33 protein-coding genes (2 of these 33 running past the window's edge) are annotated in these 57671 nt (G+C 62.5%); 21 read left to right on the forward strand and 12 right to left on the reverse strand.

The genetic code is table 11. From position 1 onward, the window contains the following. The 3 genes from ACSPX5_RS24445 to ACSPX5_RS24455 form a co-directional block, all read right to left on the reverse strand. Positions 1–381 carry the start of a TonB-dependent siderophore receptor gene (locus ACSPX5_RS24445; RefSeq protein ID WP_439820405.1) on the reverse strand. 2121 nt of this gene lie to the left of the window's left edge, so the window shows 381 of its 2502 coding nt (coding positions 1–381); the start codon lies at positions 379–381; the stop codon falls past the left edge of the window. Between the two features lie 87 nt (positions 382–468). After that, positions 469–1470 (reverse strand): FecR domain-containing protein, encoded by a 1002-nt coding sequence (locus ACSPX5_RS24450; protein WP_439820406.1) that lies wholly within the window; start codon positions 1468–1470, stop codon positions 469–471. Next, positions 1470–1970: a sigma-70 family RNA polymerase sigma factor gene (locus tag ACSPX5_RS24455; RefSeq protein WP_439820407.1), complete on the reverse strand. Its 501-nt coding sequence runs from the start codon at positions 1968–1970 to the stop codon at positions 1470–1472. The genes ACSPX5_RS24450 and ACSPX5_RS24455 overlap by 1 nt, the downstream gene beginning before the upstream one ends. 311 nt (positions 1971–2281) lie before the next feature. Between ACSPX5_RS24455 and ACSPX5_RS24460 the strand changes: the two genes are divergently transcribed. Beyond that, the gene (locus tag ACSPX5_RS24460) at positions 2282–4162 is read left to right on the forward strand and encodes a methyl-accepting chemotaxis protein (RefSeq protein ID WP_169428300.1); all 1881 of its coding nucleotides are present in this window, start codon (positions 2282–2284) and stop codon (positions 4160–4162) included. Between the two features lie 59 nt (positions 4163–4221). Here ACSPX5_RS24460 and ACSPX5_RS24465 read toward each other — a convergent pair whose 3' ends face one another. The 5 genes from ACSPX5_RS24465 to ACSPX5_RS24485 form a co-directional block, all read right to left on the reverse strand. Then, complete coding sequence (locus ACSPX5_RS24465) at positions 4222–4689, reverse strand: SRPBCC family protein (protein WP_169428301.1); 468 nt, start codon at positions 4687–4689, stop codon at positions 4222–4224. 23 nt (positions 4690–4712) lie between these two features. Further along, complete coding sequence (locus ACSPX5_RS24470) at positions 4713–8102, reverse strand: amino acid adenylation domain-containing protein (RefSeq protein ID WP_439820408.1); 3390 nt, start codon at positions 8100–8102, stop codon at positions 4713–4715. A 13-nt stretch (positions 8103–8115) separates the two neighbouring features. Further along, complete coding sequence (locus ACSPX5_RS24475) at positions 8116–9045, reverse strand: diiron oxygenase (RefSeq protein ID WP_439820409.1); 930 nt, start codon at positions 9043–9045, stop codon at positions 8116–8118. After that, positions 9042–9815, reverse strand: coding sequence for a DUF3050 domain-containing protein (locus ACSPX5_RS24480; protein WP_169428304.1), 774 nt, complete (start codon positions 9813–9815; stop codon positions 9042–9044). The genes ACSPX5_RS24475 and ACSPX5_RS24480 overlap by 4 nt, the downstream gene beginning before the upstream one ends. A 754-nt stretch (positions 9816–10569) precedes the next feature. Then, entirely contained in the window at positions 10570–11280 is a 711-nt protein-coding gene (locus tag ACSPX5_RS24485; RefSeq protein WP_169428305.1) for a GntR family transcriptional regulator, read from the reverse strand. A gap of 194 nt (positions 11281–11474) precedes the next feature. Between ACSPX5_RS24485 and lapG the strand changes: the two genes are divergently transcribed. After that, positions 11475–12167 (forward strand): cysteine protease LapG, encoded by a 693-nt coding sequence (gene lapG / locus ACSPX5_RS24490; protein ID WP_439820410.1) that lies wholly within the window; start codon positions 11475–11477, stop codon positions 12165–12167. Between the two features lie 14 nt (positions 12168–12181). Next, a complete protein-coding gene (gene lapD, locus ACSPX5_RS24495; RefSeq protein ID WP_439820411.1) occupies positions 12182–14128 on the forward strand; it encodes a cyclic di-GMP receptor LapD in 1947 nt (648 codons plus the stop codon). A 59-nt stretch (positions 14129–14187) separates the two neighbouring features. Here lapD and ACSPX5_RS24500 read toward each other — a convergent pair whose 3' ends face one another. Then, the gene (locus ACSPX5_RS24500) at positions 14188–14526 is read right to left on the reverse strand and encodes a tryptophan synthase subunit beta (RefSeq protein ID WP_169428307.1); all 339 of its coding nucleotides are present in this window, start codon (positions 14524–14526) and stop codon (positions 14188–14190) included. A 148-nt stretch (positions 14527–14674) separates the two neighbouring features. Further along, the gene (locus ACSPX5_RS24505) at positions 14675–30307 is read right to left on the reverse strand and encodes a LapA family giant adhesin (RefSeq protein ID WP_439820412.1); all 15633 of its coding nucleotides are present in this window, start codon (positions 30305–30307) and stop codon (positions 14675–14677) included. A 360-nt stretch (positions 30308–30667) separates the two neighbouring features. On the opposite strand from ACSPX5_RS24505, the gene ACSPX5_RS24510 reads away from it, so the two are divergent. The 15 genes from ACSPX5_RS24510 (at position 30668) to ACSPX5_RS24580 (ending at position 49683) form a co-directional block, all read left to right on the forward strand. Beyond that, on the forward strand, positions 30668–32020 hold the full coding sequence (locus ACSPX5_RS24510; protein ID WP_323162163.1) for a TolC family outer membrane protein: 1353 nt from the start codon (positions 30668–30670) through the stop codon (positions 32018–32020). 34 nt (positions 32021–32054) lie between these two features. After that, positions 32055–34211, forward strand: coding sequence for a type I secretion system permease/ATPase (locus ACSPX5_RS24515; RefSeq protein WP_169428310.1), 2157 nt, complete (start codon positions 32055–32057; stop codon positions 34209–34211). Beyond that, the gene (locus ACSPX5_RS24520) at positions 34201–35568 is read left to right on the forward strand and encodes an HlyD family type I secretion periplasmic adaptor subunit (RefSeq protein ID WP_108558974.1); all 1368 of its coding nucleotides are present in this window, start codon (positions 34201–34203) and stop codon (positions 35566–35568) included. The genes ACSPX5_RS24515 and ACSPX5_RS24520 overlap by 11 nt, the downstream gene beginning before the upstream one ends. Before the next feature lie 371 nt (positions 35569–35939). Then, a complete protein-coding gene (locus ACSPX5_RS24525) occupies positions 35940–36836 on the forward strand; it encodes a TauD/TfdA dioxygenase family protein (RefSeq protein WP_439820413.1) in 897 nt (298 codons plus the stop codon). A gap of 18 nt (positions 36837–36854) precedes the next feature. Next, positions 36855–37880, forward strand: coding sequence for an ABC transporter substrate-binding protein (locus ACSPX5_RS24530; protein ID WP_439820414.1), 1026 nt, complete (start codon positions 36855–36857; stop codon positions 37878–37880). A 5-nt stretch (positions 37881–37885) separates the two neighbouring features. Then, on the forward strand, positions 37886–38746 hold the full coding sequence (locus tag ACSPX5_RS24535; RefSeq protein WP_439820415.1) for an ABC transporter ATP-binding protein: 861 nt from the start codon (positions 37886–37888) through the stop codon (positions 38744–38746). Between the two features lie 20 nt (positions 38747–38766). After that, complete coding sequence (locus ACSPX5_RS24540; protein WP_439820416.1) at positions 38767–39633, forward strand: ABC transporter permease; 867 nt, start codon at positions 38767–38769, stop codon at positions 39631–39633. A 175-nt stretch (positions 39634–39808) separates the two neighbouring features. Beyond that, entirely contained in the window at positions 39809–40726 is a 918-nt protein-coding gene (locus ACSPX5_RS24545) for a LysR family transcriptional regulator (RefSeq protein ID WP_127796543.1), read from the forward strand. 102 nt (positions 40727–40828) lie between these two features. After that, positions 40829–42364: an MFS transporter gene (locus ACSPX5_RS24550; RefSeq protein ID WP_439820417.1), complete on the forward strand. Its 1536-nt coding sequence runs from the start codon at positions 40829–40831 to the stop codon at positions 42362–42364. An 18-nt stretch (positions 42365–42382) separates the two neighbouring features. Further along, entirely contained in the window at positions 42383–43453 is a 1071-nt protein-coding gene (locus tag ACSPX5_RS24555) for an HlyD family secretion protein (RefSeq protein ID WP_169428314.1), read from the forward strand. Continuing rightward, the gene (locus tag ACSPX5_RS24560) at positions 43450–44901 is read left to right on the forward strand and encodes an efflux transporter outer membrane subunit (protein WP_439820418.1); all 1452 of its coding nucleotides are present in this window, start codon (positions 43450–43452) and stop codon (positions 44899–44901) included. The genes ACSPX5_RS24555 and ACSPX5_RS24560 overlap by 4 nt, the downstream gene beginning before the upstream one ends. A gap of 83 nt (positions 44902–44984) precedes the next feature. Further along, the gene (locus ACSPX5_RS24565; RefSeq protein WP_207867053.1) at positions 44985–45764 is read left to right on the forward strand and encodes an efflux RND transporter periplasmic adaptor subunit; all 780 of its coding nucleotides are present in this window, start codon (positions 44985–44987) and stop codon (positions 45762–45764) included. Continuing rightward, positions 45761–47080 (forward strand): efflux RND transporter periplasmic adaptor subunit, encoded by a 1320-nt coding sequence (locus ACSPX5_RS24570; protein WP_439820419.1) that lies wholly within the window; start codon positions 45761–45763, stop codon positions 47078–47080. Before ACSPX5_RS24565 ends, ACSPX5_RS24570 begins: the two co-directional genes overlap by 4 nt. After that, the gene (locus tag ACSPX5_RS24575) at positions 47081–49177 is read left to right on the forward strand and encodes an HlyD family efflux transporter periplasmic adaptor subunit (protein WP_439820420.1); all 2097 of its coding nucleotides are present in this window, start codon (positions 47081–47083) and stop codon (positions 49175–49177) included. Between the two features lie 11 nt (positions 49178–49188). Then, positions 49189–49683: a GNAT family N-acetyltransferase gene (locus tag ACSPX5_RS24580; RefSeq protein ID WP_439820421.1), complete on the forward strand. Its 495-nt coding sequence runs from the start codon at positions 49189–49191 to the stop codon at positions 49681–49683. Between the two features lie 10 nt (positions 49684–49693). Here ACSPX5_RS24580 and ACSPX5_RS24585 read toward each other — a convergent pair whose 3' ends face one another. Together ACSPX5_RS24585 and ACSPX5_RS24590 are read right to left on the reverse strand one after the other, a co-directional pair. Further along, positions 49694–50005, reverse strand: a complete 312-nt coding sequence (locus ACSPX5_RS24585) for a DUF6916 family protein (protein WP_323162211.1) — start codon at positions 50003–50005, stop codon at positions 49694–49696. Positions 50006–50063: 58 nt separating this feature from the next. Next, positions 50064–50651, reverse strand: coding sequence for a phage tail protein (locus tag ACSPX5_RS24590; RefSeq protein ID WP_439820422.1), 588 nt, complete (start codon positions 50649–50651; stop codon positions 50064–50066). A 240-nt stretch (positions 50652–50891) separates the two neighbouring features. Between ACSPX5_RS24590 and ACSPX5_RS24595 the strand changes: the two genes are divergently transcribed. The 3 genes from ACSPX5_RS24595 to ACSPX5_RS24605 all read left to right on the forward strand — a co-directional run. Beyond that, on the forward strand, positions 50892–52487 hold the full coding sequence (locus ACSPX5_RS24595) for a glycosyltransferase family 39 protein (RefSeq protein WP_439820423.1): 1596 nt from the start codon (positions 50892–50894) through the stop codon (positions 52485–52487). Between the two features lie 139 nt (positions 52488–52626). Beyond that, complete coding sequence (locus tag ACSPX5_RS24600) at positions 52627–53472, forward strand: sulfotransferase family protein (RefSeq protein WP_085712623.1); 846 nt, start codon at positions 52627–52629, stop codon at positions 53470–53472. Between the two features lie 53 nt (positions 53473–53525). Then, positions 53526–57671, forward strand: partial view of an Ig-like domain-containing protein gene (locus ACSPX5_RS24605; protein WP_439820424.1) — the 5' portion only. Its footprint extends 3150 nt past the window's final position; the window shows 4146 of its 7296 coding nt (coding positions 1–4146); its start codon is at positions 53526–53528; the stop codon falls past the right edge of the window.

A 57671-nucleotide genomic window follows, 5' to 3' on the forward strand; every position in this document is an offset into this window, starting at 1 on the left:
TGCAACGGAGCGCAACACATAGCTACTGCCGTCCTGGCTGACCGCCTCCAGGCCCGAGCCGCCGAGCAAGTGGCTCAGGGCCTGATCGGTCGAATACTCGCCCTGCACACCCGGTGACTGCCGGCCCTGGGTCTGCTGTGGCGTCATCGACAACGTGATGCCCGCCTGACGCGCGAACTGGTTGAGCGCATCGCCCAGTGGTCCGGCGGCGATGTTGTAGCGGTGGCTGCCGACCTCACTGGCGCTCGCCGCGACGCTCAGGTTCGGCAGCAGTCCAACGCCCAGTGCCGTGGATAACAACGCGGCCCGAACAGCGTGGCGCAGCAGGCCCGATTCGACAGTGAAATTCAGAGAGTTCTTACAGGTAACGCGCGCAGTCATTGTAGGTTTCCGTAGGCAGTCGCGAAGGCTGAGTTGAAGTGCTTACTGACTAAGCCGGACTTGCCACGAAAACCCGCCAAAATAATTTCAGGCCACAGACTCCAGCGTCACCCACCAACGGGTGCGATAGCGCAATTGCACCGGCAGGGTCTGCGGCAGGATCGCCAGCAGCTTGTCGGTGTCCTCAAGACGGAACACGCCGGACAGGCGCAAATCCGCAATGTCCGACGCACAGCTCAGAAAACCCTGACGATACCGGCCGACTTCGCCGATGAAGTCGCCCAGCCGCATGTTGCGCGTCACGATCATTCCGTCGACCCAGGCGCCAGCGTCCATGTCCAACGGTGGCGCCGGTCGAACTCGATGGTGATCGATCAGATAGCTCTGACCGGCGATTGCCTCGGTCGAGTTGCCTGCGGATTGAATCGCGACCCGGCCACTGGTGACGCTCAGGCGCGTGCATCCATCTTCCTGGCGCAGAATGAATCGTGCCTTGAACGGCTCGTAGCTGCCATGACGGCTCTGCACCTGCAGCGGTCGGTCAAACGTTGCACCTTCATCGGCGCCGCCGCAGGTGACGATGATTTCGCCACGGGTCAATCTGATCAGCCGTTGCTGCGCGGTGTAATCGAGATCCACGCTGCTGGCGGTGTTGAGTTCGATCCGCGTGCCGTCCGGCAACTGGAAGCCACGGCGTTCGCCGGTGGCGGTGGCGTAGTCGGCGCTCCACTGTTGCCAGACCGAAGTGTCGCTGGCCAGCCATCCCGCCGAACCCATCAGCAGCGCGCCGGACAACAGCTTCAATGCCTGACGTCGGCCCAGACCCTGTGCACTGTTTTCCAGCGTATTGAACGCCACCTGCGCACCGGGCACGGCGCTCAGATTGTGGGTCAGTTCGGCTTGCAGAGACTGCACCCGTTGCCAGGCCAGTTCGTGATCATGGTGTTCGGCGCGCCATTGTTCGCACTGGCGATTCAGGCGCGGATTGCCATGGTTGTTGCGCAGACGCAGGAGCCAGTGAATGGCCTGTCGTACGACCTGCTGCGGCGGCTCGGCGCGTCGGCCAAGCGAGAGGTTATCCACCGGCATCAGTTTTCGTACCGCAACACGTAGCAGTGAAACAGGGCGTCGGCGACGTAGCGTTCTACCGAGCGCAGGGACAGCCCCATCTGCTCGGCGATCTGCTTGTGGGTCAAACCTTCGCACTGCGCCAGCAGAAACGCCTGACGCACTTTCGGTTTAAGTCCTTCAAGCATGCGGGCAATGCTTTCCAGCAGTTCGATCACCAGTGCGCGGGCTTCGGCACTGGGTGTCTCGGCTTCGGGCAAGTGGGCGATGGTTTCCAGGTAGGCGCGTTCGATTTCTTCGCGTCGCCAATGGTCGATGACCAAACCGCGAGCGATGGTGCGCAAAAACGCACGGGGCGCCTTGAGTTCGAGACGTTCGGTGCGCTGCAGCAGGCGCACGAAGGTGTCCTGGGCCAGATCCGCCGCATCGGCGGCATTGCCCAGCCTCGCACGCAACCAGCCGTTGAGCCAGCCGTGATGACGACTGTAAAGCGCCTGTACTGCAAACTCAGGTGATGACATGAACGCGACAGCCTGAACGTCACAAATGATAATTAGTCGCATTGTCATCAAGGGGTGGAGAATTTGCAACCGGCGCTGCAAAACAGCCATTAAAAAATGACAGGCGAACGCACTGGCACACCGCCCGGCGGGAATCTGGCAGAAATGCCGTCCATTTCCTACAAAGCGTTAAGTTTTCTCCGAATCGTGCCGACAGACTGGGGAGACATGCGTGCACCAAAGTAGAGCAGCCGTCAGAACGCTGCCTGCGCTGTACATGGAATGTTGCATCCGGAACGCATCCCCACTTTTGGCATAAGAAGTCCCATGAAATGAATCTCAAGTTCAGCCATAAAATCCTGTTGGCCGCCTCGGGCGTCGTGGTCCTGGCGTTCGCGCTGTTCACTTTGTACAACGACTATCTGCAGCGAAACACCATTCGTCAGAACCTGCAGTCCTCCGTCCAGCAGGCCGGCGATCTGACCGCCAGCAGTGTGCAGAACTGGATGAGCGGGCGGATTCTGGTCCTGGAAAACCTCGCGCAGAACGTTGCTCACCAGGGCAAGAACGCCGATTTCCCGGGGCTGGTCGATCAACCGGCCTTCACCTCGAATTTCCAGTTCACCTACGTCGGCCAGGCCAACGGTGTATTCACCCAGCGCCCTGACGCGAAGATGCCGGATGGCTACGACCCGCGTCAGCGTCCCTGGTACAAACAGGCCGTGGCTGCTGACCAGACCATGCTGACCCCGCCGTACATGGCCGCCGTTGGCGGTCTGGTGGTGACCATCGCCATGCCGGTGAAAAAGAACGGCGAGCTGCTCGGTGTGGTGGGCGGTGACCTGAGTCTGGAAACCCTGGTGAAGATCATCAACTCGGTGGACTTCGGTGGCCTGGGCCACGCGTTCCTGGTCAGCGGTGACGGTCAGGTGATCGTCAGCCCGGACAAAGACCAGGTGATGAAGAACCTCAAGGACATCTACCCGAACGCCGGTGTGCGCATCGAGAAGGGCAACCAGAACGTGGTGCTCAACGGCCAGGAACGCATCCTGTCGTTCACCCCGGTCGCCGGTCTGCCGAATGCCCAGTGGTACATCGGTCTGTCGATCGATCGCGACAAGGCCTACGCCGCACTCAGCCAGTTCCGTACTTCGGCTCTGATCGCGATGTTCGTCGCAGTGGGCGCGATTGCGGTGTTCCTGAGCCTGTTGATCACCGTGCTGATGCGTCCGCTGATCACCATGGGCCGTGCGATGCAGGACATCGCTCAGGGTGAAGGCGACCTGACTCGCCGTCTGGTAGTGGAAAGCAAAGACGAGTTCGGCGAGCTGGGCAGTTCGTTCAACCAGTTCGTGGAGCGGATTCACGCGTCGATTTCCGAAGTGTCTTCTGCGACTCGCCACGTACACGACCTGTCGCAACGGGTGATGGCATCGTCCAACGCCTCGATCATCGGTTCCGACGAGCAAAGCGCACGCACAAACAGCGTGGCCGCCGCGATCAATCAGTTGGGTGCCGCCACCCAGGAAATCGCCCGCAACGCTGCCGATGCTTCGCAACACGCCAGCGGCGCCAGCGAGCAGGCCGATGACGGTCGTCAGGTGGTCGAGCAGACGATTCAGGCCATGACCGAGCTGTCGCAGAAGATCAGCCTGTCGTGCACCCAGATCGAAACCCTGAATGCGAGCACCGACAACATCGGCCACATTCTCGACGTGATCAAAGGCATCTCTCAGCAGACCAACCTGCTGGCGCTCAACGCGGCCATCGAAGCGGCTCGTGCCGGTGAGGCCGGACGCGGTTTCGCGGTGGTGGCGGACGAGGTGCGCAACCTCGCTCACCGCACCCAGGAATCGGCGGAAGAAATCCACAAGATGATCACCTCGCTGCAGGTCGGCTCCCGCGAAGCGGTGGCCACCATGAACGCCAGTCAGGCGTCCAGCGAAGAGAGCGTTGAAGTGGCGAACCAGGCCGGTCTGCGCCTGGTCAGCGTGACCCAGCGCATCGGCGAAATCGACGGCATGAATCAGTCGGTGGCCGCCGCTACCGAGGAGCAGACTGCGGTGGTGGAAACCCTCAATGTCGACGTCAACCAGATCAACCTGCTGAACCAGCAGAGCGTGGCCAACCTCAATGAAACGTTGAAGGATTGCGATGCGTTGTCGCAACAGGCCAACCGTTTGAAACAGCTGGTCGACAGCTTCAAGATCTGATCGGTTGCGGTCAAAAAAACGCCCGCTGCGGAGCGATCCACAGCGGGCTTTTTCATGCTTTACACAAACAGCTTCAGCACATTGCCCATCGCATCATCGGCAAACCCCTGCACGAAATCCTTGAACCCCGGCAGCGCCTCGGGGCCGCCGGAGGCGGGTTCGGCAATGATCGTCCAGGTCGCCCGCGACTTGCCCGCGCCCAGCGATTCCACATTCATCGCCGCCCACAGGTTGGCCACGCCCAGCGTGTTGTAGATCGTGGTCCAGGTCATGCTCAGCGCCTGGTCGTCCCGGGAGTTGAGTTGCTCGACCACCACGTTGCCATCCTTGAAGAACTTCTTGCGCAGCGAAGACACGCCTTCGCCGGTCATTTCGATGTGCGACAGGGCCGGGATGAAACGGTCGAAACCGTCGAATTGGCCGACCACCGCCCACACTTGTCTGGCGTCCACCGGCACTTCCACCGAAGACACGACGTGGCAGCCGTGAGGGTTTTTGATCAGGGTGTCGGGTTGAAGATTGCTCATGGTGTTGCTCCTTGGTTGATGAGTCAGATGAAGTTGATTTCTTTCAGGTAGTCGCAGCCGCGACGCAGCAGCGCCGGGGATTTTTCCGGGTAGTGCGCGCCCATCTGCTGCACGCCGGCCTGGGCGTTGGCGTGGCCGATCAGGGAGATGTCGCCGATGTCTTCCTCGAAGCCGTTGAGGTAGAAACCGAGCACGCCGAACAGCGCGTTGTCGGCGTCGACCCGGCCCAGTTGCTGTTGCCAGTCGGCGACGCTGACCAGTGAAAACTCGCTGCCGGTTTCGCGGAATGACGCGACGTAGGCATCCCAGCTCAGAGGCTCCGGGTTGTGCAGGTTGAACACCGCCCGTTCGGGCGAATAACGGCTGGCGTGGAAGGCGATGAAACGGGCGAGAAAGTCCACCGGCATCAGGTCGAAGTTCAGCGCGAAGGCCGGGACCTGGCCGAGTTGGATCGAGCCCTTGAGCATCAGCATCAAACGGTTCTTGTGCGGCTGGCAGACGCCGCTGAGGCTGTTGAAACTGATGTTGCCGGGCCGGTACAGATTGACCCGCACCCCGCGCTCCCGGGCCCGTTCGAGGAGGCGTTCGCCGACCCATTTCGACAGGTTGTAGCCGTTGCGGATGTAGATCGGCGGCGTCGGTGCGGCGGGCAGCTCCAGCACCCGGCCCGCGTCGTCGACGGTGCTGGAGGCCGACAGCGTCGAGACGAAGTTGAACACCTTCTTGCTGCGCCCTTCGCACAGGCGCAGGAGTTCGAAAATCGGCTCGACGTTGTCCGCCGCCAACGACTCGTAATCGAGGACGTGATTGACGTTGGCGGCGTTGTGCACCAACGCGCCGAACTCGCGATCCAGTCGCACGAAGTCGTCATTGGCCAGACCCAGTTGCGGCTGGGTGATGTCCGCCGAATAGACCCGCACCCGACTCAGGTCCAGATGCTCCAGCCGGTTCTCTCGCAACGAATGGGCAAAGCGCTGCGCCGCGGTTTGTCCGCCGCCATCGCGCACCAGGCACGCCACCTCGCTGGCGCCCCAACCCAGCAACGCCTCGACGATGTGCACGCCGACAAAACTGTTGGCGCCGGTGACGATCACCTTGTGCACATCGCCCATGCGGCTGATCGGCAACGGCTCGATGTCCAGCGCTCGCTCGGCGTCGGCCATTGCCTGTGCGCTGAGTACCGCGCTGTCATCGGTGCCGCGCACCAGCGTGGCGAGCTTGGCGATGGTTGGCAGTTCGATGAAGCGGTTGATCGAAATGCTGCGACCGAATTCCTCCCGCAGACGCAGGAGCATGCGCGACAGCAGAATCGAGTGACCGCCGAGATTGAAGAAGCTTTCGTCAGTGGAAATGTCGCTGGTCGGCAACTCCAGCAACTCGCCCCAGATCTCCAGCAGCAGCGCTTCGTCGGCGTTGGCCGGCAGGCATTTCGGGCCGCTGTCCTGCACGCTCACCGGCAGTTCCAGCAAGGCTTTTCGGTCGACTTTGCCGTTGGCGGCGAACGGCATGTTCGGCAGCTCCGTCCACGCCACCGGTTGCATGTAGTCGGGCAAAAACTGCTGGGCATGTGCCTTCAGCGCATCGCGGGCGGCATCCGATTGCGGCTGCGCGAAGAACGCCAGAATCCGCCTTTGACTGTCGATCACCACGGCGATCTGCCGATACAACTGGCTCTCGCGCAGGCAACGCTCGATCTCTTCCGGCTCGACCCGGAAGCCGCGGATCTTCACCTGATTGTCGCGGCGTCCGCACAGCTCGATGCCGTCCTCGCCCCACTTGGCCATGTCGCCGCTGCGGTAGGCGCGCAGACGCTGACCGCCCGGCAGCTCCAGGTGCAGATAGCGCTCCGCCGTCTGCTGGGGATTGTTCAGGTAACCCAGGCACACGCCCGGGCCGACGATGAACAATTCGCCCACCGTTTGCTCCGGCACCGGTTGCAGATCGTCATCGAGGATCAGCACCTGACTGTTGGCAATCGGCCCGCCGAGGGTGCGATTGCTGTCGCCCGGTTGCAGCTGTCGTGCGGTGATCAACACCGTGGCTTCGGTGGGACCGTACAGGTTGTGCAACTTGCCCTGGCGCGTCAGTTGCTCGATCACGAACGGCTCGCAGACATCACCGCCGGTCATGATCTGCCCGACGCTTTGCAGTTGCTCCAGCGGCAGGATGCTCAGCAGCGCCGGCGGCAGGAACGCGTGGGTCAGTTGCCGACGGCGGATCAGCGCCACCAGTTGCAGCGGATCACGGCGCTGGTTGTCGTCGGGCACCACCAGTTCCGCGCCTTCGAGCAGGGTCGGGAAGATGTCGATCAGCGACGAATCAAAGCTCAGCGATGAGAACTGCAGTACCCGACTCTCGGCCCGCAACTGCACATAGTCGGCGTACCACGCGGTGAAATGCGCGAGGTTCGCCTGAGTCAGCAGTACACCCTTCGGATGCCCGGTGGTGCCAGAGGTGTAGAGCGCCATGCACGGTGCATCGAGCTCGGGCCGACGACGCATCAACGGTTGCGACAGATCGACATCAGTGCGGTCGATGCGACAGACATCCAGCCCTGGCATCGAACCGCTCAGCGGGTGTTCGCCATCGTGCAGCAACAGCACCGCCCCGGCGTTTTCCAGGATGTACTGCTGGCGTTGAAGCGGATGGCTGGGTTCCAGTGGCAGATACACCGCGCCGCTGCCAAGAATCGCCAGAATCGAAGCAAACAGCGCATCGCATTTCGGCAGGCAAATCCCTACCACCCACGGTTGCGGCTGTGTCTCCAGCATGGCCAGCAAACATTGCTGGATCGCCCGGCTGTGATCATGCAACTGGCGGTAGCTGATCGACTGCTCGGCGAGGTGCAGCGCCGGGCGCTTCGCATGCTCGATCAGGCTCTGTTGCAACCGCTCGATCACCGGGATCTGCGCCTGTTGCAACAAGGCCGGGTTGGCCGTGGCATTGAAGCGATGCACATACGCCAGGCTGTCGAGAAACAGCAGGTTTTCCACCTGCTCGAAGTCCGGCGCACGGGCCGTCGTCGCCTGCTGGAAATACTCGGCATCGCGGGAGAAGCGACTGACCAGCAGCGCCACTTCGTCCACCACCTGCGCCAGTGTTCGCTGGCGCAGGGCCTGACCGTTACCGGACGGTTCGTCGGCAATGGGCACGCGGCTCAGCAGTGTCGTGTTGCAGAGGCATAGCAGATCGAGAACCGGCAGTCCGCCGATGCCCGTTGCACCGATGCCCAAGCGCAAGTTCAGGTGCGGTGTCGTGCCGTAATCCTGCGGCGCAAGACTGCCGTCGTCGATCACCAGATCCACCGACGGAGCAAACGCCGTCAGCAATGAATGACCGTGTTGTTCGAGCTCCTGCGCCAGGTCGGTCAAGGCCTGGCTGCGGCCCTTCAGCAAAATGTCGAGACGTCTCATGTCAGCCTCCTTGTCAAACCAGGTAGTCGCGCAGGGCGTGCTGTACGCACGGTGTGTCGAGCAGTGAGCTGTTGTGGAAAAAACGCACGATGTTGCCCACCAGCGGGTGGTGGCGATTGATCGGGAAGGCCAGCCCGGCCATCTCGTCCTTCAGGGCGCGGCGGGTGGCATCGTTGACCGGCAAGGCATCGATCAGGCGCAGGTCGAAAGATTTCTGGATGTCATTGGTCAGGTAGTGGCCGATGAACACCGGCAGGATCTGCGCAATACATTCGCGATCCGTATCGCTCGCGGTGTGCCAGTAGATGCGCACCATCCGCGCCCAGAAACTCGAGTGCCGACCCTCGTCCAGCAGATGGTCAGCCATCAGGCCCTTGATCGACGGCTTGACCGTGTCGTCCCGGGCGAACGCCGCGACATCGCCAGTCACAGTGTTCTCGGCGATGGCCACGCAGATCAGCTCCACGGCGCTGCGCAGGTGTTCCGGGGCCAGTTCGACGGCGGCCGGAATAGCCCGGCTCAGTTCGATTTCATCCGGCAACTCGATGGGCTCGATACCGGTCAGGGCCACGGTCTGCTGCATGAAATCCATCGCCACCAGCGCGTGGTAATCCTCATCCACGACGACGGTCATGGCGTCGTAACGACAGGCGAACGGGAACGCCAAGGCGAAGCGGTTCTTGGCGATGCTGCGGGCGGTCTTGTCGACGATCTCGGTTTCGAAAATCACCACGTCGTTGATGAATTTGTACAGCGTCTGCACCAGGGCGAAATCACGCTGTTCCGGGCATTCGCGCAGGAAGGTTTCGCTGAGCACCAACGGCTGGCGGCTGAGCGGATAGATCAGCCGCGCGTCGTCCTCCAGCACACGACGCGGCCGGGTGCGAATGGTCGCGCGGCTTTCCCAGGCATCGGCGAAAGACTGGTAGTCGGCGGCGTTCATTGGGCCACCTCCGCCAGCGGTTCACGCATGCTCAGGCGCAGGCCGTCCCACAGGGCGATGCGGCTTTCCACGGCGGCGATGGCGCTGGCGTAAACCTCGGCTTCGCGCTGTGGATCGCCATCGACCAGACGGTCCAGCAGTTGCTCGGCGGCCGGGCCGTGGTCTTCGGAGTCGACCTCGATGTGTCGCGCCAGGTAGTAACGGAAGGTCGGCGCCTGTTCGACGCCAATGCCCCAGGCATCGAGCATGCGCTGGAACATGGTCGGGATCACGCTCTCGCGACCGTGCAGGAAGGCGGCGGCCACGCTGTGCCCCGGCGCATGCAGTGCGGTTTGCAGCGTGTCACGCACGAACTGCGCCGCCGCCGGATCGACCTCGACGCTTTGCAGGGCGACGTCGTAACTCACGCCTTCCTGCTGCAGCATCACGAAGCGCTCCACCGCTGTCGTGTCCGCGCCGACTTCGCGCATCGCATCGAGGTACAGTTCGAAGTGACTGTAATGCCCGTGTGACAGCCGATCGTCCGATTCTTCCCCGAGCACGATTTCGTTGATCAGTCTGGCTGCATGCGGATCGCGCGGCGGCAACCACGGCAGACGAGTGCAAGTCAGTTCCTGCTGCAGGCGTTTGGTCAGTGACATGAAGTCCCAGACAGCAAATACATGGGACTCCATGAACCGGCGCAATGTCGCCAAAGAATCGATTTCGGAGAAGATCGGATGAACGCTGAGTTCGGCTTTCTTTAGTGTAAGTTGCTCTTTGGTTGGCATGGTTGCGAGACTCTGGCTAATAGGGAATAGGGACTGCTCAATCAATCGCTAATAACGTTGAACAAGTTTCTCCAGGCGAACGACAGCCTCATTCGGTTTCGATGAAAACAGGCAATGTCTGAAGGGCCCGAGACAGCAGCGGACGGTGAAACCGTCGCAATCGAGGCCGTACTGCAGGGTTGGGCCGGGTTTGTCATTTCGGATCCAAACTCGGCGAAGAAAAACTAATACATCGCAAAACAACTTAACAAGTTTATTTTTAATTATTTTTAGTTGGCTGTTTTTCAAGTATGAGTGGGTCTGATAAAACTTATGAGTTAAGTTTTATTTGGGCGTAGTTGCTCCTTTCGGCGTTTAGCGGCCAAAATTGAACGACAAGAGTGAATGCCTCACTCGAAGCAACTTTCCAATTGAGTAGTTGAATGAATATGAGGGGATGAAGTCGGGCTGTAACGGCGCCGTTTCTTCCTGTTCCCGTGACAAGGCTCCTTCCGTAGGTTCCTGGTGCGGGGACTGCTGCCGGGGCGGCGCGTCCCCGTTCTATATTGGGTTGGCGATCCAAGGGTGCGCGTAAATCGGCGCCGCGGCTATCGTCGAAAATGACTTCCTTGCGGTGCAATTTCCGGGCTGTCCAAAGCAGGGGGGAGGTTAGAGCGAAGGCGCCGAAGTGCCACGGCAATTGAGCGTGAGCGGCGTGGGGATTTGTAAGCGGGTTATTCGCCGGGTGAGCAGGCGCTCACCCGGAAGGGGGCATTCAGCGGGCGGTCTTGCGATTTTGAGCGGCGGGGCTGGCAAGGTAACGGGTGATGACCTCGACACCACGGTTGAGGTGCTGCTCCAGCAATGCCACCGCGAGCGGGGTGTCCCGTTGCTTCACGGCTTGCAGCAGAGCACGGTGATCGTCCTGGGAGATCTTGCCCAGGCCCATGGCCTCAAGGTTGAAACGCAGGAAGCGTTCTTCTTCATTCAGGCCGTCTTCCACCAGCCGCAACAGTCGGCCATTGGGCGCCTTGCTGTAGAGCGCCATGTGAAACAGACGGTTGAGCCGGCCGATTTCGGTGTAGTCGTGTTCGATTTCCAGCTCTTCGATGTAGCCGGCCGCGCGCTCGTGATCGGCCGGGGTCAGCAGCGGGATCGACTGGCGCAGTGCTTCGGACTCCAGCAGGATGCGCAGCTCATAGGTTTCGGTCGCGTCGCCCTGGATCAGCGGCGCTACCACGGCGCCTTTGTGTGCAACCACGTTCAACAGGCCCTGGGCTTCGAGCTGACGCAACGCTTCGCGTACTGGCATGCGGCTGACGCCGAACAGGTCCGCCAGATCCTGCTGGCGCACGGCGGTGCCGCACGGCAGGCGCCCGTCGAGAATCGCGGCGCGCAGTGTTTCCTCGATGACCGAGCGCGCCATATGCGCGGGAATCGGCCCGTCGACTTTGATGCTGTGGAGTGGCTTGGGCTTCTGGGTCACAACTGCACACCCTTTGACTGCGGAATTTGGATCCAAAGGACACTAGTGATTGCTCTACAGGTTGTCAAACCGTGTAGAAGAACCCTGTCACATCTGAAGTTTAGCGCGCCAGCGATGATCTCAGGGTGCCATTGTTTTTTGCTCGGCTAACCTTCACCATCAAACGCCTTTCCTCCTGCTCTGGATGCCTTGCATTGGCGGTACGTTTCGCGATCCCACGGATTGCGCGCTGGCTTGCCTGCGCGCTGCTGCTGGCCGGCGTCATGCTGGGCGGTCTGCATGCCGATTGGGATTTTTCCGCGATCAGCCGCAAGGCCACGGCATTGTACGGACCGCTGGGCGCCGGGCAACAACGGATCGACGCCTGGCAGAATCTGCTGGCCACCCAGAAGCAGGTCAGCGAGATGGAAAAGCTCAAAGTGGTGAACCTGTTTTTCAACAAACAGATGCGCTATGTCGAGGACATCGACCTGTGGGGTCAGGTCGATTATTGGGAGACGCCCATCGAAGCCTTGTGGAAAGGCGCCGGTGACTGCGAAGACTACGCGATCGCCAAGTATTTCAGCCTGCGCCACCTCGGCGTGGCCAGTGACAAGTTGCGCATCACCTACGTCAAGGCCCTGCGCCAGAACCGCGCGCATATGGTGTTGACCTACTATTCCAGTCCCGACGCCATGCCACTGGTGCTCGACAGTCTGATCGACCCGATCAAATCGGCTTCCGAGCGAACCGATTTGCTGCCGGTCTACTCTTTCAATGCCGAAGGTCTGTACCTGCCGGGGGCCAAGGGCAACAAAAAGGTCGGCGACACCAAACGCCTGTCACGCTGGCAGGATGTGTTGAAAAAAATGCAGGCCGAAGGATTCCCGGTCGAGACGACTAACTAGGAGCACGCGCTCAGATGTCCTTGTTCAAACAGCTGTTGATCGCTATCTGTCTGTTCCTCGTGGTTGCCTTCACCGGCAGCTTCATGGTCAGCCTGGAGAGCTCGCGCACCCAGTACGTCAACCAGTTGCGCTCCCACGCCCAGGACGCCGCCACAGCGCTGGCGCTGTCGCTGACACCGAATATCGACGACCCGGCGATGGTCGAGCTGCTGGTCAGTTCGATCTTTGACAGCGGTTATTATTCGAGCATCCGTGTGGTCGACCTGAAGACCGATCAGACCATTGTCGAGCGCAGCGGCATTCCTGCCGTCACCAACGTGCCGGACTGGTTCGTCAGACTGATCGGCCTGGAGCCGGCCGGTGGCGATGCGCTGGTCAGCCGTGGCTGGGAGCAGGCGGCGCGGGTCGAGGTGGTCAGCCATCCGATGTTCGCCCTGGCCAAACTCTGGCAGAGCGCACTCGGCAGCCTGGGCTGGTTGCTGGTCTGCGGCGCGGTGAGTGCGGTGCTGGGCGCGTTGTTGCTGCGTCGGCAATTGAAGCCGCTGGATTACATGGTCAAGCAATCCCACGCCATCGCCCGCCGCGAATTTCTCAGCCTGCCGGACCTGCCGCGCACGCCGGAATTGCGCCGTGTGGTGCTGGCGATGAACCAGATGGTCGAGAAGCTCAAGGCGCTGTTTCAGGAGCAGGCCGAGCGCAGTGAAAAACTGCGCACCGAGTCCTATCAGGACAACCTCACGGGGCTGGCCAACCGGCGTTATTTCGAGATGCAGCTGAATGCGCGGGTGAGCAACCCGGAGCAGGCCAGTTCCGGTTATCTGCTGCTGTTGCGGGTCAAGGATCTGGCCGGGCTCAACCAGCGCCTCGGCGGTCAGCGCACCGATGAGTTGTTGAAAGCGGTTGGCGAGAAACTGTCCCGCGAGTGCGCCAGATACCCGGAAACCCAGAACCTCGTTACCCGGATTCGCGGCGGTGAATTCGCCGTGCTGGCGCCGGGGCTGACCCGCGAAGAAGCGCTGCAACTGGCGCAGAGCCTCGACAGTGCGTTGAGCAGCCTGCATGCGACAGGCGCCACCGACGTGGCCGCCGTGGCTTCTATCGGTCTGGCGCCGTTCGCTCACGGCGATTCGCCGCAAGCGGTGCTCAGCCTCGGCGATCAGGCACTGGCCCAGGCCGAAGGTCAGGGCGAGCAGAACTGGGCGTGCCTCGACCAGAGCCTGGTGGCGGAGGTCGGTGACGATCACCACGCCTGGCATCGCTTGCTCGATCAGGCGCTGAATCAGCGGCGTTTCGAGCTGTTCTTCCAACCGGTGGTGGCGGCGCAGGACACACAGCTGGTGCTGCATTACAAAGTGCTGTCGCGGCTGCTCGACGAACAGGGCCAGACCATTCCCGCCGGGCGTTTCCTGCCGTGGCTGGAGCGCTTTGGCTGGACCGCGCGACTGGACCGGTTGATGCTCGAGCGAGTGCTGGAGCAAATGGCCGACCATGAAGAATCCCTGGCGCTGAATCTGTCCTCGGCGACCCTGGCCGATCCACAGGCGCTGAACAAAGTCTTCGAGATTCTGCGCTCGCACTCCAATCTGGGGCCGCGCCTGACCCTGGAAATCGGCGAGGAGCAACTGCCGGAGCAGGCGGTGCTGGAGCAGTTGACCCGGCGCCTGCGCGAACTCGGTTTCTCCCTGAGCCTGCAACGGTTCGGCGGCCGTTTCAGCATGATCGGCAACCTGGCGCGGCTGGGGCTGGCGTACCTGAAGATCGATGGCAGCTACATCCGCGCGATCGATCAGGAGAGCGACAAGCGCCTGTTCATCGAGGCTATCCAGCGTGCGGCGCACAGTATCGATCTGCCGCTGATTGCCGAGCGGGTCGAAACGGAAGGGGAGTTGTCGGTGATTCGCGAGATGGGGTTGTATGGGGTTCAGGGGCAGCTCTTCGGTGAGCCCAAGCCCTGGAAATAATGCAGCGCCAGATGATCGTTCCCACGCGGAGCGTGGGAACGATCAACAGTACAAACGGATCAGATCAACCCGCCCTCATCCTCATCGATCAACTGACTCAACCCGCCCAGTGCTTCCCGGGCCTGGGTACGGTCCATCAATTTGGCCTGGGCCGCCGCTGGCAGGTCGGTGACGCGAATCACGCCTTTCTGGGTCAGGACCTGAATCAGGTCGTCGAGTACCCGAATCATCTCCAGGTCGCTCTGTTTGAGCTGTTTGAGGCTGTTTTCCACCGCCGCATTGGCGAACCAGGCCTGGATTTCATGGTGGTCGGCGGGCAGCGTTTCCGTGGCCTCGGCCCAGGCCGCAGCTTCCACGCGAACCAACTGACCCTGTGCATCGCGTTGCACGTAAAACATTGAGCATCCCTCGGAAATGGACCAGCGTCATGCTGTCAGCAGCATAGCCAACTGCAGGGGAGTATGCGGTGCGGGGACGAAATCGTCACCGGAAAGAAAGACGCGAACGTGACGGCCGCCCCATTGGGGCGGCCGTTTTGTTCACGCGTCAGCTGTTGTTGTGGTCGACCTTGATGGTCGGATCGCTGCCGGCAATCAGGTTGTGAATGTTGGCAGTGGACCAGTTGTTGCCTTCCAGCTTGATCGTCACGTCCGGTGTCGCGGCAGCCGCGTCGGCGGAGTTGAACTTGCCCGCCGAACTGACTTGCAGCGACGACACGCCGTCGACCGTGGTGATCTTCAGGAAGTTGTCGATGGTGCTGCCGGACTCGCCCTGCAGCAGGTCGCGCAGGTCGATGCGGTCACCTTCGCTGGCGTTGAAGTCCTTGATCACATCGTTGCCGGTATCGCCTGCTTTCCAGACGAAGGTGTCGGCACCGGAACCGCCGATCAGGATGTCGTTGCCCGGGCCGCCGATCAGCGTGTCGTTGCCGGTGCCGCCGAGCAGGATGTCATTGCCCTTGCCACCATCGAGCACGTCATTGCCGCCACCGCCGAACAGGATGTCATTGCCTGCGCCGCCCAGCAGCGTGTCGTTGCCGTCGTGGGTACCGGACACATCGAACGCTTGATAGTGCTCGGTGATGTACTGGTGCACGTTGCTGGTGGTGACTTTGCTGACATCGACGCCGGTCTGCTGCGCGACGAACGCCTGCATCGCCTGGTAACCCTCGCCGGCAATGCCGTTGAAGCTCACCAGATCGCCGAACAGGATGTCATTGCCGTCGCCGCCGTTGACCGTGTCGTTGCCCGGCATCGTCGCTTCGGTGTGGCCGATGATCGAGTTGGCCAGGTCCTTCGGATCAATGTTGGTCTGCGGGTTGTGATCGGTGTCGTACGGTTTCAGGTCGTTGAGGCTGACACCGCTGTTGATCCCGATGGCTTCCACATTGGACAGGTTGCCCAGCAGCGCAAAGGCGCTGTTGGCATTGTCGGTAGTGGCCGAGCTGGTGCTGCTGCCGGAACCCGCCAGGTTCGACAGCTCGTAGGTGCCGTCGCCTTGGGCGTGGATGGTGCCGACGTTGTTCCAGTTCCAGTTGCCGTTCTTGTAAGTCTGCAGGACCACGGCCCCCGCCGTGCTGATAGTCAGGTAGTGCGTGCTGTCGATGTAGGTGCTGAAGCTGTCGCCCAGTTTGTAGTTGCTGGTCTTCACCACGTCGTCGAGCTTCACGTTGCCGTACAGCGTCGGGTTGGTCTGTTCGCCGCTCTGGTAGTAGGTCGGCTGGCCGTCGGTGATGAAGTACGTGAGGTTCTTCGCCCCGGTATTGGCCACTGCATCAGCGCTCTGGAAGAAGTTGGCCGTGGCCTTGAACACGTCTTCGTAGTTGGTGCCCCCGCCGGAGCTCATCGAGTCCAGCACCGCTTTGAGCTTGGTCAGCGCGTTCGGGTCGTTGAGGTTCACCGACACCGACTTGTTGACCTGGGTATCGAAGTCCACCAGGAAGATGTTCACCGTGCCCGAGTTGTTGCCCATGCTCTGCTTGAGGGTGTTGAACACCGACGTCAGCGAGTCCTTGGCGGCGTTGATCGACGAGGTGCTCATGCTGCCCGAGCTGTCGACCATGAACGCGATGTTGTAGTTGGTGCCCGGCACAACGGTCAGGCCGCCGATGTCGGCGACGATGATGTCGTTGCCGTCGGTGCCGGTGACGGTGTCGTCGGCCGAGGTGGCGACAATCGAGTTGTAGACCGCCGGCACCACGGAGACCGGAATGGTCGCGGTGGTGCTGGCCGAGCCGCCCAGAGCCTCGGTGGAGGTCGAGGTCACGGTCAGGTTGAACTGGCCGTTGTAGTAGGCCGGCGGGGTCACGGTCAGGCTGCCGAGGTTCCAGCCGGTGACGTTGGCATCGCCGCTGGTGGCGGTCACGGTGAAGCTGTGGCCGGCGCCGTCGCTGAGGACCGAACCGAACGGTGCGCCGCTGATCTTGATGCTCAGGGTTTCCGAGCCGTCGGTGTCGGTCAGCGCGGTGCTGATCGACGACAGTTTCACGGTGGTGCCTTCGGCGCCGGTGTTGAGCTTGTAGCCGTCGTAATAGCCTTCGCCGTTGGTGCCGTGCAGATCGGAGACGGTTACACCGGAGTTCACCAGGTCCTGTACGCCGGTGTAGATCGGCACGCCGGTACTGCTCAGGTCGATCGCCGTACCGCCGTTGACCGACAGGTTGACGTCGTAGCTGCCCAGGCCGTTCTGGTTGTGGTGGTAGATCTCCAGGGTGTAGTAGCCGCTGGTGGTCGGGGTGAACGAACCGTTGAGGTTGCCGCCCGCGCCCCACGTCGTGGAGGCCACGTTCTTGCCTCCGATGTTCACCAGCAGGCTGTCATCGCCGGTGCCGGTAAAGGTGTAGGTCTTGCCGGCTTCGAGGTAGATCAGGCCGGAGGTCTTCGACGCGGTGCCCGCCGCGACGTTGCCGTCGGACTGCACGTTGGTCACGTTGCCTTTGGAGTTCGCGGTACCGGCGCCGTCGATCACGTTTTTCAGGGTGGTCGAGTTCGCGCCGCTGCCGTCGGTGCCCAGGCCCGACAGGCCGGTCCAGACTTCCTTGATCAAGCCGGTGGACTTCACGCTGTTGTCGGCCACCGACAGGGTCGGCGCATCCGCCACCGGCGTGATGTCGATTTTGATCGTGCCGGTGTTACCCAGCAGTTGACCGTCGGTTGGCTGGAACTTGATCTGTGCGTAGTCAGCCTGGTTGTTGCCCAGACCGGTGCCGCCGTAACCGTTCACACCCGATTCGTTGGCATCCGGCATGAAGCGCAGCTTGCCGGCGTCGATATCGGCCTTGCTGAAGGTCTGGTTGGTGGCGACGTCTTTCCAGGTCGAACCGTCCAGGTACTGCAGTTTGCCTTCGCCCGGCAGTTGGGTGATTTTCACGCCCAGGCTTGAGGCCGGGCTGTCGACGTCGGTCACGCCGAAGGTCGACCAGCCGAGGATCAACGGCGTGTCTTCGGTGCCGGTGACGTTGGCCGGCGCGGCAACCGGCGCGTCGTTGACGGCGACCACGTTGACCGTGGTGGTGGCCACGTTGGAGTAGTTGCCGCCATCGGTCACCGTCACGGTAATGATGCGCGGCACGGTGCTCGGGTCTTCACTGCTGTTGGTGAAGGTGATGTTCTTGATCGCCTGCATGTAGTCGGCGAGCGTTGCGTTGCCCGAGAGTGTCAGCGTGATGGTGCCATTGGTGCTGTTGGCGTTGATGGTGATGCCGTTGACGCTGTTGCCCAGGTTCAGCGCATCGCCGTCCTGACGGTTGGTCAGCACGATGGTGGCGCCGGTCAGCATGGTGCTGTCCGGGTCGGTGATGCTGATGTCGGTGTCGGCAATCGACACACCTGCGCCCGGGGTGTTCTCGGTGAAGGTCACCTTGTAGTCGGCGCCGGTGGCGCCGCTGGAGTTGTTGGCGTCGAGGTCGATGACCGGTGGTGCATCGTTGTCGATGATCGAGGTGCTGACGCTGCCGTTGGTGCTGCTGACCGCCAGGTTCTCGAAGTTGCCGCCGGTGGCCGAATCGATCTTGACCACGAAGTTCTCGGTGCCTTCGGTGATCTTGTCGTCGATGGTCGCGACGTTGAACTGCGCACTGCTGGCGCCCGCCGGGATCTTCACGGTGTACACGCCGGTGAAGTCCGAACCGTCGGCGGCGGTGCCGCTGTAGACGATTTTCAGGGTCACGTCGGTTTGCGCCGGGTGGGTCAGGCTGACGGTGTAGCTGGCGGTCTGGCCTTCGGTCACCGAGGTGCTGCCGGTGATGCTGACGGTGGTGGTGTCGATGGTGTCAGTGACGCTGGTCACCGCTGGCGTGTTGCTGGTCACCAGGTTTTCGAAGTTGCCGCCGGTGGCGTTGGTGATGGTTGCCTGCACGGTGCCGGCGTCTTTGTAGACGTCGTCAGCCGGTGCCGGAACGGTCACGGTGCCGGTGGTTTTACCCGCATCGATGGTGATCACCGAACCGTTGCTCAGCGTCACGGTCACCGGAGTGCCGGCCGCGTTGGTCAGGGTTGCGGTGTAGGTGATCGAGCCACCCTCGGCCACGGTGCCGGTCGCGGTCAGCGACAGGTTGGTGGTGTCAATGGTGTCGGTCACGGTGGTGCTGACCGGCGTCTTGTCGGCCACGAGGTTTTCGTAGTTGCCGCCACTCACATTGGTGATCGAGTTGGTCAGCGGTGCATGACCATTCAGGACGTCGTTAGGCGCGGTCGTGGTGACAGTGCCGGTGGTCTTGCCGATGTCGATGGTGATCGACTGACCGTTGGACAGGGTTACGGTCACTGGCGAACCCGTCACTGGAGCGTCGACAGTCGCGGTGTAGACGACGTTGCCGCCCTCGGCCGCCGTCGTGGTGGCAGTCAGCTTCACCGTGGTGGTGTCGATGGTGTCGGTAACGCTGGTCACCGCTGGCGTGTTGCTGGTCACCAGGTTTTCGAAGTTGCCACCGGTGGCGTTGGTGATCGTTGCCTGTACGGTGCCAGCGTCCTTGTAGACGTCATCGGCCGGTGCCGGAACCGTCACGGTGCCGGTGGTTTTGCCGGCGTCGATGGTGATCACGGCGCCATTGCTCAACGTTACGGTCACCGGAGTGCCGGCAGCGTTGGTCAGTGTGGCGGTGTAGATGATCGAACCACCTTCGGCAACCGAATTGGTAGCACTCAGGGACAGGTTGGTGGTGTCGACAGTGTCGGTCACGGTGGTGCTGACCGGTGTCTTGTCGGCCACCAGATTTTCGTAGTTGCCACCGGAAACGTTGGTGATAGCGTTGGTCAGTGGCGCATGACCATTCAGCACATCGTTAGGCGCCGTGGTGGTCACGGTGCCGGTGGTTTTACCGACTTCAATAGTGATGTTCTGACCATTGGCCAGGGTTACCACAACCGGCGAGCCGGTCACTGGGGCACCCACGGTCGCGGTGTAGGTGACGGTGCCACCTTCAGCCGCGGTTTCGGTCGCGGTCAGTTTGACCGTGGTGGTGTCGATGGTGTCGGTAACGCTGGTCACCGCTGGCGTGTTGCTGGTCACCAGATTTTCGAAGTTGCCACCGGTGGCGTTGGTGATCGTTGCCTGAACGGTGCCGGCGTCCTTGTAGACGTCATCGGCCGGTGCCGGAACTGTCACGGTGCCGGTGGTTTTACCGGCGTCGATAGTGATCACGGCGCCATTGCTCAAGGTCACGGTCACCGGAGTGCCCGCCGCGTTGGTCAGTGTGGCGGTGTAGAGGATCGAACCGCCCTCGGCGACCGAATTGGTGGCACTCAGGGACAGGTTGGTGGTGTCGATGGTGTCGGTCACGGTGGTGCTGACCGGGGTTTTGTCGGCGACCAGATTTTCGTAGTTGCCACCGGAAACGTTGGTGATGGCGTTGGTCAGTGGCGCATGACCGGTCAGCACATCGTTAGGCACCGTGGTGGTCACGGTGCCGGTGGTTTTACCGACTTCAATAGTGATGTTCTGACCATTGGCCAGGGTTACCACAACCGGCGAGCCGGTCACTGGGGCACCCACGGTCGCGGTGTAGGTGACGGTGCCACCTTCAGCCGCGGTTTCGGTCGCGGTCAGTTTGACCGTGGTGGTGTCGATGGTATCAGTGACGCTGGTCACCGCTGGCGTGGTGCTGGTCACCAGGTTTTCGAAGTTGCCACCGGTGGCGTTGGTGATCGTTGCCTGAACGGTGCCGGCGTCCTTGTAGACGTCATCGGCCGGTGCAGGAACTGTCACGGTGCCGGTGGTTTTACCGGCCTCGATGGTGATCACGGCGCCATTGCTCAAGGTCACGGTCACCGGAGTGCCCGCCGCGTTGGTCAGGGTCGCGGTATAGGTGATCTGGCTACCCTCGGCCACGGTGCCGGTCGCGGTGAGCGACAGGTTGGTGGTGTCGATGGTGTCGGTCACGATGGTGCTGACCGGGGTTTTGTCGGCGACCAGATTTTCGTAGTTGCCACCGGAAACATTGGTGATGGCGTTGGTCAGCGGTGCATGACCATTCAGCACATCGTTAGGCGCCATGGTGGTCACGGTGCCGGTGGTTTTGCCCACTTCAATGGTGATCGACTGACCGTTGGATAGGCTCACGGTCACAGGCGAACCGGTCACAGGTGCGCCGACAGTGGCGGTGTAGGTGACGGTGCCACCTTCAGCAGCGGTTTCGGTCGCGGTCAGTTTGACCGTGGTGGTGTCGATGGTATCAGTGACGCTGGTCACCGCTGGCGTGGTGCTGGTCACCAGGTTTTCGAAGTTGCCACCGGTGGCGTTGGTGATCGTTGCCTGAACGGTGCCGGCATCCTTGTAGACGTCATCGGCCGGGGCTGGAACGGTCACGGTGCCGGTGGTTTTACCCGCCTCGATGGTGATCACGGCGCCATTGCTCAACGTTACGGTCACCGGAGTGCCGGCAGCGTTGGTCAGTGTGGCGGTGTAGAGGATCGAACCGCCCTCGGCGACCGAATTGGTGGCGCTGAGTGTCAGGTTGGTGGTGTCGACGGTGTCGGTGACCGTGGTCGAAACCGGGGTTTTGTCAGCTACGAGGTTTTCGTAGTTGCCGCCCGTTACGTCGGTGATCGCATTGGTCAGCGGTGCATGACCGTTCAACGCATCGTTCGGTGCGGTGGTGGTCACGGTGCCGGTGGTCTTGCCGACTTCGATGGTGATTTGCTGACCGTTGGACAGGTTCACGGTGACCGGAGAACCCGTCACTGGTGCGCCAACAGTCGCGGTGTAAGTGACAGTGCCACCTTCAGCCGCCGACTCGGTCGCGGTGAGTTTCACCGTGGTGGTGTCGATGGTGTCGGTGACCTGGGTTACGGCCGGAACGGTGCTCGGCACCAGATTTTCGAAGTTGCCGCCCGTGGCCGTCGAAATGGTTGCTTCGACCTTGCCGGCATCCTTGTAGACGTCATCGGCTGGCGCCGGGACAGTCACGGTGCCAGTGGTCTTGCCCGCTTCGATGGTGATCACGGCACCGTTCGACAAGGTCACGGTCACTGGCGAGCCAGCCGCATTGGTCAGGGTCGCGGTGTAAATGATCGAACCACCTTCGGCCACGGTGCCAGTGGCGCTCAAGGTCAGGTTGGTGGTGTCGACGGTGTCGGTGACGGTGGTCGAGACCGGAGTCTTGTCGGCTACGAGGTTTTCGTAGTTGCCACCGCTCACGTCGGTAATCGCGTTGGTCAGCGGCGCATGGCCGTTCAGCGCGTCGTTCGGCGCAGTGGTGGTGACGGTGCCGGTGGTCTTGCCCACTTCGATGGTGATCGACTGACCGTTGGACAGGGTCACGGTGACCGGAGAACCCGTCACTGGTGCGCCAACGGTGGCGGTGTAAGTAACGGTGCCGCCTTCTGCCGCTGTTTCGGAAGCGGTGAGCTTCACGGTCGTCGTGTCGATGGTGTCGGTGACGCTTGTCACCGCTGGCGTGTTGCTGGTCACCAGGTTTTCGAAGTTGCCGCCGGTGGCGTTGGTGATCGTTGCCTGTACGGTGCCGGCATCCTTGTAGACGTCATCGGCCGGTGCCGGAACCGTCACGGTGCCGGTGGTTTTGCCGGCGTCGATGGTGATGACCGCGCCGTTGGACAAGGTCACGGTCACTGGCGAGCCAGCGGCGTTGGTCAGGGTCGCGGTATAGGTGATCTGGCCACCTTCGGCCACGGTGCCGGTCGCGGTCAGCGACAGGTTGGTGGTGTCGATGGTGTCGGTCACGGTGGTGCTGACCGGGGTTTTGTCGGCGACCAGATTTTCGTAGTTGCCACCGGAAACGTTGGTGATGGCGTTGGTCAGCGGCGCATGGCCATTCAACGCATCGTTGGGCGCGGTGGTGGTCACGGTACCGGTGGTCTTGCCGACTTCGATGGTGATTTGCTGACCGTTGGCCAGGCTCACGGTGACCGGAGAACCGGTTACGGGTGCGCCAACAGTGGCGGTGTAAGTAACGGTGCCGCCTTCTGCCGCCGTTTCGGAAGCGGTGAGCTTCACGGTCGTCGTGTCGATGGTGTCGGTGACCTGGGTTACGGCCGGAACGGTGCTTGGCACCAGGTTCTCGAAGTTACCGCCGGTGGCCGTCGAGATGGTTGCTTCGACTTTACCCGCATCTTTGTAGACGTCATCAGCCGGAGCCGGAACGCTCACGGTGCCAGTGGTTTTACCGGCTTCGATGGTGATGACAGCGCCGTTCGACAGGGTCACGGTCACCGGAGTACCCGCCGGGTTGGTCAGGGTCGCGGTGTAGACGATCGAACCGCCCTCGGCCACGGAGCCAGTGGCGCTCAGGGTCAGGTTGGTGGTATCGACGGTGTCGGTGACCGTGGTCGAAACCGGCGTCTTGTCGGCCACCAGGTTTTCGTAGTTGCCACCGCTCACGTCGGTAATAGCGTTGGTCAGTGGTGCATGGCCATTCAACGCATCGTTCGGTGCGGTGGTGGTCACGGTGCCGGTGGTCTTGCCGACTTCGATGGTGATCTGCTGACCATTGGCCAGGGTCACGGTCACAGGCGAGCCAGTCACAGGTGCACCCACAGTCGCGGTGTAAGTGACCGTGCCGCCTTCAGCCGCCGACTCGGTGGCGGTGAGTTTGACCGTGGTGGTGTCGATGGTGTCGGTGACGTTGGTCACGGCCGGAACGGTACTCGGCACCAGGTTCTCGAAACCGCCGCCGGTGACGGTCGAAATGGTCGCTTCGACTTTGCCGGCATCCTTGTAAACGTCATCGGCTGGCGCGGGGACAGTCACGGTGCCAGTGGTCTTGCCGGCTTCGATGGTGATGACCGCGCCGTTCGACAAGGTCACGGTCACTGGCGAGCCAGCCGCATTGGTCAGGGTGGCGGTGTAGACGATCGAACCCCCTTCGGCCACCGAGTCGGTGGCGGTCAGGTTCAGGTTGGTGGTGTCGACAGTGTCCGAAACCGAAGTGTTGGCCGGTTTGCTGTCGACGGCCAGGTTTTCGTAGTTGCCACCAGTGGCTTTGTCGATGGTGACGCTCAGCGAGCTGCCGCCAGCCAGCGGGCTGTTCGGCGCGACGAAGTTCACGGTGCCGGTGGTCTCGCCCACGGCGATGGTGATGGTCTGGCCGTTGGACAGGGTCACCACGACCGGCGAGCCGGTCACTGGCGCGGTCACGGTGGCGGTGTAGACCACGGTTTCGCCTTCGGCGACGTTGGCGGTAGCGCTCAGGGACACGGTGGACGCGTCGATGGTGTCGTGGACGGTGGTGACTGCCGGGCTGGTGCTGGTGACCAGGTTTTCGAAGTTGCCGCCGGTGGCGCCCTTGATGGTCGTTTCCACGGTGCCGGCGTCCTTGTAGACGTCGTCCTTCGGTGCATCGACGGTCACGGTGCCGGTGGTTTTGCCAGCCTCGATGGTGATCACCGCGCCGTTGCTCAGCGTCACGGTCACCGGGGTGCCAGCGGCGTTGGTCAGGGTCGCGGTGTAGGTGATCTGGCCACCTTCGTTGACTTCCGGCGTCGCGCTCAGCGTCAGGTTGGTGGTGTCGACGGTGTCGGTGACGGTGGTGCTGACCGGTGTCTTGTCGGCCACCAGATTTTCGTAGTTGCCGCCGCTCACGTCAGTGATCGAGTTGGTCAACGGTTCGTGACCGTTGAGTGCGTCGTTCGGCGCGGTAGTGGTTACGGTGCCGGTGGTTTTGCCGACTTCGATGGTGATCGACTGACCGTTGGCCAGGGTCACAGTCACAGGCGAACCGGTCACCGGTGCGCCGACAGTGGCGGTGTAGGTGACGGTGCCACCTTCAGCGGCCGACTCGGTCGCGGTCAGTTTGACCGTGGTGGTGTCGATGGTATCGGTGACTTCGGTAACCGCTGGAACGGTGCTTGGTACCAGGTTCTCGAAGTTGCCGCCGGACGCGTCCTTGATGGTGACTTCAACCTTGCCGGCGTCTTTGTAGACGTCATCGGCTGGCGCAGGAACGCTCACGGTGCCCGTGGTCTTGCCCGCTTCGATGGTGATCACGGCACCGTTCGACAAGGTCACGGTCACCGGCGTACCGGCCGGATTGGTCAGGGTCGCGGTGTAGAGGATCGAACCACCCTCGGCCACGGTACCGGTCGCGGTCAGCGACAGGTTGGTGGTGTCAACGGTGTCGGTGACAGTGGTCGACACTGGCGTCTTGTCGGCGACCAGATTCTCGTAGTTGCCACCGATCACGTCGGTAATCGCGTTGGTCAGTGGCGCGTGACCGTTCAGCGCGTCGTTCGGCGCAGTGGTGGTCACGGTGCCGGTGGTCTTGCCGACTTCGATGGTGATTTGCTGGCCGTTGGACAGGGTCACGGTGACTGGCGAACCGGTCACAGGTGCGCCCACCGTCGCAGTGTAAGTAACGGTGCCGCCTTCTGCCGCCGATTCGGTCGCGGTCAGTTTGACCGTGGTGGTGTCGATGGTGTCGGTGACCTGGGTCACGGCCGGCACGGTGCTCGGCACCAGGTTCTCGAAGTTGCCGCCGGTTGCCGTCGAAATGGTTGCTTCGACCTTGCCGGCATCCTTATAGACGTCATCGGCTGGCGCCGGGACAGTCACGGTGCCAGTGGTCTTGCCGGCTTCGATGGTGATGACCGCGCCGTTCGACAAGGTCACGGTCACTGGCGAGCCAGCCGCATTGGTCAGGGTCGCGGTGTAAATGATCGAACCACCTTCGGCCACGGTGCCAGTGGCGCTCAGGGTCAGGTTGGTGGTGTCGACGGTGTCGGTCACCGTGGTGCTGACCGGGGTCTTGTCAGCAACCAGATTCTCGTAGTTGCCACCGGTCACACCGGTGATCGAGTTGGTCAGCGGCTCGTGACCGTTGAGTGCATCGTTCGGCGCCGTGGTGGTGACGGTGCCGGTGGTTTTGCCGACTTCGATGGTGATCTGCTGACCATTGGCCAGGGTCACGGTGACCGGAGAACCGGTTACTGGCGCGCCGACAGTGGCGGTGTAGGTGACGGTGCCACCTTCTGCCGCCGACTCGGTCGCAGTCAGTTTGACCGTGGTGGTGTCGATGGTATCGGTGACTTCGGTAACCGCTGGAACAGTGCTTGGTACCAGGTTTTCGAAGTTGCCGCCAGACGCGTCCTTGATGGTGACTTCGACTTTGCCGGCGTCTTTATAAACGTCATCGGCTGGAGCAGGAACAGTCACGGTGCCGGTGGTCTTGCCGGCTTCAATGGTGATGACCGAGCCATTGCTCAAGGTCACGGTCACCGGCGTGCCCGCAGGGTTGGTCAGCGTGGCGGTGTAAACAATCGAACCGCCCTCGGCCACGGTGCCGGTTGCGGTCAGCGACAGGTTGGTGGTGTCGACGGTGTCGGTTACGGTGGTGCTGACCGGAGTTTTGTCAGCCACTAGATTCTCGTAGTTGCCGCCGCTCACGCCGGTGATCGAGTTGCTCAACGGTTCATGACCGTTCAACGCATCGTTCGGGGCGGTGGTGGTCACGGTACCGGTGGTTTTGCCGACTTCGATGGTGATTTGCTGACCGTTGGCCAAAGTGACAGTCACTGGCGAACCGGTCACAGGCGCACTGACCGTCGCGGTGTAGGTGACAGTGCCGCCCTCGGCCACCGAGGTGTCAGCCGTCAATTTGACGGTCGAGGTGTCGATGGTATCGGTGACTTCCGTCACGGCAGGGACGGTACTTGGAACAAGGTTCTCGAAGTTGCCACCGGACGCATCCTTGATGGTCACTTCGACCTTGCCGGCGTCCTTGTAGACGTCATCGGCAGGAGCTGGAACGGTCACGGTACCGGTGGTTTTACCGGCCTCGATGGTGATGACCGAGCCATTGCTCAAGGTCACGGTCACTGGCGTACCGGCCGGGTTGGTCAGGGTCGCGGTGTAAACGATCGAGCCGCCCTCGGCCACGGAGCCAGTGGCGCTCAGGGTCAGGTTGGTGGTGTCGACGGTGTCGGTGACCGTGGTCGAAACCGGGGTCTTGTCGGCGACCAGATTCTCGTAGTTGCCGCCGCTTACGTCGGTAATCGAGTTGCTCAGCGGTGCATGGCCGTTCAACGCATCGTTCGGTGCGGTGGTGGTCACGGTACCGGTGGTTTTGCCGACTTCGATGGTGATTTGCTGACCGTTGGCCAAAGTGACAGTCACTGGCGAACCGGTCACAGGCGCACTCACAGTCGCGGTGTAGGTGACAGTGCCGCCCTCGGCCACCGAGGTGTCAGCCGTCAATTTGACGGTCGAGGTGTCGATGGTATCGGTGACTTCCGTCACGGCAGGGACGGTGCTTGGAACAAGGTTCTCGAAGTTGCCACCGGACGCATCCTTGATGGTCACTTCGACCTTGCCGGCGTCCTTGTAGACGTCATCGGCAGGAGCTGGAACGGTCACGGTACCAGTGGTTTTACCGGCCTCGATGGTGATGACCGAGCCATTGCTCAAGGTCACGGTCACTGGCGTGCCGGCCGGGTTGGTCAGAGTGGCGGTGTAGACGATCGAACCGCCTTCGGCCACGGTGCCGGTCGCAGTCAGCGACAGGTTGGTGGTGTCGATGGTGTCGGTGACCGTGGTCGAAACCGGAGTCTTGTCCGCTACGAGGTTCTCGTAGTTGCCGCCGCTTACGTCGGTAATCGAGTTGCTCAGCGGTGCATGGCCGTTCAACGCATCGTTCGGTGCGGTGGTGGTCACGGTGCCAGTGGTCTTGCCCACTTCGATGGTGATCGACTGACCATTGGCCAGGGTCACGGTCACCGGCGAGCCGGTCACTGGCGCGCCAACGGTAGCGGTATAAGTGACAGTGCCACCTTCTGCTGCCGACTCGGTCGCGGTGAGCTTCACCGTGGTGGTGTCGATGGTGTCAGTGACTTCGGTAACCGCTGGAACGGTGCTTGGCACCAGGTTCTCGAAGTTGCCGCCGGTGGTGCCGGCAATGCTGACTTCGACTTTGCCCGCATCCTTGTAAACGTCATCGGCAGGAGCTGGAACGGTCACGGTACCGGTGGTTTTGCCAGCCTCGATGGTGATGACCGAGCCATTGCTCAAGGTCACGGTCACCGGCGTGCCGGCCGGGTTGGTCAGGGTCGCGGTGTAAACAATCGAACCGCCTTCGGCTACGGAACCAGTGGCGCTCAGGGTCAGATTGGTGGTGTCGACGGTGTCGGTCACGGTGGTGCTGACCGGCGTCTTGTCGGCCACGAGGTTCTCGTAATTGCCGCCGCTTACGTCAGTGATCGAGTTGGTCAGCGGCGCGTGGCCGTTGAGTACATCGTTCGGTGCGGTGGTGGTCACGCTGCCGGTGGTTTTACCCACTTCGATGGTGATGGTCTGACCGTTGGCCAGGGTCACGGTGACCGGGGAGCCAGTCACCGGTGCGCCAACAGTGGCGGTGTAAGTGACGGTGCCGCCTTCAGCGACCGAGGTGTCAGCGGTCAGTTTCACGGTTGAAGTGTCGACGGTATCGGTCACTTCGGTAACCGCCGGGACAGTACTCGGAACGAGGTTCTCGAAGTTGCCGCCGGATGCATCCTTGATCGTGACTTCGACCTTGCCCGCGTCCTTGTAGACGTCATCGGCAGGGGCTGGAACGGTCACGGTACCGGTGGTTTTGCCGGCTTCGATGGTGATCACCGCGCCGTTGCTCAAGGTCACGGTCACAGGGGTGCCGGCCGGATTGGTCAGGGTGGCGGTGTAAACAATCGAGCCGCCTTCGGCCACAGAACCAGTCGCGCTCAGCGACAGGTTGGTGGTGTCGACGGTATCGGTGATCGTGGTCGAAACCGGGGTTTTATCGGCGACGAGGTTTTCGTAGTTGCCGCCAGTCACACCGGTGATCGAGTTGGTCAGCGGCGGATTGCCGGTCAACGCGTCGTTCGGCGCGGTGGTGGTGACGGTGCCAGTGGTCTTGCCCACTTCGATGGTGATCGACTGACCGTTGGCCAGGGTCACGGTCACCGGCGAGCCGGTCACTGGCGCGCCCACCGTCGCGGTATAGATAACGGTGCCGCCTTCGGCTGCGGTTTCGGTCGCGGTCAGTTTGACCGTCGTGGTGTCGATGGTATCGGTGATCTGGGTCACGGCCGGAACGGTGCTTGGCACCAGGTTCTCGAAGTTGCCGCCGGTGGTGCCGGCAATGCTGACCTCGACTTTGCCCGCATCCTTGTAAACGTCATCGGCTGGCGCCGGAACGGTCACAGTGCCGGTGGTTTTGCCTGCTTCAATGGTGATGACGGAGCCGTTGCTCAACGTCACGGTCACTGGCGTGCCGGCCGGGTTGGTCAATGTAGCGGTGTAAACGATCGAGCCACCTTCGGCCACTGAGCCGGTGGCGCTCAACGACAGATTGGTGGTGTCGATGGAGTCGGTGACCGTGGTGGTCGCCGGCGTGGTGTTCGGCACCAGATTTTCGAAATTGCCGCCGGTAGCACCGGTAATGGTGGTGCTGACGGTGCCGCCGTTGTTGTAGACGTCGTTCGGCGCGGTTGGCACGTTGACGCTGCCGGTGGTCTTGCCGGCTTCGATGGTGATGGTCGAACCGTTCGACAACGTGACGGTGACCGGTGTCTGCGCCGGATTGGTCAACGTCGCGGTGTAAGTGATCTGGCCGCCTTCGACCACGGTGCCAGTGGCCGTCAGGGTCAGGCCGGTGGTGTCTTTCGAATCGACAATGGTGGTAACGGCCGGCGTCGGGTTCGGTACCAGATTCTCGAAGTTACCGCCCGTTGCACCGGTGATGGTCGTGGTGACAGTGCTGCCATTGTTGTACACGTCGTTGGGCGCAGTCGGCACGTTGACGGTGCCGGTGGTCTGGCCGGCTCCGATGGTGATGGTCGAGCCGTTGGACAGGGTGACGGTGACCGGCGTCTGCGCCGGGTTGGTCAGGGTCGCTGTGTAGGTGATCTGGCCACCTTCGGTGACGCTGTTGCCCGCCGTCAGCGTGACGGTGGTGGTGTCGATGGTGTCGGTGACCTGGGTCACGGCCGGTGTGGTCGGCACGGTGACGGTAATGCCGTTGCCGCCGGTGGTGCCGGTAACGGTCACGTTGATCTGGGTCGGGTCGTTGTAGACCGTATCGTTCGGGGCCAGCGGCACGTTGACGGTGCCCGTGGTGGAGCCTGCCGGAATCACGATCACCGAACCGTTGGACAGGGTGATGCTCAGGTCGGTCAGCGGCGCTTGGGTCAGGGTCGCCGTGTACACCAGCACGCCGCCGGCTTCGGTGATGGTCGGTGTGGCGCTGAGGCTCAGGGTCGAGTCGCGCAAGGCGTTGGGGGTGGTATCGGTGGTCTGGCCACCGGTGATGTTCTGGGCGGCCTGACCGGCCGAGTTGATGCCTGCGGTCGGGAAGCCGATGGTCGGGTCGACACGGCCAGCGGTTGCGTCGAGCATCACGAAACTGTGGCCGCCACCGGCAGCACCACCAGTGCCTGCGGCGCTCGGGCCGGCAGCGGTGGCGTCAAGAGCGGTGGTCGGGTCGACGCCGGCGGCAATGGCCTGCTGCAGCTCTTCAACGGATGGTGCGGCTTGCGCAGTGGCTTCGGCCAGGTCGGTGGTGGAGTCCGGAGTATCGGCGCTCCATTGGGTGTCACGACCCAGATCGATGGTACGGCCATCAGCCAGCTCCAGGGACACCGCGCCAGATACGCCGGTATCGACCTGATCGCCGGCGAACAAACGGTCGCCTTCAACGAGTACGCGACGGACGCCCTCTGGGGACACCACGAAAACCTGACCGACAATGCTTTTGACGATGGCAACAACACTGCTCATTGAAGACTCTCCGGGTGTCACGTTCAGTTGACTTCCATAGACCTGATGGCTTTTCTGCGCCGATTCAGTCTGGACGTACTTTTAAAAAAGGGTGGAACAAGTTTGACGCCGATCTGCGTCAATATTTTGGCTGGAATCTTTCGCTATTAACTTTATGCCAAACTATTGACCTTATGGATGCCATCCTAAACAATCGCCCCACTAATGTCACATTGATATTTACGCGGCGACTTGCCCTTGAGCATGTGATCCAGTTCCGGTTTTAAACTTTCCGACATACGGTCATTCCGGTTGCCATCATCCGACGCAGCACCCTTAATTGCTGTGATTCACGACAAGAAGTTCTGGGAAATCCTTACCATGCGTTCGCACCTGTTCAAGGCATTGCCTTTCGCTCTCGCCGCGTCTTTTGCACAAGCACAAACCCTGCCCGAAGCCATGCAACAGGCACTGGATGTCCATCCGGAAATCCAGGCGGGGGTCAATAGTCGTTTGGCTGCGGATTATCAGTTAAAGGCTGCCAAAGGTGGATACCTGCCCAAGGTCGACCTGCTCGGCGGTTATGGCCGTGAAGGCACCGACAGCGTCACCACCCGCGCCAACGGCGGCGGCAATCACTGGGAAACCCTGAACCGCAGCGAGTCAAGTTTACGTCTCTCGCAAATGGTTTTTGACGGTTTCGCGACGTCCAGCGAGGTAGGGCGTCAACAAGCCACCGTCAACTCCCGCGCCTATGCCTTGCTCGGCACTTCCGAGCGTACCGCGCTGACCGTGGCCCAGGTTTATCTGGATGTACTGACCCGCCGCGAATTCGTGCGTCTGGCCGAGGAAAACCTCAAGAGCCACCAGCGCATCTACGATCAAATCCAGTTGCGCACCCAGCGCGGCGTCGGCAGCGGTGCCGACCTGGATCAGGCCGAAGCGCGGATGGCACAGGCCCGCAACAACCTGATCACCGAGCAGACCAACCTCGCCGACTCGGAAACCAACTTCCTCAGCGCCGTCGGCCAGATGCCCGATCAACTGGAGCGCCCGGCGCCGTTCATGGCGATGATGCCGGCCAACCTGAATGAAGCCCGCACGCAGATGCTGGAAAACAGCCCGATCCTGCGTTCGGCCGAGTCCGACATCGCCGCGGCCGAAAAGCAGTACGAAACCGCCAAGTCGACCTTCTACCCGCGTTTCGACGCCGAGCTGGGCCGCACCGCCGACAACGACCTCGATGGCCAGAACGGTCACAACAATGAATGGCAGGCGATGCTGCGCATGCGCTTCAACCTGTACTCCGGCGGCAGCAACAAGGCTGACCTGGAATCCAAGTCCTATCTGTCGAACCAGGCGCTGGACATCCGCAACAACGCCCTGCGTCAGTTGAACGAGGAACTGGGCCTGGCCTGGAACGCCCTGAATAACGCCAATGCCCAAGTGCCGATCGCCCAGCAGTACGTCGATCACAGCACCTCGGTGCGTACCGCGTACCAGCGTCAGTTCAGTCTGGGCGAACGTACCCTGCTTGATTTGCTCGACAGTGAAAACGAACTGTTTACCGCTTCGCGTCGTCTGGCCGAGATCAAGAACATTCAGTTATTTACTCAATACCGAATCAAGGCGACCATGGGCGAATTGCTCAAGAGCCAGGGAGTGGTCGCACCATTGGCATCCGTTGTGCAGAACGACGTGAAGCCCAAGGTTCAACTGCCCGGTATGAATTGAGTTGTCCCTTTTCAACTGTTAAAGAGTGTCGAGCGTGGAATCAGAAGTCAGTCGAGTTCATCTCAGTCATGATCCACGCGCGATGCACGACGATCCGTTACTGGATGGTCTGCTCGCTCTTTGCATGCTGCACCAGAAACCCGCCAGCGCGGCGATGCTGACCACCGGTCTGCCGCTGCCCAAGCAACGCCTGAGTGTCGAGCTGCTGCCCCGTGCGGCGGCGCGCGCCGGGCTGCAGGGGCGGGTGCTGCAACGCAAGCTGGAAGAAATTCCGGCCATCGCGATGCCGGCGTTGTTGTTGCTCAAGGATGGCCGCAGTGCCGTTCTGCTCGGCTGGCAGGGGGAGAACGATGCCCGGGTGTTGCTCAGCGAAACCGATGGCGGCGAGTCCCTTGTCAACCGTGAGCTGCTGGCCGACGACTACCTCGGCAAAGTGTTCTTCGCCCAACCCCAGCACAAATTCGACGTCAACCACGGCACGCTGATCCCGCGTGCACGCTCGTGGTTCCGCGACACCCTCAAGCGTTCGCGCTGGCTGTACGCCGACGCCATCGCCGCCAGTTTCCTGATCAACATCATCGCCATGGCCGCGCCGCTGTTCGTGATGAACGTCTACGACCGCGTGGTGCCGAACCAGGCCGAAGCGACCCTGTGGGTGCTCGCGCTGGGCATCACCGGCGCCTATCTGTTCGACCTGATCCTCAAGAGCCTGCGCAGCCTGTGCCTGGATCTGGCCGGCAAGAAAACCGACCTGATCATTTCCGCCACGCTGTTCGAACGCATCGTCGGCATGGCCATGAAATACCGGCCGGCGCGGGTCGGCAGCTTTGCCCAGAACATCCATGAGTTCCAGAGCCTGCGCGACTTCCTCGCCTCGCTGACCCTGACCAGCCTGATCGACCTGCCGTTCACTATCCTGATTTTCATCGTCATCGCCATTCTCGGCGGGCATCTGGTGTGGATCCCGGTGCTGGCCTTCCCGATTGCACTGTTGATCGGCTACGCCTTGCAGAAGCCGCTGGTGGCCACCATGGAGCGCACCATGGCGCTGGGTGCCGAGCGTCAGTCGAGCCTGATCGAAACCCTCGCCGGCCTCGACGCGGTGAAGGTCAACAACGCCGAAAGCGAGCGCCAGTACCAGTGGGAACAGACCATCGGCACCCTCAGCCGCCTCGAGCTGCGGGTGAAAATGCTTTCCGGTCTGGCGATGAACATCACCCTGCTGATCCAGCAACTGGCCGGGGTGATCATGATCGTCTTCGGCGTGTACCAGATCATCGCCGGCAACCTGAGCATGGGCGGCCTGATCGCCTGCTACATGCTCAGTGGCCGTGCCCTCAGCCCGCTGGCGTCGCTGTCCGGTCTGCTGACCCGTTACCAGCAGGCGCGGGTGACCATGACCTCGGTCGACCAGATGATGGAGCTGCCGCAAGAGCGCAATTTCGAAGAACGCCCGCTGAGCCGCAAGGTGCTGCAAGGTGCGATCGAATGCCGTCAGCTCAACTTCACCTACCCGGATCAACAGAACCCGGCGCTGAAGAACATCAACCTGGTGATCCGTCCCGGCGAGAAAATCGGCATCATCGGCCGCAGCGGCTCGGGCAAGAGTTCGCTGGCGAAATTGCTGGTCGGCCTGTATCAGCCGGACGACGGCGCGTTGCTGGTGGACGGCGTCGACATTCGCCAGATCGACGTCAGCGAGCTGCGCTACAACATCGGCTACGTGCCGCAGGACATCCAGCTGCTGGCCGGCACCCTGCGCGACAACCTGATTTCCGGCGCCCGTTACGTCGAGGACGAGCTGGTCCTGCAGGCCGCTGAACTGGCGGGCGTCCATGAATTTGCTCGCTTGCACCCGCAAGGTTATGAACTGCAAGTCGGCGAGCGCGGGCAGAACCTGTCCGGCGGCCAGCGCCAGAACGTCGCCCTGGCCCGGGCGCTGTTGCTCAACCCGCCGATCCTGCTGCTCGACGAACCGACCAGCGCCATGGACAACACCGGCGAAGAGCGCCTCAAGCAGCGCCTCGCGGCGGTGGTGGAAAACAAGACCGTGGTGCTGGTGACGCACCGGGCATCACTGCTGTCGCTGGTCGACCGCCTGCTGGTGGTCGACCGTGGACAGATTCTCGCCGATGGCCCGAAAGCCGCCGTGATGGAAGCGTTGAAGAAGGGGCAGATCAGTGTTGCTTAAGTCGGGTTTCAAGGATTCGATCCGCCGCTACTTCAAGGGCTCGGCATCGCTGCAGGGCCAGCCGCTGCCGGAGGTCAACAAGGCCTTGATCGAGGATGCGCCGCGCGTGGTGCGGCTCACGATCTGGGCGATCATCGGTTTCTTCGTGTTCCTGATGCTGTGGGCCAACTTCGCCGTCATCGACGAAGTGACCAAGGGCGACGGCAAGGCGATTCCCTCGTCGAAGATCCAGAAAATCCAGAACCTTGAGGGCGGGATCGTCTCCGAACTGTTCGTCAAGGAAGGCCAGATCGTCGAGGCCGGCGCGCCGCTGGTGCGGCTGGATGACACGCGTTTTGCCTCCAACGTCGGTGAAACCGAAGCTGATCGACTGTCGATGTTGCTGCGGGTCGAGCGCCTGAGTGCCGAGGTCGAGGACCGTCCGCTGAATTTCCCCGAGGACGTGCTCAAAGCCGTGCCGGGTCAGGCAAAAAGCGAAGAATCGTTGTACATCAGCCGTCGCCAGCAACTGCACGATGAGGTCGGTGGCTTGCAGGAGCAGTTGATCCAGCGCCAGCAAGAGCTGCGCGAGTTCACCTCGAAACAGGCGCAGTACCGCCAGCAACTCGGCCTGCAACGCCAGGAAATCAACATGTCCGAGCCGCTGGTGGCCCAGGGCGCGGTGTCGCCGGTGGAAGTGCTGCGACTCAAGCGTGCCGAAGTGGAAACCCGTGGTCAGCTCGACGCCACCACGCTGGCGATCCCGCGTGCCGAATCGGCGATCAAGGAAGTGCAGCGCAAGATCGACGAAACTCGCGGCAAATTCCGCAGCGAAGCCCTGACTCAGCTCAACGAAGCGCGCACCGACCTGAACAAGGCCCAGGCCACCGGCAAGGCGCTCGAAGACCGGGTCAGCCGTACGCTCGTCACCTCGCCGGTGCGGGGCATCGTCAACAAGATGCTGGTCAACACCATCGGCGGCGTGATCCAGCCAGGCAGCGACCTGCTGGAAATCGTGCCGCTGGACGACACGCTGCTGGTCGAAGCGAAGATCCGCCCGCAGGACATCGCGTTCCTGCATCCGGGTCAGGAAGCCACGGTGAAATTCACCGCGTATGACTACACCATCTACGGCGGTTTGAAGGCCAAGCTCGAGCAGATCGGCGCCGACACCATCACCGACGAAGACAAGAAAACCACCTACTACGTCATCAAGCTGCGCACCGAGCGCAGCCATCTGGGCACCGACGAGAAGCCGTTGCTGATCATCCCGGGGATGGTGGCGTCGGTGGACATCATCACCGGCAAGAAGACCGTGCTGAGCTACCTGCTCAAGCCGATCATCCGCGCGCGGGCCGAGGCGTTGCACGAGCGCTAGATCTTTATTGGCCTTTCAGGCCTCTTCGCGAGCGAGCCCGCTCCCACAGGGAATCTCGGTTAGAACACGATTGTGTGCTCACCAAAGAACTCTGTGGGAGCGGGCTTGCCCGCGAAGGCGTCAGTCAAAACAACAAATTCCGTCCAGAAGTGACACAAATGGTCACTCACCATCCAGTCCATTCCGAAGCAATCGCCATATCGTTATTCGTTAACGGTATTTAATTTCCAATTCTTATAGCTATAAAGTCAGCCTCCTGCGTACCTGCCGACCAATCGGCGCGCCGCACGACACGAACCCACACGCAATCCAGCGTGAGTTTCTGATCGACGCGTGCGCCCTTGAGCGCGCCGTGCGTGGGAGATTGATTGATGTCCGCAGCTACTGCTACCCCAAGCGCCGCGACTGCCGCGCCGCAAACCTTCGAGATCCGCCCGTTCAGCGGTGCCGTCGGCGCCGAAATCATCGGCCTCGACCTGACCCGTCCGGTCAACGATGAGGACTTCGCCTGCATTCACCGTGCGCACCTCGATCATCACGTCGTGGTGTTTCGCGACCAGCGCATCACCCCGCAACAACAGATCGACTTCAGCCGCCGTTTCGGCGTGTTGCAGATCCATGTGCTCAAGCAGTTCCTGCTGGCCAATCACCCGGAAATTCTCATCGTCTCCAACATCGTCGAAAACGGCCAGAACATCGGCCTCGGCGATGCCGGCAAGTTCTGGCACTCGGACCTTTCCTATAAAGAGCTGCCGAGCCTCGGCTCGATGCTGCATGCCCAGGAGCTGCCATCCGAAGGCGGCGACACCCTGTTCGCCGACATGCACAAAGCCTGGGACAGCCTGCCCGACGCGCTGCGCAAAGCCGTCGAAGGCCGCTCGGCTGCGCATTCCTACACGGCGCGTTACAGCGAAACCAAATTCGAAGGCAACTGGCGCCCGACCCTGACCCCGGAGCAATTGGCTCAAGTCGCCGAGGTCGTGCACCCGGTGGTCCGCACCCACCCGGAAAACGGCCGCAAGGCGTTGTTCGTCAGCGAAGGTTTCACCACCCGCATCGTCGGCCTGCCGGAAGACGAGAGCAAACAACTGCTCGACGAGCTCTACGCCCACAGTGTGCTGCCGCAGAACATCTACCGCCATCAATGGCAGCCCCACGACCTGGTGTTCTGGGATAACCGCTCGCTGATCCACCTTGCCGCCGGTTGCCCTGCGCACCTGCGCCGCAAGCTGTATCGCACCACCATCCAGGGCGACGCGCCTTTCTGATTTGCCGGAGATCCGATCATGTCCAAACGTCTTCCATTCGCACCGCTGGCGGCGGCCGTCGGCCTCGGTTTCAGCCTGATCGCCGGCAGCCTGGTGGCGCCGACCGTGGCCCACGCCGAAGGTGAAATCCGCATCGCCGAACAGTTCGGCATTGTCTATTTATTGCTCAACGTGGTGCGTGATCAGGGACTGATCGAGAAGTACGGCAAGCAGGAAGGGCTCGACATCAAGGTCGACTGGACCCAGCTGTCCGGTGGCGCAGCCGTCAACGATGCGCTGCTCTCCGGTTCCATCGACATTGCCGGCGCCGGCGTCGGGCCGCTGCTGACGATCTGGGATCGCACCCACGGCAAGCAGAACGTCAAAGCCGTAGCCTCGCTGGGCAACTTCCCGTACTACCTCGTCAGCAACAATCCCAAGGTCAAAACCATCGCCGATTTCACCGAGAAGGACCGCATCGCGGTGCCGGCGGTGGGCGTTTCGGTGCAGTCGCGTTTCCTGCAATACGCGGCGGCCAAGCAGTGGGGCGACAAGGAATTCAATCGCCTCGACAAATACACCATCGCCGTCCCGCACCCGGACGCCACTGCTGCGCTGATTGCCGGCGGCACCGAGCTGACCGGGCATTTCTCCAACCCGCCGTTCCAGGATCAGGCGCTGGAAAATCCGAACGTGCACGTGGTGCTCAACTCCTATGACGTGCTCGGCCCGAACTCGCCGACCGTGTTGTTCGCCACCGAGAAATTCCGCAATGAGAACCCGAAGACTTACAAGGCGTTCGTCGAAGCCCTGACCGAAGCCGCGCAATTTGCGCAGAACGATAAGGGCGCGGCGGCGGACACTTACATCCGCGTGACCAAGGCCAAGATCGACCGCGCCGCGTTGCTGAAAATCATCGACAACCCGCAGTTCGAATTCAGCGTCACGCCGAAAAACACCTACCCGCTCGCCGAATTCCTCTACCGCGTCGGCGCGATCAAGAACAAACCCGAATCGTGGAAGGACTACTTCTTCCAGGACGCCAAACCGCTGCAAGGGAGCTGATCGACATGAACGCCCCTTTGCAAGGCCACGCGGCCAGCAACCCGATCGCCACCGCGCAAGCGCTGCTGGCGGTCGATCAGGTCAGCCTCGAATACCGCACGCCGCAGCGCGTCGTGCGGGCCACCCACCAGGTCAGTTTCGAAGTCGATCAACAGGATCGCTTCGTGCTGCTCGGCCCGTCCGGCTGCGGTAAATCCACCTTGCTCAAAGCCGTCGCCGGGTTCATAGCGCCGTGCGAGGGCGAGATCCGTCTGCAGGGCCAGCGGGTCGACGCGCCGGGGCCGGACCGGATTGTGGTGTTTCAGGAGTTCGATCAACTGCCACCGTGGAAAACCGTCAAACAGAACGTGATGTTTCCGCTGTTGGCTTCGCGCACGCTGAAGAAAAAAGAAGCCGAGGAGCGTGCGCTGCACTATCTGGAAAAGGTCGGTCTGGCGGCGTTCGCCGATGCCTATCCGCACACCCTGTCCGGCGGCATGAAAGCGCGGGTGGCGATTGCCCGGGCGCTGGCGATGCAGCCGAAAGTCCTGCTGATGGACGAACCGTTCGCCGCGCTGGACGCCCTGACCCGGCGCAAGATGCAGGAGGAATTGCTGCTGCTCTGGGAGGAAGTGCGTTTCACTTTGTTGTTCGTGACGCACTCGATTGAAGAAGCGCTGGTGGTGGGCAATCGCATCCTGCTGTTGTCGCCGCATCCGGGTCGGGTGAGGGCGGAAGTGCACAGCCATCAATACGATCTGCACAGCCTCGGTGGCGTGGCGTTTCAGGAATCGGCGCGGCGCATTCACCGTTTGCTGTTCGATGAAGGGCAGTCGCCGGAAACCGAGCGCGAACTGGATTTCACTGATATCCGCATCGCTTATTGAGCCGCCTGGAGGATTGCCCGATGAGCCATTCATCATCCGTACGTCAAGCATTCGAAAACGATCTGCAACCGCTGACCAGCGTTCCGGTGGAGCGCGAACTGCCGCTGGGCCAGCGCCTGTGGCAGCAGGGCTGGTTGCGCAAAAGCGTGATCCTGATTTTGCTCGCCGTGCTCTGGGAGGTGGTCGCCCGGGTGCAGAACAACGACCTGCTGCTGCCGAGCTTTTTGCAGACCAGTCATGCGCTGTATGACGGCCTGCTCAGCGGCGAACTGCTGGGCAAGGTCTGGATCTCGCTGGTGGTGCTGCTTAAGGGTTACCTGATCGGCATCGTCCTGGCCTTCGCCCTGACCACGCTGGCGGTCTCGACTCAGGTTGGTCGGGACTTGCTGAGCACCCTGACCTCGATGTTCAACCCGCTGCCGGCGATTGCGCTGCTGCCGCTCGCCTTGTTGTGGTTCGGCCTGGGTCAGAACAGCCTGATTTTCGTGCTGGTGCATTCGGTGCTGTGGGCGCTGGCACTGAACACTTACGCCGGGTTTCTCGGCGTCTCGGAAACCCTGCGCATGGCCGGGCGCAACTACGGCTTGAAGGGCATGCGCTTCGTGCTGTTCATCCTGATTCCGGCAGCGCTGCCGTCGATTCTGGCCGGGCTGAAAATCGGCTGGGCCTTCGCCTGGCGTACCCTGATCGCCGCCGAACTGGTGTTCGGCGCCACCAGCGGCAAGGGCGGCCTGGGCTGGTACATCTTTCAGAACCGCAACGAGCTGTACACCGACAAGGTGTTTGCCGGTCTGGCAGTGGTGATCCTCATCGGTTTGCTGGTGGAGAACCTGGTGTTCGACACACTGGAGCGGGTGACGGTGAAGCGCTGGGGAATGCAGCGCTGAGATGTGTGCGGAAGCGGCTGGACCTTTCGCGAGCAAGCCCGCTCCCACATTTGAAATGCATTTCCCCTGTGGGAGCGGGCTTGCTCGCGAAGACGTCGGTTCATGCGCCACCGACTTCAAGTATGTTTGCTAGCATTGCACCCAGATCAATCCTGATCAGTCACGAGTGCTCAGCATGCAACTCCCGGACATGAACCTGTTGGTCGCCCTCGACGCCTTGCTCGACGAGGGCAGCGTGGTCGGCGCCGCGCGGCGGATGAACCTCAGTTCGGCGGCCATGAGCCGCACGCTGACGCGGATCCGCGAAGCCATTGGCGATCCGATCCTGGTGCGTGCCGGTCGCGGTTTGGTGCCGACGCCCAAGGCGCTGGAGCTGCGCGAGCAGGTTCGGGATGTGGTCGAGCAGGCGGCGCTGCTGTTTCGCTCGGCCGATGCCGTGGAGTTGGGCACGTTGCGCCGGCGCTTCAGCATTCGCGCCAACGATTTTTTTGTCGGCGTGTACGGTGGCAAGCTGTTCGACACCTTGGATCAACTGGCGCCGCACTGTGAGTTGCGTTTCGTTCCCGAGGGGGATGGCGACGATGAAGCGCTGCGCGAAGGGCGCATCGACCTGAGTGTCAGCAATACGCGCCCGGTGACCCCGGAAGTCAAAGTACAGAACCTGTTTTCCACCCATTTCGTCGGTCTGGTGCGCGAGGACCATCCGCTGCTGGATGGCGAGATCACCGCCGAACGTTACGCCGGGTTTTCCCACATCAGCATGTCCCGCCGGGGCATCGCCCGTGGACCCATCGACACCGCTTTGAATGCCCTGGGGCTGGAGCGGCGAGTCGCGGTGATCGCGCCGAGTTTTCATGCGGCGATGTTCGCCCTGCCGGACTCCGACCTTATCCTGCCGGTGCCCAAGGAAGCGCTGCTCAGCGTGCGGCGGCTGGGCTTGAAACTGCGTTCGTTCGACCTGCCGATCCCGTTGCCGACCCTGATGCTGACCCAGGCCTGGCACCCGCGTTTCGACAAGGATCCGGCCCACCGCTGGCTGCGTGAAACCCTCAAGACCTGCTGCGACGAAACCTGGCTGGCGGCGCAGCCCTGACGATTGCGTCTGGTGCAACTATAAGCTGCCGACAAGTCAATTTTCGTCAGCCGTAAGCCTTACTAAGATGCTCCGGTATTTTTCCCTCCGGAGTTTGCTTGCATGACATCCCTGACGGTCACGGCGCCGATCGCCGCTGCCGCTCCGATGGCCGCCGCGCCACCGGTGTTCGGGGCGCGGATCATCATCGGTCTGGTCGGCGTGCTAATGGCGGTGCTGGTGTCGGGTCTCAACGAGATGGTGACCAAGGTCGCCTTGGCCGACATTCGCGGCGCCCTGAGCATCGGCTACGACGAAGGCACCTGGCTGGTCGCGAGTTACACCGCGACCTCGGTGGCGGCCATGGCGTTCGCGCCGTGGTGCTCGGTGACCTTTTCCCTGCGTCGCTTCACCCTCTGCGCTATCGGCGTGTTCACGTTGCTCGGGGTGCTCTGCCCGTTCGCCCCGAACTACGAAAGCCTGCTGCTGATGCGCATCCTGCAAGGCCTGGCCGGCGGCGCGCTGCCGCCGATGCTGATGACGGTGGCCCTGCGGTTTCTGCCGCCCAACTTCAAGCTTTACGGCCTTGCCGGTTACGCCCTGACCGCCACCTTCGGCCCAGGCCTCGGTACACCGCTGGCCGGGTTGTGGACCGAATACGTCGGCTGGCAATGGACGTTCTGGCAAATCATCGTGCCGTGCCTGATTGCCATGGCGATGGTTGCCTGGGGCATTCCACAGGATCCGCTGCGTCTGGAACGCCTCAAGTCATTCAACTGGAAAGGTTTGCTGCTGGGCTTTCCGGCGATCTGCATGTTGGTGATCGGCCTGCTGCAGGGCAATCGCCTGGACTGGTTCGAGTCAAATCTGATCTGCGCTTTGCTCGGCGCCGGTTCGCTGTTGCTGGTGGCGTTTCTGATCAATGAGTGGTCGCAGCCGATTCCGTTTTTCAAGTTGCAGATGCTCGGCATCCGCAACCTGTCGTTTGCACTGATGACGTTGGCTGGGGTGTTGGTGGTTTTGCTGGCGGTGGTGCTGATTCCATCGAGTTATCTGGCTCAGGTGCAGGGTTACCGGCCGATACAGACTGCGCCGATCATGCTGATCGCGGCGTTGCCGCAGTTGATCGCGCTGCCGCTGGTGGCAGCGCTGTGCAACCTGCGCTGGGTCGATTGCCGCTGGGTGCTCGGCATCGGTTTGAGCATGTTGACGCTGTCGTGCCTGGGCGGCTCGCAGCTGACCTCGGAATGGATTCGCGACGATTTCTACGTCCTGCAATGGCTGCAGATTTTCGGCCAGCCGATGGCGGTGCTGCCGTTGCTGATGCTGTCGACCGGCAGCATCCAGCCACAGGACGGGCCGTTCGCCTCGGCGTGGTTCAACACCGTGAAAGGCCTGGCGGCGGTGGTCGCCACCGGCGTGATCGAAGCGCTGACCACTTCGCGCCTGCATTTTCACTCGACGATGCTGGTCGATCGCCTCGGCAACTCGCCGCTGGCCGCGAGCAACGACCCCGGCCTCGCCCATCGCCTGCACGAACAGGCGGTGGTGCTGACTTCTTCGGATCTTTACCTGTGCATGGCCGGCGTCGCAGTGGCGCTGATTCTGCTGATTTTCTGGCTGCCGACGCGGATCTTTCCGCCGCGTGCGCCGACCTGATTGAAATAGAAGGTTCTTATGACGACTCAAGCAAAGCAAAAACTCGCGGTGGCTGTGGCCGCTGCGCTGGCGGTCGGCGTGCTGGTGTATCTGGCGATGCCCGGCCTGTTCGGCAAGCGCACTCAGCAGAACACCAACGACGCCTTCGTCTCTGCCGACTTCACCCTGGTGGTGCCGCGTGTGGCCGGGTTCATCAAAGAGGTGCTGGTGGAGGACAACCAGCAGGTCAAGGCCGGGCAGTTGCTGGCGCTGATCGATGACCGCGACCTGCGCGCCGCCGCCGAGGCCGCCGACGCGCAAACCCTGGTAGCCCGCGCTCAATTGCAGAACGCCAAAGCCACGCTGGAGCGCCAGACCTCGGTGATCGCACAGGCGCAGGCGTCGGTGGTTTCGGCCAAGGCTGAAATGGCTTTCGCCCAGCAGGAATTGAACCGCTACAACCATCTCGCGGGCGTTGGCGCCGGCACCGTGCAGAACGCGCAACAGGCGCGCACCCGGATCGATCAGGCCTCTGCGCGGCTGGACACGGCCACCGCGAAACTGGCAGCGGAACGCAAGCAGGTGGAAATCCTCACGGCGCAGCGCGATGCCGCCGAAGGCCGTTTGAAGCACGCTCAGGCCGCGTTGGAAATCGCCAGTTTCGAGCTGTCCTACACACGCATCACCGCGCCCCAGGACGGCATGATCGGCGAGCGCGCCGTGCGGGTCGGCGCCTATGTGACGCCGGGCAGCAAATTGCTGGCGGTGGTGCCGCTGAAGCAGGCCTATGTGGTAGCCAACTTCCAGGAAACCCAGCTCACCGACGTGCAGCCGGGGCAGGACGTTGTGGTGCGGGTCGACAGCCTCGGCGGCGAAGCCCTCACTGGCCGCGTCGAGAGCATCGCCCCGGCCACCGGCGTGACTTTCGCGGCGGTCAAACCGGACAACGCCACCGGCAACTTCACCAAAGTCGTGCAGCGGATTCCGGTGAAAGTTTTGCTGGATCCGGGCCAGCCATCGGCCGAGCGCCTGCGCGTGGGCATGTCGGTGGAGGCGAGCATTGATACCCAAAGCTCGGCGACGTCGGTGCGTGAGGTGACGCAGCGATGAAGCGCTTTCAGTCCATGACAGTGGTCCTGAGTCTGTCGGCGTTGGCGGCGTGCACCGTCGGCCCGGACTTCCAGAAACCCGAAGCCACCCGGATTGCCGAGTGGGCCAAGCCGTCAAAAACCGCCGTCAGCCAGGCCGTCAGCGAACCCTTGAACGAGCGCTGGTGGGAAGTCTTCAACGACGCGCAGCTCTCGGCCCTGACCCAGCGCGCCTTGCGCAGCAACCTTGACCTGCAACTGGCCAGCAGCCGCCTGCAACAAAGTCGCGCCGCTCGTCAGGTAATCACCGCCGACCGTTATCCAACGACCGCCGCCACCGGCAGCTACGCCCGCAAACGCAACAGCGGCGAAGGCTTGAACGACCCGTCCGGACACAACGGTGACTCTGCGTTCAACCTGTGGGATGCCGGTTTCTCGGCCTCTTGGGAGCTGGACTTCTGGGGCCGTGTGCGCCGGGAAGCCGAAGCCGCCGATGCCAATCTCGAAGTCGCGGAAAACGACCGTCGCGGTGTTCTGCTGGCGGTGCTCGCGGACACCGCGCAGAACTACATCCAGCTGCGCGGCGTGCAGAACACCCGCGCCGTCACCGAGCAGAACCTCGACGTGGCGCGGCACAGCCTGAAGCTCTCGCAACTGCGCCTCAACGACGGCGTGGCCACCGACCTCGACGTCGCCGAAGCGGCCGCGCAAGTGGCGGCCATCGAATCGCGGCTGCCGGCGCTGGAGCAACGTCAGGCGCAACTGATCAATGCCATCAGCCTGTTGATGGGCGAGCCTCCGCAGGCTCTGACCAAAGCGTTATCCACAGATGCGCCGGTGCCGCAGTCGCCGCTGATCGTCGCCATCGGTCTGCCGTCGCAACTGGCCGAACGCCGCCCGGACATCCGCCAGGCCGAAGCCCGTCTGCATGCCGCCACCGCCAACATTGGCGTGGCCAAGGGCGATTTCTATCCGCGCATCACCCTGTCCGGCAATCTCGGTTCGCAAGCCATGCAGCTCAGTGATTTCGGTTCCTGGGGCTCACGGGCCTTCGGCATCGGCCCGCAATTCAGCCTGCCGCTGTTCGACGGTGGCCGCTTGCGCGGCATGCTGCAACTGCGCGAAGCCCAGCAGCAGGAAGCGGCGATCGGTTATCAACAGACCGTCCTGCGTGCCTGGCACGAAATCGACGACCAGCTGACCGCCTACAACGCCAGCCAACGCCGCCGCGACAGCCTCGCCGAAGCCGTGCGCCAGAACCAGATCGCCCTGCGCACCGCGCAACAGCAATACGTCGAAGGCGTGGTCGACTTCGTCAACGTCCTCACCGTGCAAGGCGCACTGCTCGCCACCCAGGAGCAATGGGTGGAAAGCTCCACCGGCGTTTCACTGGCGATGGTCGGGTTGTACCGGGCGTTGGGCGGGGGATGGGAGTCGGTGTATCCGGTGGGGGAGATGGCGCAGCGTTGATTCTCCCACCCGAATGATGGCCTTTCGCTTGACGCTAATCGCCGCTGTCGTAGACTCCGAGCATCCGTCAGGGAGTAACGGTTATGCGGCGTTTTCGTGGTTGGGTTGTCGGATTGACCTTTGTAACGTGTGCAGTTCAGGCTCAAACGCCCGCGCCAGACGATCCGCTGCTGGATAACGGCGGGGCGGCGAATGCGTCGGCCAGCAGTGAAGCGCGCGGTGTGTTGCGGGCGCGGGATCAGGCGACGCTGGCCAGCGAGTTGTCGGGACGGATTGTCGAGTTGCCGTTCAGCGAGGGCGAGTCGTTCAAGAAGGGCGATACCCTGGCGCGTTTCGACTGTTCGGCCTATCAGGCCCAGTTGAATGCCGCGCAAGCCGCCAGCCGTGGCGCCGGTGAAGAGCTGGCGCACAACCGGCAACTGGCGGCGCTCAATTCCGTCGGGCGTTTCGAAGTGGCCCGGGCCGAGGCCAAGGTCAGCGAGACTCAGGCGCAATCTCAGGTTTATCAAGTACAGGTCAAACGCTGCAGCGTGGTCGCGCCGTTCGACGGGCAAGTGGTCGAGCGCAAGGTGCAACGCTACGAAAGCGTGCCGGCCGGGGCGCCACTGCTCGATGTGGTGGACAACCGTACCCTGGAAATCCATTTGCTGGTGCCCTCGCGCTGGATGGCGAAGCTCAAGCCCGGTCAGACCTTCAGTTTCGTTCCCGATGAAACCGGCCAGCCGATCGGTGCGACGGTAAAACGTCTTGGCGCGCGGATCGATGAAGGCAGCCAGACCCTGCTGCTGGTCGCCACACTTCCTGAAGCCAAAGGCCTGCTCGCCGGCATGAGCGGCACTGCGCGTTTCCCGGAGCTTAAGTGAATGCCCCGGTGAGCGGCGGCGCCGAACAGGTGTTCGCGCGGTTTCTCGATCTCGAACGGCAGACCCGCGCCGCCCGCGATGCGTCGCAACTGGCCTACAGCCTGGTCAATGACGGGCAGCCGCTGTTCGGTTATCGCCATGCGGCCCTGCTGATCGCCGGCAAGGTGCAGGCGGTGACGGGTGTCAGCGCGGTGGAGCCGAATGCGCCGTTCGTGGCGTTCGTCGAGCAGGCGGTGGCGCAGTTGTTCAAGCAGGATGTGCTGAAACAGGCGCGGGTGATCACGCCCGAGATGGTCAGCGAGTCAATCCAGAGCGACTGGCGCAGCCTGTCGGCGCTGCAGGTGTTCTGGCTGCCGCTGATCGACCGCGAGGGTCAGGTGTTCGGCGGTTTGTGGCTGGCCCGTGATCTGCCGTGGAACCCTTCCGAACAAGTGCTGCTGTCGCAACTGGGCGACACCTACAGTCACGCCTGGCTGGCGTTGCAACCGCGCAAGCCGTGGCGGCTGCGCTGGACGCGTAAACGTCAGGTGGCACTGGTCGCGGTGTTGTTGCTTGGCTTGTTGATCCCGGTGCGCCAGTCGGTGCTGGCCCCGGCCGAAGTGGTGCCCTTGGGTGGGCGAGTGGTGGCGGCGCCGCTGGACGGGGTGATTGCCGAGTTTCTGGTCAAACCCAATCAGAACGTGAAAACCGGTGATCTGCTGCTGCGCTTCGAAAGCACTACGCTCAATGCCCAGGCCGATGTCGCCGAGCGTGCGCTCGGTGTGGCCGAAGCCGAACTCAAAGCCAATTCCCAACGTGCATTCGCCGACGCCGAGTCCAGCTCACGGGTGGATCTGCTGGCCGCCCGGGTCGAGCAGAAACGCGCCGAACGGGACTACGCCCGGGAACTGCTCAACCGCAGCGAAGTGCGCGCCGAGCGCGACGGCATTGCGGTATTCGCCGACGCCGAGCGCTGGACCGGAAAACCGGTGCAGACCGGCGAGCGACTGATGGAAATCGCCGACCCGAGCCAGGCCGAACTGCGCATCGAACTGGCAGTAGGCGATGCGATTTCGCTGGAGCCGGGCGCCGATATTGCGTTGTTCCTCGACAGCGATCCCTTGCAACGCCACGTCGCCCGACTCGAGCGTTCGGCCTATGAAGCCCAGCCCACCGCTGGTGGCCAACTGGCCTATCGGCTGGATGCGAATTTTACCGACGCACCGCCGCGTATCGGCCTGCGCGGCACGGCGAAGATCTTCGGTGATCGCGCGCCGCTGGCGCTGTATCTGCTGCGCCGCCCACTGGCCGGTTTGCGTCAGAGCGTGGGCCTGTAAATGAACCTGCCGAGCCTGCGTGCCGACCTGCAACTGTCGCCCGCGGCGCCGGCGCTGGACGGCTCGCCGCGCTGGACCCTGGCCGACCCGGTGCGCGGGCGCTATTTCAAACTCGGCACGGCGGCAATGCGCCTGTTACGCCACTGGTCGCTCGGTGATCCCGAGCAGGTGCTGCGCGCCGCCAACCGTGAGCCGGGCTTGCCGCTGGACGGCGTCGAGCTGGAGCAACTGCTGACGTTTCTGCGCGGGCATGACCTGATCAGCGCCCTCGACGATCAGCAACGCGCCAGTTACCAGCTCAAGGCCCTCGCGCAACGCCAGAGCCTGTGGAAAATCCTGCTGCATCAATACCTGTTTTTCCGCATTCCACTGTGGCGCCCGGACGCGTTTCTCAATCGGGCGTGGCCGTGGCTGCAGCGATTCGGGCCAAGGATTTTGCGCTACGGCTTTCCGGCGACCCTTGGGCTCGGGGTGTTTCTGGTCTCGCGGGACTGGCAGCGATTTGTCGGCACCTTTCCGCACCTGTTCAGCCTCGGCGGGGCGATTTCGTTTGGTGTTGCGCTGTTCTTCGCCAAGCTCTGCCATGAGTTCGGCCACGCGTTCATGGCCAAGCGCGCCGGGTGTCGGGTGCAGAGCATGGGCGTGGCGTTCATGGTCTTGCTGCCGATGTTCTACACCGATGTCAGCGATGCCTGGCGGGTCAATGACCGACGTGCGCGGCTGCTGATCGGTGCCGGCGGGGTGCTGGCGGAATTGCTGCTGGCCTGCATCGCGTTGCTGGTCTGGTCATTGCTGCCGGACGGCCCGGCGCGCACGGCGGCGTTCATGCTTGCCAGTGCGACCTGGATCACCACGCTGGTGGTCAATCTCAATCCGTTCATGCGTTTCGATGGCTACTTTCTGCTCAGCGATTTGTGGGAGGTCGACAACCTTCAGGGCCGGGCCTTTGCCTTCTGCCGCTGGCGCCTGCGTGAGTTCTTGTTCGGCTATGGCGCACCGGCGCCGGAGCCTTGGTCGCCGGCGATGCAGCGGCGTTTGCTGATCTGGGGGTACGGTTCGTGGTTATGGCGTGCGGCGTTGTTTTTCGGGATCGCGCTGGCGGTCTATCACCTGTTCTTCAAGGTGTTGGGGATCTTCCTGATGCTGGTGGAACTGGTGTGGTTCATCTTTTTGCCGATCATGAGTGAGTGGCGCCAGTGGTGGAGTCGCCGCGAACAGGCTCACGGCCCGCGCGTGCTGCTCAGCAGCCTGGCAGTGCTGGGCTTGTTGCTGGTGCTGATCGTGCCGTGGCGCAGCGCGGTCGAACTGCCGACGATGCTCGAGGGCGGTCGAGCCAGCGCGCTGCATGCGCCGGTGGCGGCGCGGGTCAAAACGGTGAAGGTTGCGGACGGCCAGAAAGTCGCTCAGGGCGACGTGCTGATCGAACTGGAGTCGCCGGATCTCGACTCGCGACAGACCATTGTTCGCCGGGAAATCCAGATTCAGCAGTTGCTGATGCGCCGTCAGGCCGGTCGCAGCGAAACGGCTGCCGACGCTGGCATCGTCGAGCAACGCCTCGCGGAAGCCGTGGCGCAATACCGTGGCTTGAGCGCTCGCCGCGAACGCCTGCTGCTGCGTGCGCCCCATGCCGGCACCGTGCGTGATTTGCTACCGAACCTGACACCGGGCCGCTGGCTGTCGAGCAAGAATGCGCTGGCGCGGGTGGTCGAGGACGGTTCGCGTCTGCGTGGTTATGTGGCCGAGGCCGAGTTGTGGCGGGTCAAACCGGGGGCCACCGGGCGGTTTATCGCCGATGACCCGATGCACCCGGCGATTACCGTGAAGCTCGATGAAATCGATACCAATGGCGTGGCCTATGTCGATCAGGAAGCGCTGACGTCCGACCATCACGGGCCGATTGCCGTACGCCGCGATCAACAGCAACGGGCGGAACCGGTGCAGGCGCAATACGGCGCGCGATTGACTACGCTGGATCAGCCACCTGCGCCGGTACAGCCGTTGCGCGGCGTGGTGGTGTTGCAGGGCAGCGGCGAATCGGTGCTCGGCGTAGCCTGGCGTCGGCTGGCGGCGCTGGGGGTCAGGGAAAGCGGTTTCTAGGGAGCGTGAATATGGCGGACAACGCAGCAGTGTCGGCAGACGGCCTGGTGGTGCGACCCTCGCGGGCCACCGACGGGCCTTTTCTGCAAAGTCTCTATCAATCCGCTCGCCCGGATCTGCAATGGATCGATGGCGAGCAGGACGTGGTGCAGCAAGTGGTCGCGCAGCAATTTCAGGTGCAGGAACAGGGCGTGGGTGAAAACCATCCCAATGCCATGCACTACGTCGTGGAAAAACTCGGCACGGCCATCGGTGCACTGAGCACGGATTTCGGCCCCAACGAAATCCGCGTGTTGTACATCGCCTTCATCCCTCAGGCCCGGGGCAAGGGTTACGGTCGTGCGGTGCTGCAAGGTGTGCAGAAGGCCGCGCAGCAAGTGCGTTGCCCGGTGGCGACGGTGGTCTGGGCCAACAATCCCCATGCGCGCCAGCATTACCTGGCGCTGGGGTTTGCGGTGGAAGAGCGCAATCCGGCGGCGGAGCGGCTGGTGTGGTATCCGCAGTGAGCCTGGAAAATCAATTGAAGGAAATACAGAAGTAGCCCAACTGTGGATCCCGCCCCATCGCCGGCACTCGTGACACGAAAATATCTTCCACCCGGCCGAACTCCGGCAGTTCCAGTGCGCACAGGCCGTCGACAAACTCGGTCGGCTCCAGGCTGTTGAATTCGAGGCAGAAGGGCATGCGTTCGCTGTGGCGCATTTTCGCCGACGGGGCTGCTTCAAGGTGGGCGAGTTGAATTGGCAGCGCTGTGCCATCCGGCAGGTGCAGTGTGCGTTGTTGCCCCAGCAACGGCTGGAGGTGTTCGATCTGAACCGATTGCAGCATGGTTTGACTCCAGAGAAAAAACGAAACGTCCGGGGGCTCGGGGCCCCCGGACGATTGCTCAGTTGCGCGACGGAAAGAGACCGTTCAGGGCAACGCTGAAGTTGAGGACCAGGAAGGGGTTCATGATGCCCAGCGGCTGGCTGCCGCCGGTGGAGGAAATGTCCCCGGTGACGGTGGTGGTCACACCTTTGAGTGGCACTGGCGTGGCGCCCTGGGCGTCGGAATAGATGTTCGCCGAGCCGGGGCCGCCGCCGGAGGCACCGAGGTAGGAATTGGTGGCAGTCGGTACAGTCGCCGGATTGCTGGCGGGGACCGCTAGCGACAAGGCCGTGTTGGCGTTCAGACCCGTCATCGCGTGGGTGTGGTTGGGCATGTTGGCAATGGTGGCGGTGACGCTTTCCGTGCCAGCCACCTGGCCGATGATGCGCGGCGTCAGGCCCAGACCGTTGCCTTGGGCGATTGGCACGCGACCTTGCAGGTTGGGCAACTGAAAGTTGGTCGTGCCGTTGCCGCCGTAGTAGGTGCCCAGCAACGCGAATAACGCGTTGTATTGCGCAATGGAAAGGGTCTGTCCATTACACAGGGCCCAGCCATTGGGGGCGAAGTTGAAGGCGAACGGTTGAATCGTACCCATAAAGACTTCCATGGTTCCTCATCCTTCTGTTATGTGGTTGGCGCGCCGCGCGTTAGCCTGTGTTGTCGGGCAGGTGGAAAGGCTTTGCTGGCGCCTTCCGTTTGCGCAGGCAGGTCACGCCAAGCCGTAGCGTAGACCCGGATCGACGGACTTGCCGGACGTCGTCGCGGCCGCGCGTCGACTTCGCCGCTGGCCTACAGTGAGCGCAATGATTGAGGCTGTTCTGTACTCGAAAAATCTAAGGGAAGCTTGATGGAAGCGCGTCGCGAGACTCCGCTGGGGGATACCCAGGACCCGTTTGCCGCACCAAATGCCGGTGTCCGGCGTCTGCTGCGCTGGGTTCGCCAGCAGTGGCTGATACCGATTTTGCTGTTGGCGGCAGTCGTGCGTTTTTATGACCTGACCGCCGCCGCGATCTGGGGCGACGAAGGCTCCAGCCTGCTGCTGGCGCGCTATACGCTGGGCGGTATCTGGGAACATGCGGCGTTCGATGTGCATCCGCCGTTGTACTTCATGCTGCTGCACGGCTGGGTCAGTCTGTTTGGCGAAGGGATTCTGTCGATCCGCAGCCTCAGTGCCCTGGCCGGCATCGCCACAGTCGGTCTGGGCATGTGTCTGGTCGATCGTCTGGCGACCCGTCGTGCCGCCATCATCGCCGGGGTACTGCTGGCGCTGCTGCCGACGGCGGTGCGCTACAGCCAGGAAGTGCGCATGTACTCGCTGCTCGGCCTGTTGCTGCTCGGCACCACCCTGGCATTGATCTGCTGGGTCAGACGCCCGCAGCGCCGACGGTATCTGGTGATCTACGCGCTGCTGATGAGCGCCGCGTTGTACACCCATTATTTCGCCGTGCTGGCGGCACTGAGCCATTGGCTGTACCTGGGGCTGATTCGCCTGTTGCCGGGTTATCGCCTGCGGCACATTCAGCGCAAGGACTGGTGGCTGGCCAATCTGGCGATCGTCGCGCTCTACCTGCCGTGGCTGCCGAACCTGCTCGATCTGACGCAGCACATGGAAGAACTCAAGGTCGGTGGCGATGTGGGCTGGGAAGATCCGGTGACCCTGTCCTCACTGCCGTCGATGATCTGGCTGTGGCTGATCCAGAACGAAGGCGAGCATCTTCCGGTGTTGCTGTTCGGCGGCATGCCGCTGGCCATGCTGGCGCTGGCGGGCGTGGCCGTGGCCCGTGACCGCAGCGTGAACCATGGCAGCGTGCTGCTGGCGCTCTACACCGGTGTGCCGTTGTTTCTGGTGTTCGCGGTGTCGTTCATCAGCCCGGTGTTCATCGAGCGCTATCTGACGGCCTATGCACTGGGGCTGCCGATGCTGGTGGCGCTGGCCATCGACCGTTTGTACAGCCGCGCTCGAGTGCTGGCGGCGGTGGTACTGGTGTCGTTTGTCGGGATCGAAATGGTCGGGGTGAACACCAACGCCACGGTCGATCCCGATGACCAGCTCAATGTCATGGTCGATCACATCAACCATCACTTCGTCAGTGGTGACCGGATCGTTACCAGCGACATGCTCTGGTACCTGAGTTACGTCTACTACAACCGCACCGATGCTCAGGTAAGGCTGTACACACCGCCCGCCGCCGACGGGCGCTCGACGCGTCCGAACCATTACGGTTTCGGCACACTGGTGCCCGATGAGGTTTATCTGGATCGTCTCGCCGATCTGCCGAAAAACAGCTCCCGGGTCTGGTTGATCGGTGACCTGGACCCGGAAGTGGCGGACCCGTTCCTGCCTCTGCCCAAGAGCTGGCAGTTGCGTGATCAGTCCAGTGCTGGCGGGGCGAAAGCGCGACTTTTCGTTGTGGAAAAGGACGATCGTACCAACGGGGAGTGACTTAAACGCTTCACCTGACTGTTCGCGATAAGAAATGACATTACAAGTCCGTTTTGCTCTATGTTGATATCAAAACACTACTAGTCGAAAGGTTATTGTTGGACTACGCTCGTCGGATAAAAGGACTTACAAAGTAATGGTGAAGGGATTGCAGCAGTTCCACTTTATCTCCGGCTTGCCGCGCTCAGGTTCGACTCTCCTGTCTGCGATTCTTTTGCAGAACCCGCGCTTTCATGCCGGCATGACCAGTCCGGTCGGCGCGCTGTTCTCCGGTGTCCTTGAACAATGCAGCGCCGGCAGCGAATTCGGTGCGGTGATCGACACCGACATGCGCCGTCGCCTGCTGCGCGGGCTGTTCGATTCCTACTACGCCGACAAGGCCGACAAACCGGTGGTGTTCGACACCAACCGGCAGTGGAGTTCGCGCCTGCCGGCGATCAGCGATCTGTTCCCCAAAGCCAAGGTCATCGCCTGCGTGCGCAACGTCGCCTGGGTGATGGACAGCCTGGAGCGGCTCTACCGCGCCAACCCCTATGAAAACACCAAGCTGTTCGGCGATGCCGTCGAGCGCAACACGGTCTACAGCCGCTGCGAAACCCTGGCCCAGCGCAACCGCCTGGTGGGATTCGCCTGGGCGGCGCTCAAGGAAGCCTATTACGGCGAGCACGCCGATTCGCTGCTGATCGTTGATTACGACCTGCTGACCCAGGCCCCCGAGCGGGTGCTGCGGCTGGTCTACGACTTCATTGGCGAACCTTGGTTCGAGCACGATTTCGAGCACTTGGCCTATGACGCGCCGGAGTTCGACCAGGCCCTGGGCGTGGCTGGCCTGCACAAGGTCAAACCCAAGGTCGCCCTGCAGTCGCGGCGCACGATTCTGCCGCCGGACCTGTTCAAGCAATACGCCGATTTGTCCTTCTGGCTCGATGGCTCAGCCAGCGCTGCCAATGTGATTCGTATGAAGTCCGACGCCGCGATCAGTTGATCGCGGCGTTTTTCATTGATGCGTTTACAACTGTTCGAGTCCGGGTGAGCAACATGTGGTGGAGCAAGCAAAAGTCGCGGTTAACCGAAAGCCAACGGACGCTGGCGGCGCCGCTGATCATGTCGCTGGAACCGCGCCTGCTGTTCGACGGCGCCGTGGCGGCCACTGTCGCTGACACAGCCGCCCAGGCCGACAGCCATCCCGCTGCCGATGCGGCCAAGACACCCACGGCCGATCATTCGTCGGTCAGCAAGGACACCCACGGCCAGGCCGATGCCACACCTGCGGCCAGCCCGGTGGCGGTACCTGGGCAAAGCGTGGTGTTCGTCGATGGCCGGGTCAAGGATGCCGACAGCTTGCTCAAAGGCGTCGCTCCGGGGACGCAAGTGGTCAAGCTCGACGCGAGCAAGGACGGCTTGCAGCAGATCGCCGACTATCTCGACCAGCATTCGGGCGTCAGCTCGGTGCAAATCATTGCCCACGGCAACGCCGGTGACCTGTGGCTGGGCAACAGCTACCTGTCGGCGGACAACGTCGCGCAGCGCAGCGCGGTGCTGGCGGAAATCGGCAAGGACATGAACGTTGGTGGCGACATCCTCATTTACGGCTGCTACACCGCCGAGGGTGACCGTGGCCTGAGCTTTGTCGACTCGCTGGCGCAATTGACCGGTCGCGACGTGGCGGCGTCGAACAACCGCACCGGTGTGGGCGGTGACTGGGATCTGGAGATCGCCACCGGCAAGATCGAGAGCGCCAACGTGCTGTCGACCTTGTCGATGAGCGAGTACCAGTGGGGCCTCGCCACCTGGACTGCCACCAACAACGCGAACACCGGGGTCGGTTCGCTGCGGGCAGCGCTGGCGTCGGCGCAGAACGGCGACATCGTGACCTTCAGCACCGGCATGACGGTACAGCTCACCTCGGAATTGCTGATCAACAAGAGCGTCACGGTCGATGGCGACCTGAACAACGATGGCGTCGCCGACGTCACCCTCGATGGCCAGTACAAGACCCGGGTGGTGGAAATCACCTCCGGCAGCACCGTGACCCTCGATGGTCTGGTGATTACCCGGGGCCTGGTCTCGGGCAACGGCGGCAATGGCGGCTATGGCGCGACCGGGGCCATGGGCGGCGGGATTTTCAACGCCGGCATCCTGACCCTGAACAACGTTTCGGTGACCGGTAACGCGGCGGCCGGTGGTGGCGGTGGCGGGGGTGTGACCGGTGCGTTCTACGGCGGTGCCGGTGGCGGCGGCGGTGGCCTCGGTGGTCAGGGCGGCGGTCATGGCGGCACGGCCGGGCCGGGCACCGGTACCCTGGGCGGCCAGGCCGGCAGCGGCGGTGTCGGCGGTTATGGCGGTGGCTACGACGCGACGCACATGGGCGGGCGCGGCGGTTCCACCCTCGGCGGTGCTGGCGGTGTGGGCGTGTCCTATTACAGCAACGGCGGCAATGGCGGCACCGCCAACAACGGCACGATTTCCATTGGCGGCGGCGGTGGCGGCGCCGGTTGGGACAAGGTCGGCGGCGTCGGCGGCAATGCGGCCGGCGGTATTTATAACGCCTCCACCGGGACCCTGAAAATCGTCGGCACCTCGGTCATCAGCAACAACATCGGTGCGGGCGGCGGTGGCGGTGGCGGCAGCGGCCAGGGCAGCAACAACCTGAACGGCGGCGACGGCGGACGGGGTGTCGGCGCAATCTGGAACCAGGGCGGCACGGTACTGATCACGGCCTCCAACTTCAGCTCCATCACTGGCAACGCGGCGGGCAGCGGCTCCGGTGGCGCAGAACTGGGCGGCGGCGTGACGGGCTCTGTACCCTTGGCCTTCGCGGCGATCTACAACAACGGCGGCACACTCAACACCGCTTATGTGGAACCACCGACCGCCACCATCGTGATGTCCGACACCGCCCTGAAAATCGGCGAAACCTCGCTGGTGACCATCACCTTCAGCCGGGCGGTGACCGGTTTCACCAACGCCGACCTGACCATCGCCAACGGCACGCTGACCGCGGTCAGCAGCAGCGACGGCGGCCTGACCTGGACCGCGACGTTCACCCCGACCAACAACATCACCGACGCCACCAACCTGATCACCCTCGACAACACCGGGGTGAACGCGATCAGCGACGGTGTGGCGGGTGTCGGTACGACCAACTCCGTCAACTACGCGATCGATACCGCGCGCCCGACCGTGACCATCGTGATGTCGGATACGGCATTGAAAATCGGCGATACCTCGCTGGTGACTTTTACCTTCAGTGAAGCGGTGACCGGCTTCACCAACGCCGACCTGACCATTGCCAACGGCACCCTGAGCGCGGTGAGCAGCAGTGACGGCGGTATTACCTGGACCGGGACGTTCACCCCGAGCGCCAGCATCACCGACACGACTAACCTTATCTCTCTGGACAACACCGGTATTGCCGATCTGGCCGGTAACGCCGGCACCGGCACCACCGATTCGGTCAATTATGTGATCGATACGGTGCGGCCGACCGCGACCATTGTCGTGGCCGACACCAACCTGGCGGCGGGAGAAACCTCGCTGGTGACCATTACCTTCAGCGAAGCGGTCAGTGGCTTCACCACGGCCGACCTGACGGTGGCCAACGGCACCCTGACCGGCCTGAGCAGCAGCGACGGCGGCGTCACCTGGACCGCCACGCTCACGCCAACCACCAACATCACCGACACCACCAACCTGGTCACCCTGGACAACACCGGGGTCGTCGATCTGGCCGGTAACGCCGGCAGCGGCACCACCAACTCCAACAACTATGCGATCGACACCGCGCGGCCGACCGCGACCATCGTGGTGGCCGACAACAACCTGAAAATCGGCGAAACCTCGCTGGTGACCATCACCTTCAGCGAAGCGGTGACCGGTTTCACCAACGCCGACCTGACCATTGCCAACGGCACATTGACGGCGGTCAGCAGCAGCGACGGCGGCATCACCTGGACGGCGACGTTCACGCCGACCGCCAGCATCACCGACGCGACCAACCTGATTACCCTGAACAACACCGGCATCGCTGACCTGAACGGCAACGCCGGCAGCGGCACGACCGATTCGAACAATTACGCCATCGATACCGTGCGCCCGACCGCGACCATCGCCTTGTCCGATAACGCGTTGAAAATCGGCGAAACCTCGGTTGTGACCATCACCTTCAGCGAAGCGGTGACCGGTTTCACCAACGCCGACCTGACCATTGCCAACGGCACGTTGAGTGCGGTGAGCAGCAGCGACGGCGGTGTCACCTGGACGGCGACGTTCACGCCGACCAGCAACATCACCGATGCCACCAACGTCATCACCCTGGACCAGACCGGCGTCTCCGACCAGGCCGGCAACGCCGGCAGCGGAACTGTCGACTCCGGTAACTATGCCATCGACACCCAGCGTCCGACCGCGACCATTGTGGTTGCCGACAGCACCCTCACGGCCGGTGAAACGACGCTGGTGACCTTCACCTTCAGTGAAGCGGTGACCGGTTTCAGCAATGCCGACATCGTGGTTGCCAACGGCACCCTGACGGCGGTGAGCAGCGGCGACGGCGGCATCACCTGGACGGCGACGTTCACGCCGAACGTGGGCGTCAACGACGCCACCAACCTGATTATCCTGAACAACACCGGCATCGCCGACCTCGCCGGCAATACCGGCAGCGGCACCACCAGTTCGCCCAACTACACCATCGACACCGTGGTGCCGACCGCGACCATCATCGTGTCCGACTCCAGCCTGAAAATCGGCGAAACCTCGCTGGTGACCATCACCTTCAGTGAAGCGGTGACCGGTTTCACCAACGCCGACCTGACCATCGCCAACGGTACGTTGTCGGCAGTCAGCAGCAGCGACGGCGGCATTACCTGGACGGCGACCTTCACCCCGACCAGCAACGTCACCGACGCCACCAACCTGATCACGCTGGACAACTCCGGCGTGCAGAATCTGTCCGGCAACGCCGGCAGCGGCACCACCGATTCGAACAACTATTCGGTCGACACTCAGCGTCCGACTGCCACCATCGTGGTCGCCGACACCGCCCTGGGCGTCGGCCAGACCAGTCTGGTGACTATCACGTTCAGCGAAGCGGTAACCGGTTTCACCAACGCCGACCTGATCATCGCCAACGGCACGTTGAGCGCCGTGAGCAGCAGCGACGGCGGCATCACCTGGACCGCG

Origin of the sequence: Pseudomonas sp. HLG18 (assembly GCF_051903985.1) — a bacterium.
Classification (GTDB): domain Bacteria; phylum Pseudomonadota; class Gammaproteobacteria; order Pseudomonadales; family Pseudomonadaceae; genus Aquipseudomonas; species Aquipseudomonas fluorescens_BT.

Excerpts from the sequence above, each read along its gene's own strand:
- ACSPX5_RS24450 (WP_439820406.1), bottom strand. The coding sequence starts at position 1,470 with ATGCCGGTGGATAACCTCTCGCTTGGCCGACGCGCCGAGCCGCCGCAG.
- ACSPX5_RS24455 (WP_439820407.1), bottom strand. The coding sequence starts at position 1,970 with ATGTCATCACCTGAGTTTGCAGTACAGGCGCTTTACAGTCGTCATCAC.
- ACSPX5_RS24460 (WP_169428300.1), top strand. The coding sequence starts at position 2,282 with ATGAATCTCAAGTTCAGCCATAAAATCCTGTTGGCCGCCTCGGGCGTC.
- ACSPX5_RS24465 (WP_169428301.1), bottom strand. The coding sequence starts at position 4,689 with ATGAGCAATCTTCAACCCGACACCCTGATCAAAAACCCTCACGGCTGC.
- ACSPX5_RS24470 (WP_439820408.1), bottom strand. The coding sequence starts at position 8,102 with ATGAGACGTCTCGACATTTTGCTGAAGGGCCGCAGCCAGGCCTTGACC.
- ACSPX5_RS24475 (WP_439820409.1), bottom strand. The coding sequence starts at position 9,045 with ATGAACGCCGCCGACTACCAGTCTTTCGCCGATGCCTGGGAAAGCCGC.
- ACSPX5_RS24480 (WP_169428304.1), bottom strand. The coding sequence starts at position 9,815 with ATGCCAACCAAAGAGCAACTTACACTAAAGAAAGCCGAACTCAGCGTT.
- lapD (WP_439820411.1), top strand. The coding sequence starts at position 12,182 with ATGTCCTTGTTCAAACAGCTGTTGATCGCTATCTGTCTGTTCCTCGTG.
- ACSPX5_RS24500 (WP_169428307.1), bottom strand. The coding sequence starts at position 14,526 with ATGTTTTACGTGCAACGCGATGCACAGGGTCAGTTGGTTCGCGTGGAA.
- ACSPX5_RS24505 (WP_439820412.1), bottom strand. The coding sequence starts at position 30,307 with ATGAGCAGTGTTGTTGCCATCGTCAAAAGCATTGTCGGTCAGGTTTTC.
- ACSPX5_RS24510 (WP_323162163.1), top strand. The coding sequence starts at position 30,668 with ATGCGTTCGCACCTGTTCAAGGCATTGCCTTTCGCTCTCGCCGCGTCT.
- ACSPX5_RS24525 (WP_439820413.1), top strand. The coding sequence starts at position 35,940 with ATGTCCGCAGCTACTGCTACCCCAAGCGCCGCGACTGCCGCGCCGCAA.
- ACSPX5_RS24530 (WP_439820414.1), top strand. The coding sequence starts at position 36,855 with ATGTCCAAACGTCTTCCATTCGCACCGCTGGCGGCGGCCGTCGGCCTC.
- ACSPX5_RS24535 (WP_439820415.1), top strand. The coding sequence starts at position 37,886 with ATGAACGCCCCTTTGCAAGGCCACGCGGCCAGCAACCCGATCGCCACC.
- ACSPX5_RS24540 (WP_439820416.1), top strand. The coding sequence starts at position 38,767 with ATGAGCCATTCATCATCCGTACGTCAAGCATTCGAAAACGATCTGCAA.
- ACSPX5_RS24545 (WP_127796543.1), top strand. The coding sequence starts at position 39,809 with ATGCAACTCCCGGACATGAACCTGTTGGTCGCCCTCGACGCCTTGCTC.
- ACSPX5_RS24550 (WP_439820417.1), top strand. The coding sequence starts at position 40,829 with ATGACATCCCTGACGGTCACGGCGCCGATCGCCGCTGCCGCTCCGATG.
- ACSPX5_RS24555 (WP_169428314.1), top strand. The coding sequence starts at position 42,383 with ATGACGACTCAAGCAAAGCAAAAACTCGCGGTGGCTGTGGCCGCTGCG.
- ACSPX5_RS24560 (WP_439820418.1), top strand. The coding sequence starts at position 43,450 with ATGAAGCGCTTTCAGTCCATGACAGTGGTCCTGAGTCTGTCGGCGTTG.
- ACSPX5_RS24565 (WP_207867053.1), top strand. The coding sequence starts at position 44,985 with ATGCGGCGTTTTCGTGGTTGGGTTGTCGGATTGACCTTTGTAACGTGT.
- ACSPX5_RS24575 (WP_439820420.1), top strand. The coding sequence starts at position 47,081 with ATGAACCTGCCGAGCCTGCGTGCCGACCTGCAACTGTCGCCCGCGGCG.
- ACSPX5_RS24580 (WP_439820421.1), top strand. The coding sequence starts at position 49,189 with ATGGCGGACAACGCAGCAGTGTCGGCAGACGGCCTGGTGGTGCGACCC.
- ACSPX5_RS24585 (WP_323162211.1), bottom strand. The coding sequence starts at position 50,005 with ATGCTGCAATCGGTTCAGATCGAACACCTCCAGCCGTTGCTGGGGCAA.
- ACSPX5_RS24590 (WP_439820422.1), bottom strand. The coding sequence starts at position 50,651 with ATGGAAGTCTTTATGGGTACGATTCAACCGTTCGCCTTCAACTTCGCC.
- ACSPX5_RS24595 (WP_439820423.1), top strand. The coding sequence starts at position 50,892 with ATGGAAGCGCGTCGCGAGACTCCGCTGGGGGATACCCAGGACCCGTTT.